Genomic DNA, 57,671 nt, shown 5'->3' with positions numbered 1-57,671 from the left:
TCGTGCTGGCGGTGCTTGGTGTTGCGGGTCGGGCTGCCCGGGCCCCGGCGCAGCAGCGCGTCGACGCCGGTGCGCAGCGCGTGCGGGTTCTGCCAGGCCACCGCCTCGCGGAAGCGGGGGTGGGCCGCCACCGTGTGCAGCGCGACCGCGAGCCGGCGAACCGCCTCCGGGTACGCCGCCGCGTAAGCCGCCTCGGTGGCGGCGATGCCGGCCGGGTCCCCGTCGGCCCGGGCCGCCACCACCCGGTCGGCGGCGGCGGCGAGTTCCGCGTCGCCGAGCGGGGCCAGCAGGTCGACCGGGAGGCCCGCGCCCCGCAGGCAGACGGTGCGCCACAGGGCCCATCCGTCGGTCAGCCGGGCCAGGTGCGCCGGCAGGTCCCGACCGCTGCGGTGCGGCACCCGGTCCCGGCGGCGCAGCGTCGGCCCCGCCTGTCCCCGGTGGCCGGGCGCCGATCCGGTCGCCGCGTCGATCGCCGCCGCCGTCGCGGCCAGGGTCGGCGCCCGGTAGAACGGGCCCACGCCCAGTTCCACGCCGAACGCCTCGCGGATGCGGAACATCAGCCGGGTGGCGGTCAGCGAGTTGCCGCCGAGGGCGAAGAAGCTGCTCTCCCGCCCGATGCGCGCGGGCGGACGTTCGCCGGGCAGCAGCCGGGACCAGAGTTCGGCGAGCCGGTGCTCGGTCGGCGAGGCGGGTCCGGCGACGTCGGGATCCTCCTGGGCGGGCCCGGGTGCCGGCAGCGCCGCCCGGTCGACCTTCCCGTACGCGGTCAGCGGCAGCCGGTCGAGGACGGCGAACCCGGCCGGCACCAGGTGGGCCGGCAGCCGGGCGGCGACGTGCTCGCGCAGGCTCGCCGGGGTCGGCGCCGCCGGGCCGGCCGGCGTGACGTAGCCGACCAGGTGCCGTTCCGGCCCGTCGCCCCGTACGCCCACCGCCGCCGAGGCGACCTGCGGGTGCGCCCGGAGCGCCGCCTCCACCTCGCCCGGCTCGACCCGGAACCCCCGGATCTTCACCTGGTCGTCGCGGCGGCCGAGGAACTCCAGCACCCCGTCCGCGCGCCAGCGCACGACGTCACCGGTGCGGTAGAGGCGCTCGCCGGGCGCCTGCGGGTCCGGCACGAACGCCCGGGCGGTGGCCGCGGGATCGCCGAGGTAGCCGCGGGCCAGCCCGTCGCCGCCGGTGTACAGCTCGCCCGCGACCCCGACCGGCACCGGCCGCCCGCTGCCGTCGAGCACGTGGACGGTGGTCTGCGGCACGGGACGGCCGACCGGCACCGGGTCGCCCACCGGCCCGGCGCCGCTCATCAGGTGGCAACTGGTCAGCGTCGTGTTCTCCGTCGGCCCGTACGCGTTGACCAGCGGAAGCCCGCCGCGCGCGGCGAGCACGGCGCGGACCGCGCCCGGGTCGGCCACGTCGCCGCCGGTGAGCAGTTGCCGGACCCCCGCGAGGGACGTGACGTCCTCCTCGGCGAGATGCCGGAACAGCCCGGCGGTGAGGAAGGCGACGGTGACCCCACCGTCGCGGATCAGCGCGGTCAGCCGGGTGAGGTCCACCGGGTCCGGGGGCGCGACCACCGCCGTGGCGCCGGTGAGCAGCGCGCCCCAGATCTCCCAGGTGGACGCGTCGAACGCGGTCGGGGCGAACTGGAGCACCCGCTCGCCGGGCCCGAGGGTGGCGAAGTCGGGGCCGGTCACCAGCCGCACCACGCCCCGGTGGGTGATCCCGACCCGCTTGGGCGCGCCGGTCGAGCCGGAGGTGTGCAGGACGGCGGCGAGCTGCGACGGGTGGATCCGCCCCGGCGGCGGGCCGGCCGGCGCCGGCTCCCCGGCGGGCGCGTCGACGTCCAGCACCCGGACCGGGCCCAGGTCCGGCAGGTCGGCGGCGGCCGCGGCGGTGGTCAGCAGCAGGCGGGTGCCGCTGGCCGCGAGCAGGCCCGCGATCCGGGCGGGTGGGGCGGAGGCGTCCACGGGAAGGTAGGACCCGCCGGCCTTGAGCACGCCCAGCAGGGCCCGGATCAGCGGTTCGCCCCGGGGGAGCAGCACGGCGACGGGGGTCTCCCCGGCGACCCCGTGCCGGCGCAGCGTCCAGGCCAGCCGGTCCGCAGCCCGGTCCAGTTCGGCGTAGGAGACGGTGCGGTCGCCGACCACCAGCGCGGTGGCGGCCGGGTCGTCGGCCACGCGGGCCGCGAAGACCTCGGGAACGGAGGCGTCGCGGGGGTAGGGCCGCCGGGTGGCGTTCCAGGCGGCGCGCAACGGCGCCTCCCCGGCGGCGCCGAGATCCAGGTCGGCCAGGCGGGCGTCCGGCCGCTCCGCCAACTCGAGCACGGTGCGGTGCAACTGCGCGAGAATCCGCCGCGCCGAGGCGTCCAGCAGCCTGGTGCCGTCCCACGTCAGGCCCAGGCGCAGCTCCGGCTCGTCGAAGGCGTGCACCGTCAGCGGATAGCCGGGCATCCGGTGTACGCGGGCCGAGCGCCGGGCCCCCTCCGGCCCGCCCTCGGTCAGGGCGGTGGACAGGCGCTGCCGCTCGAACACCACCAGGCTGTCCAGCAGCGGCGTGTCGGGCGCCAGGCCCGCCTGGTCGAGGATGCTGTGCAGGGGCGTGAGCTGGTGCTCGCGGATCCGCCGGATCCGGCCCGCCACGTCGGCGAGGAACCGGCGCACCGTCCACTCGGGATCGAGCCGGATCCGCAGCGGCACCGTGTTGAGCAGCAGTCCGAGGATCCGGTCGGCGTCCGGGACGCTGTCGTACCGGCAGGATCTCGTGACCGCGAAGGTGACGTCGTCGACCCCGCCGTAGCCGCCGCGCAGCAGCGCCCAGGCCGCGTGGACCACGGCGCTGACGCCGACGCCCGCTCCGGCGGCGGCAGCACGGAGCCGGTTGGAGTCCGGCCGGGTGACGACGACCTCGTGCGAGGCGGGCACGCCCCGCGCGCCGGGATCCGCGTCGAGGCGGCCCGGGAGCGCCCGCGGCATCGGGGCGCCCGCGAGGTACCCCTTCCAGAACGCGTCGCCGGTGCTCGGGTCGCGCGTGCCCCACCAGTGCACGAAGTCCGCGAACGGCGGCCGGCGCGGCGGGTCCGGCACCCGGCCGGCCCGGCGCGCGGCGTAGTCGGCGAGGACCTCGTCGAGCAGCATCCGGGTGGAGCGGCCGTCGAGGATCGCGTGGTGGAACGTGACGACGACGTGCTGGTCGCTCAGCGCGGTGACCCGGAGCAGCGGCGCCCGGCCGACGTCGAAGGGCTCGCACCGGTCGGTGGGGAGGAAGTCGTCGAGCGTCGTCTCCCGCCACCGCAGGTCCGGTGCCACGGTGGACCGGACGACCTGCGCCACGCCGTGGTCACCGTCGACCTCGAAGGCCGTACGCAGCACCGCGTGCCGCCGGGTCGCGGCCTGCCAGGCGGCGCTGAACGCGTCCCGGTCCGGCGGGCCGTCCCACCTGATCGTGACCTGCTGGACGTCCACCCCGCCGGCGGGCTGCCGGAGCGTCTGCAGCACCATCCCGCGTTGCACGGCGAGGGCCGGATACCGCTGGCAACTGTCGCTCATGCGCCCTCGTCCGGTGCGGCGTCAGCCGGTCGCGGCGTGCTCGTCCATCCACCGCCGCAACGATGCGGGCCGCATGTCCGTCCACACCTCGTCGATGTGGGCGAGGCACTCGGCGCGTGTCCCGGTGGTGCCCTCGCGCCGCCAGCCGGCGGGCACCTCCCGGTCGTCCCACCAGATCGAGAACTGTTCCTCGTCGTTCACGACCACGGCGTACGTCCGGGTGTCGTCGTCCTCAGCGCTCATCGGACCCCCTTCGCCGGGAAGGATTTCAGCCGCGTCGATTCCGTGTCAAGGATCGGTCGATCTTCCGACGTCACGCGGAGGTGGGCCGTACGGCCGGCTCGGAATCCTCTGTGGACGCTGGCGGCGGCGCGTCGGCGTCGGCGCCGGTCCGCGGCGTCCGGGCGACCCAGCCGACGGCCGGGCCGGCGGCCAGCGCGCAGACCACGAAGATCGCCGCGACGACCCACCAGCCCCAGCCGCCGGTCTGGATCGCGAGGAGGGTCAGGCCGACCGGCGCGAAGATGTCCGCCGCCGAGCTGATCGTCTGCGCCGTGCCGAGATACACCCCGCGCGACGCGGCCGGCGGCACGTTGGTCTGGAAGAACCAGAGCGCCGCCGAGAACCACAACTCGGTGGTGGTCACCAGCACCACGACGCCGAGGAGCGCGACGACGGTCCACCCGCCGCCGGTCCGACCCGCGAACGCGGCCAGCGGGCAGGCGAGCGCGGTGACCAGGGCGCCCCGGCGGATCAGGCGGGCCGCGCCGGGAAGCGAGTCGGCGCCGCGCGCCGCCGGCACCTGCAACGTGATCACCAGCACCGTGTTGAGGGCCAGCATCGCGCCGAGCAGCGGCTTGGGGGCGTCGGTGTGGGTGATCGCCCAGAGCGGCAGGATCTCCACGAGGATCACCGAGTGGAACATCATGACGGCGAGGAGCACGGCGCTCGTCGCGTAGGGCAGGTCCTTCAGCACCGCCCACCGCGAGGCGGTGGCCGTCCGCTCGTGCCGCACGATCGGCGCGGCCGGGAGCCGGGTCACGAGGCCGGCGTTGAGCAGTGACAACGCGGAGTTGAGCAGCACCATGGCGACGAGCGCGGCGGCGGAGTCGAACGCCAGCGCCACCGCGCCGAGACCGGTGCCGACGGTGAACCCGGCGTTGAGGTACGAGCGGGCGTACGCCATCGTCCGCACCCGGTCCCCGGCCGGCATGGCGGCGGCGGTGTAGATGGTGCGCCCGGCGTTGGCGAACGAGTCGGTGACGGCGGCCACCACCATCAGCACCACGAAGCCCGCGAAGGACGTCACGAGCGGGTAGGCGGCGAACGTCAGCGCCGAGCCGAGCGCGCCGAGGGCCCAGGACCGCTGCCCGCCGATCCGGTCGGCGAGCGCGCCCAGCGGCAGCGAGGTGGCCACCCCGGCGAGGCCCGCGATCGAGAAGCCGATCCCGATCTGCACCGGGCTGAGCCCGAGGACCTCGGTGAAGAACACGATGCTGCCGGTGAGGAACGTGCCGCTGCCCACGGCGACCATGGCGGACTGGTACGCGATCGCCCGGGGCAGCCCGGGCGGCGGCAGGAGCCGGGACACGGCGAATCGGTGACCGTCCATGGTGCCGGTCAGGCTACCCGGGCGGTCGCCGCCGGAGCACCCATCGGACCGCGGCCCCGGTCCGGTGCCGCAGGGGAAGGCTCGCTGCCCTGCATCTGCCCACCGGCGGCGGGCAACCGGCGGCGGTCGACCGCCCGGCGCACGCGCCCATAGCCGCCTGCCCCGTAGCTGACCGAGATGACAGTGTCACCTATGGTGGATGCTCATCGACACGGGGAGATCAATGATGTCTGTAAAGATGGCCGCCGCCGTGGCGGCCGGCCTCGGCTCGGTCGTGTTCTCGGTGGTCCCGGCGGTCGCCGCACCCAAGGTGCCGGACGTGACCGTGGACGTGACCAGCGAGCGCTTCATCCTGCCCAGCGACGGCTGGACCTCGGTGGATGCGGTGGCGCGCAACGCCGGCACCAAGGCCGCGGCGGGGGTCCGGCTGGTCTTCACCCTGCCCGAGCCCTTCCAGGTCGGGCAGATTGCCACGACCAGCGCATGGACCTGCGGCTTCACCACACCCACCGTCACTTGTGACCTGGTGGATGACTTGGCCCCCGGGGCGTCGGCGCCCGCCGTCAACCTCACCGGATACCTCTACGGTGCGCCGACCGGCGTGCCGGTCGAGGCCGTCGCCACGGTGTCCACCACGACGTCCGAGCAGGCCCTCGGCAACAACACGGACACCAAGCAGTTCCAGATTGTCGGCAAGGGCACGCTCCGCGGCGTGATCTGGAACGATCTGGACGCCGACGGCATCCGGGAGGCGGGCGAGCCACTGATCACCAACGTGGGGCTGAGCTTCTGGAGCGTCGACGACGACGACCAGTACGGCTTCTCCAACTCCTACAATGGCACCTACCGCTTCGACGTCCCGGCGAAGCACTACGTCGGCCGAGTCCAGCTGTACAAGAGCAGTTGGCGGTTCACCACGCCGAACGTCGGCGTCGACGACACCGTCGACTCGGACGTGGTGCAGGTCTCCGAAACCACCTACACCAGCAACGGTGAGACGGCGGTCCTGTCCGTGGTGGCGGGAGAGACCACCACGGTCGACATCGGAGTCGTGGCCAACAGCCCCACCTCGTGACCTGACTGGTGGGACGTCGTCCGCAGGACACCGGCAGCCGTACGCGTCCCGCGAGCCGGACCGGCGACGACGGTGATCCGTCACGGGACGGCGTCCCACCATCTCGGCACGGTCGGTCAGCTCACCGGCCGGTGGTGCACTACCGGGAGCACCTTGCGGGCCCGACCCGCCGGTGACGCTGGCCGTCGCCATGGCCGTCCACCGGGGGCCGGGTACCGAGCGCGCTGCCGTCGACCGGTCAGCCGCGACGGACCCGTCACGCCGCGCCGTCCGCGCGCAGCACGAGCCGGTCGGTGGTCCTCTCCCCGATGTACGTCAGGTCGGCGTCCCACCCGAGGCCGGGCGCGGCGGGCACCTCGACGAGTCCGTCGGCGCTCACGATCGGGCGGGTGGTGACGTCACGGGCGTAGTACTTGTCGGAGCCGGAGACGTCCGAGGGGAGCGTGAAGCCGGCGAGCGCGCTCAGCGCGACGTTGGCGGCCCGGCCGATCCCGAACTCGTGCATGCCGCCGCACCACACCGGGACGCCGTGCTCGCGCGCGAGGTCGTGCGCCCGTACCGCGTGGGTCAGGCCACCCATCCGCGAGACCTTGACGTTGAGCACGCGTACGGCGCCCAGGCGCAGCGCGGTGACGAGGTCGTCCAGCTCCTCGACGGACTCGTCGAGACAGACGGGCGTGTCGATGCGTTCCTGCAGGGCGGCGTGCGCGACGAGTGCGCGCGGCGCGAACGGCTGCTCGATCATCAGCAGGCCCAGGCCGTCGAGTTCGGCCAGGACGGCCCGGTGTTCCGGGGTGTCCTCGTAGGCGCCGTTGGCGTCGACGTGCAGCGGCACGCTCGGATGTGCCGCGCGTACGGCCCGCACCGGGTCGACGTCCCAGCCGGGCGCGATCTTGAGCTTGATCCTGCGGTAGCCCTCGTCGACGCGCAGCCGCACCTGCGCGAGGAGGTCGTCGACGGTGGGTTCGATCCCCAGCGACACCCCCGCCTCGACGCTGCCGCGCGTGCCGCCCAGCGCGTGCGCGAGGGAGCTGCCCTCGCCGGCCGACCACAGGGCCCAGGCGGCGATGTCGAAGCCGGCGCGGGCGAAGTGGTTGCCCCGGACCCGGCCGAGCGTCGCGGCTAGGTCCGCCGGGTGCTCCCAGTCGGTACGCAGGACCAGCGGCGCGAGGTGGTCGCGGGCGACCGCCCAGCAGCTCTCGACGGTCTCGGCGCAGTAGAACGGGCCGCTCGGCGACGCGATCTCGCCCCACCCGACGGCGCCGTCGGTGTCGGTGAGCGCGACCAGGATGTGCTCCAGCTCCCGTTTGGCGTGGGAGCTGGTCTGGAACCGGTGCACGAGCGGCAGCCGTACCCGGCGTAGCTCCACCGCCTCGATCCGCCTCACACCGTCACCTCGCCGTGCCGCCGGCCCCCGGCCGGCTCGTGGGCGGCCCCTCCGCCTCGCCTGCGGTCAGTCACGTTTCCTCCTGGTAGAGATCGAGTTCGGCGGCGAGGGCGTCGCGCTCGCGCAGGCGGCGGCCGGCCCCCTTCGAGCTGGCGATGGTCAGGGTGGCGAGCAGGTGCAGGGCGAGCACCACGGAGGTGGGGGAGTTCGCGTAGGAGGCGCTGTCGGTGCCGATGACGATGCGGACGGCGGCGGTCTCGGCCAGCGGCGCGTCCTCGGCGTCGGTGACGAGGACCAGTTGGCCGCCGTGGCGGACGTAGGCGGAGGCGACGTCGATGGTCTCGCGCCGGTAGCGCGCCATGCAGACGGCCACGAGCAGGTCGCCCTGGCGGATGTCGCTGAGCATGTCGAGGGGCCGCAGTGCCGCGCCGTCGACGAGGTGGACGCCGGAGAGCCCGGCGCTGAGGTCGGCGGCGAGCAGGGACGCGAAGCCGAGCGACTTGCCGTGGCCGAGCAGGTACCGCCGGCGGGCCGACACGATGAGCGCCGCGGCCCGCTCGATGGCGTCCTGCTCGGCGGCCCACGCCAGCGCCTTGGCGAACTCGGTGCGCTGCTGCTCCAGGACCCGCTGCTTGAGCACCTGCGCGGACCTGCGCTGCACGTTGCGGTCGAAGCGCTCCGAGGGGGTCGATCTCTTCGTGGTCATGCCTCAATCCTGTGCGAACAGGTAGCTGACGCGGCCGGGGGTGTCCGCCCGCCGCGCGACGCCGACGAGCCGCCCGCCCGCCGCGAACCGGCCGGCCAGCTCCAGGCGCAGCCGCGCCCGGTCGTCGGGCCCCCGTGCGGCGGTACGGTCGTCGGCGGGCGAGTCGACGGCCGCGTGCCCGTGCCCCGGCGCCCAGGTGCTGCCCCCGGGACGGTCGAGGTCCCACCGGACCAGGACCCGGTCGCTGTCGCCGTCGTCGTAGAAGTCGGGCAGGAAGCGGATCCCGACGGCGCCCAGCACGTTCAGGTTGAAGTGGACGTTGCGCAGCGCGTACGGGTCGAAGGTCCACCGCATCGTGTGCACGCCCGCGCGCCGTGCGGCCTCGGCCTGGGCGTGCTTGAGCAGGCGGCCGACGCCGCGCCCCTGCGCCCGCGCGTCGACGACGGCCGCCTGCGAGTAGTGGTAGAGCTCGCCGTGCTCGACGCCGGTGAAGCCGTAACAGAAACCGACGAGGGAGCCGTCCTCGTCGAACGCGCCGACCGCGGTCCCCGCGTTCTCGCCCAGCGCGGCCAGGAGGCGGGGGCTGACGGCGTGCTCGGGGCCCTCGTAACCGAAGACGCTCCGATAGAGCGCCGACGCCGCCGTCCACTCGGCGAGCCCGGCGAGGTCACGCGCCACGATCCCCTGCGTGTCAGCGGTCATCGGCCACTCCCTTGCAATGATAGCGATCGTATGTCGCCCATGCTGCCGTTGATCGCGCCCGTTGACAAGGCGTTCGAGTGAAACATATGGTCCGCATATGTCGTCCTCAGGATCCAGCGCCGCGCTCGACGCGCTGCACCGCTACACGCTGCACGAGTCGCCGACCGGTGACCGGCGGGCGCTGGCCGCGCTGGCCGACGTGCTCGACGCCGACGCCGCCCGCGCCGGCTTCGACACCGCCCGGGTGCCGCACCCGAGCGGCGACCATCTGGTCTGGACCCTCCCGGCGCGAGGAGTCCCGGGCGATCCGGTGCTGCTGCTGACCCACTACGACACCGTCTGGCCGGTCGGCACGCTGTCCGGCATGCCGTGGTCCGTCGAGGGGGACGTCGTCCGCGGCCCGGGCGTCTACGACACCAAGGCCGGGATCGTCGCACTGCTCGCGGCGGCGGCACGCGTCGAGCGGCAGGGCACCCCGCACCCCGAGATCCGGGTCCTCGTCGTCGCCGACGAGGAGATCGGCTCGCCCACCGCCACCGGGCTGGTCCGGGCCGAGGCGGCCCGGGCCCGCGCGGTGCTCGGCCTGGAACCGCCGCACCCCGGTGGCGACCTCAAGACCGGCCGGCGCGGCAGCACCCGGGTCCGCATCGAGGTCACCGGGATCGAGGCGCACGCCGCGCTCGACCCGGACGCCGGCGTCAACGCCATCGACGAACTCGTCGACCAACTCGTGCGGGTCCGCGCACTCGTGCAGGGCCGGCCGGTCCTGCTCAACACCGGCACCATCGCCGGCGGGGGGCGGACCAACGTGGTGGCCGGCGCGGCCCACGTCGAGCTGGGACTGCGCTTCACCGACCCGGACGACGAGGACGCCGTCCTCGCCGGCCTGCGGTCGCTGCGTCCGGTGCGCGACCGCGCCCGGCTCGACGCCCGACTGCTCTCGCACCGGCCCACCTGGCGGCCAAACGAGGCGGGGCAGCACCTACTCGACCGGATCGTGGGCGTCGCCGCCGGCCTCGGTCAACGCCTCGCCGGTCGACCGGCGGACGGTGCCGCCGACACCAACACGACGGGTGCGCTCGGCCGCCCCACCGTCGACGGGCTCGCCCCGCCCGGGGGCGGCGCACACGCCCGGCAGGAGTGGGTCTCGGCGGCCGGCATCGACGCGCGCAGCGACCTGCTGGCAGCGCTGTTCACCGGCCTCCACACCTCGGCCGCGTCCCGTGGAGACGGCGCCTGACCCGGGCGCGCGCCCCCGGCAGCCGTGACGGCTGGCCCGGCCCGTGCCCGCCGTGCGACGGTCAGTGCGGCCCGGCGTACCGCCGCGCAGGTCAGTGCGACCCGGCCCGCCGCGCGCGGACCAGCGCGACCAGGCCCACGGCGATCAGCGCCAGCCCGAGCGCTCCGGCCGCCAGGAGGTAGGTCCGCACGGCGCCGGCGCGGCCGGTCCCGTCGCCGGCGGCGCCGGCCGTCGGCCCGGGCGTGGTGGGCGGCGCGGGGGATCCGACGGCCGCCGGCAGCGGGTAGCGCCGGACCACGGGCATCGTCCCCGGCGGCTGGTCGGCGGTCTCGGACACGGTGAGCAGGGAGCGCCCGTCGCGGCTGTAGGTGACCGACTCGCCCTGCGGTTCGTCCGGCAGCGCGACGATCCGTGGCGTCCCGCCGGTCAATGCGGTGACCACGTCGCCGTCGGTCACGTCGAACTCGTACGCGTCCGCGTAGGTGCGCAGGACGATCCGACGCCCGTCCGGTGCGGTGGCGGCGCCGGTGACCGCCGTGCGACCGAGCGCCCCGAACGGGTTGCTCGTCGTGGAGGCCGGCAGCCGGACCTGTCCCACCTTCACCAGCGGTGTCGTCGCACCCGGACGCGGGGCGGCGCTCGGGACGTACAGGTTGGCCGAGTACTTGGAGACGACCACCGGCCGGTCGTCGCCGGTCACGAGCAGGGCCTCCGCGTCGTGCGGGCCGTCCGGATAGGCCATGCGGTACAGGACCGGCCGGTCGGCCCCCGGCGGCAGCTTCCACACCGCGATCGTCTGCCGGGACCGGTCGTTGTCCCCGATGTCGGCCACCCAGACCGTGCCGTCGGCACCGACGGCGAGGTCCTCGGTGTCGCGCGGCCGGGACGGATAGGACACGGTCCGCACGACGGCGCACCGGTCGTCCAGGAAGAAGATGCGGCGGCGGGCCTCGTCGTCCGCGCCGTCGTTGATCATGACGAAGCCGCCGTCCGTCGCGGCCATGCCGGAGATCTCGCTCAGCCGGCCGCCACGCACCTCGCACACCGGCGTCCCGGGGGCCGCAGCGGGTGTCGGGTCGGCCACGGCCACACCTGGAGCCGTCGCGACGGCGAGGACGACGACCGTCCCCGCCGCGCCCCGCAGCCTCCGGGGCCCGTTGCCTCGTCGCCTCACCCGCATTCCCTTCAGTGCCGGTCCGCCCCGTCCAGCGGCGGACCGGCGCGGTTCGCGAACGGCGGTCCACCCCTGCCGGCCCGGGCGCCCCGCCGGGCGCCGTGACCGGCTGTCGTCCGTCCGGCTCCGGTGCGTGGCCGGCTCCACGTGAGCGGCGTCCGGGCGCGTGACCAGGGGATGAGTGTATGACCCGGGGGCGCGGCCCCGGTCACGGCCCGCCGTGCCGGCGACCCGGCCCGCCGCCGCGACCGGAGCCGATGGCGCCGCCGTCCGCCCGCACCCGCCCGGATGGGGGCGGGATCCGCCCGGCACCGGCGGCGTACGCTGCCGCGATGACCGCACCGGCCCGCATCCTCGTCTACGGGGTGTACGGCGCCGGCAAGTCCACCCTGGCAGAGCGGCTGGCCGAGCGGCTCGGGTCACCGTGGCACCCGGTCGACGACCTGCTGTGGCAGCCGGGCTGGGTGGAGGTGCCGGTCGCGGAGCAGCGCAGCCGGATCGAGGCGGTCTGTCGCCGCGACCGCTGGATCCTCGACGGGGCGTACCACGGGTGGCGCGACGTGGTGCTGGCGCGCGCCGACCTGGTCGTCGGCCTGGACTATCCGCGCTGGCTCTCCTTCTGGCGGCTGCTGCGGCGTACCGCCCACCGGCTGGTCAGCGGCGAGGAGATCTGCAACGGCAACCGCGAGTCGCTGCGTAGCGTGCTGTCCCGGGAGTCGATCCTGGTGTGGCACGTCACCGCGTTCGGCCGGGCCCGGCGGCGGATGCGCGCCTGGCAGGCCGATCCGGCCGGGCCACCGGTGTTGCTGTTCCGCTCCCCGGCGGAGCTGGAGCGCTGGCTGTCCGAACTCACCTGACGATGAGGACCCGCTCCGGCAAGTCCGGCAAGCCCGGCACGACCGTCGGAACCGGGGGGACTCCGGCTGACCTGGCGTCGGCGCCGCTGGCCCGGTGCGGCGTACGGATGGACGGACGCCATTGCCTCGGTCACGGTGATCACCTAGGTTTCACACGATCGCACCCAGCCGCACCGAGCACTCCCCGGCTCTGGCCAGGCAGCGAGACAGCACCGATCGCGCCGCTCAGTGACTTAGGAGCTCACCCGTGGCACAGCATCCCTCCCGAAGAACGTTCCCCTCCCGTCGGCGAACACCGGCCCGTCTGGTCGCGGCGGTGGCGGCGAGCACCATGCTGCTCGCCGCGGCCCCCGTGTCCGCTGCCGCGGCGCCCTCCAGCGCGCCGCTGCCGGCCACCCGGCAGGCGCCCGAGGCGCCGTCCCACCCGGCGTCCGGCCTGCCGCAACCCAAGAGCGGGCTCTGGCTGGTGCAGTTGGACAAGCCGTCGTTGATGGCCGCCACCCGGGGCACCGGGGCGCGCGCCGGCAGGACCGACGCCCGGTCCGCGGCCAGCACCCCCTACGCCAGGGAACTGGCGCAGCGGCAGGACACCGTGGTGGACGAGATGGAGGCCGTCCTGGGGCGCTCCGTGCGGGTCGCCCACACCTACCGGAACGTGGTGAACGGACTGGCGGTGGCGCTCAGCGCGGACGAGGCGGCGCAGCTGTCCGGCCTGCCGGGGGTCAGGGCGGTCGTACCCGACGAGATCCTGGAACTGACGACCGACACCAGCAACGCGCTGATCCAGTCGCCCGCGGTGTGGGAGGGCCGGACGGCGGAGAACGTCGGGACCCGTGGCGAGGGCGCCATCGTCGGGATCCTGGACTCCGGCATCAACCCCGACCACCCGTCGTTCGCGGCCGTGGACGGTGACGGCTACCGGCACACCAACCCGTACGGCGCGGGCAGGTACGTCGGCGTCTGCGCCCCGAGCCACCCCCAGCACAAGGCGATCTGCAACGACAAGCTGATCGGCGCCTGGTCGATGGTCGGCACCGACGCCCGGGACGACAACGGCCACGGCAGCCACACCGCCTCGACCGCCGCCGGCAACCGGCACGAGGCGACCATGACCGTCGGCACCAGCACGCACAAGCTCACCGTCTCCGGGGTCGCGCCGCGGGCCAACGTCATCTCCTACAAGGTCTGCATGGCCATCGGCTGCCTCTCCTCGGCGACGATCGCGGCGGTGGACCAGGCGATCGCCGACGGCGTGGACGTCCTCAACTACTCGATCTCGGGTCGCGACGACCCCTGGAAGGACCTCGTCGACCAGGCGTTCCTGGAGGCGTACTCGGCCGGCATCTTCGTCGCCGCCTCCGCCGGCAACAGCGGCCCGGGCGCCAGCACCGTCGCGAAGACCGCGCCGTGGAACATGTCCGTCGCCGCGGTCAGCCACGAGCGGGTCATCGCCCACCGGCTCGACGTGACGGGCCCGACGCCCGTCCCGGCCGCGCTCACCGGCATCGCCGCCGTGATCGGGGAAGGCTCGCCGAACCCGCCCATCGAGGGTGCGATCCGGTACTCCGGCGCCGTCGACGCGGACAACGTGCAGGCCTGCCTTCCGTTCCCGGCAGCGGCGTTCAGCGGCAGGGTCGCCCTGCTGCCCCGGGGCGGCTGCGACTTCTCCGTGAAGGTCAAGAACGCCACCGCCGCCGGCGCGACCGGAGTGGTCGTGCACAACCAGTACAGCGGTCCGCCGATCACGATGGGCGCGCTCGCCGGGACCACCATCCCGGCCGTGATGGTCTCCCTCGCCGACGGGCAGCGGCTGCGCGACCACGCGGCGGCCACCGACGGCCCCGTCACCGTGCGCGTCGACCCCGGCAGCGAGGTGCTGCGCGACGGCGACTGGACCGACGTCGTGGCCGACTTCAGCTCGCGCGGACCCAGCAAGTTCGACATGCTCGCGCCCACCGTGGCCGCCCCGGGCCGCAACATCCTCGCCGCCACCATGGCGACGAAGGACAACCCGGCCCCGTACGCCTTCATGCAGGGCACGTCCATGTCGTCGCCGCACGTCGCCGGTGCCGGCGCGCTGCTGGCGGCGCTGCACCCCGACTGGTCGCCGACGCGGATCCGCTCCGCGCTGGCGGTCACCGCGGACCGCGACGGCGTCGTCAAGGAGGACGGCCGCACGTCGGCCGACGCGTTCGACATGGGCTCCGGCCGGATCAACCTGGCCCAGGCCGCCCGGACCGGCATCGTGCTCGACGAGACCGCCGCGAACTTCGTCGCGGCCAACCCCGACGCCGGTGGCGACCCGCAGACGCTGAACCTGCCGGCCGTGGTCGAGCACCACTGCCTCAAGGTCTGCACCTTCACCCGGACGGTGTCCAGCGTGGCCAAGGTGGCCGCGACCTACCAGGCGACGCCGCAGGCCCCGGCCGGCGCGCGGATCACGGTCGCGCCGACGCAGTTCACCCTGGCGCCCGGCGCCAGCCAGGAGCTGACCATCACCCTGGACGTCACCGGGACCCCCCGCAAGAACTGGCTCTTCGGTGCGATCGACCTGACCACCGACGCCCGGCACGCGCCGGACGGGCAGCCGATCGCCCAGGCGCACTTCCCGGTCGCCGTCCTTCCCGCGGCCCCGGACCTGACCGTGGACAAGACCGCGCTCAGCTCCAGCATGGACGTCGCGCAGAACGAGACCCACACGGTCAAGGTGGGCAACGCCGGCGGCGCCGAACTCACCTGGCGGGCGACCGGCGACGGCGACGACTGCGACTGGCCGACCTGGGTCAAGGTGACCCCGGCGCAGGGCACACTGGGTGCGTTCAAGAGCCAGGACATCCAGATCACCCTCGACTCGACCGGCCTGGACGACGGCGGCGTGTTCAAGGCGAACCTGTGCCTGGCCAGCAACGACCAGGACCAGCCGACGACGACGATCGCGCTGGAACTGACGGTGGTGCCGGTACCGAAGATCGAGGTGGCGCCCAAGTCGATCTCCGCGCGGCAGCCGGCCGGGCTGGTCACCAGCCAGAAGTTCGCGGTACGCAACGCCGGGCACGGCGTGCTGGACTGGCGGCTGGACGACCCGGACGCCGGGCCGGACGACGAGCGGATCCGGCTCCTGCGTAACGGTGTCCTGCTGATCCCGAACTCGGCAAGCGCCACCCGTGGGGTGATGGCGTTCGATCCGCAGACCGGAAAGCAGATCGACCCGCAGTTCATCCCGCACTTCAAGTTCGACCCGACCAGCAACCTCTACACACCGTTCCAGGTCATCGCCAAGCCGGACGGCAGCGGCTTCCTCATGTCCGACCAGCTGAACTCGGTGATCACCGAACACGCCCTGGACGGCAGCTTCCGGCGGATCTTCGCGCCCGCCGGCGGCGTGGACGATCCGAAGATCATGACCAACACCCGGGGTATCGCGCTCTCGCCGCGCGGCACCGTGCTGGTGACGGTCGCGTCCCAGAGCAACGCCAACTCGGTGGTCGAGTTCGACGCCGACGGCAAGTACCTGGGCACGTTCGTCGCGCCGGGGACCGATGGGCTGAAGGGACCGTGGGGCATCCTGTTCCGCGGCGACGACATGCTCGTCTCGGGCAGCGACAGCGACGCCATCCACAGTTTCAAGAAGGACGGCTCCGCCGCCAACGCCCGCTTCTTCGAGGGGCTGAGCTGGCCCGGCCAGCTCGCGGAGATGCCGAACGGCAACGTGCTCGCGGCGAGCTGGGGCAGCGGCTCCGCCCCCGGGGTCTGGGAGATGGACCGCGACGGCAAGCTGATCGGCGTCTACACGCCGCCCGGCGGCAGCGGTTACCAGGGTGTCCACCCGCTCGGTAACGGCAACATCCTGACCACCAGCTCCAAGGGGGTCCACGAGATCGACCGCTCCGGCCGCCTGGTCGAGGTCGAGAACGACAAGGGCGCGGCCCGGTTCATCACCCACGTCCGGCTGCCCGACCTGCAGCCGTGCGTGACGCCCGACGAGGTGCCGTGGCTGACGGCGTCGCGGACGTCGGCCGGCACCGGCGCCGGCAAGTCCACCGAGGTGACGCTCTCGATGGACAGCACCGGCCTGGCCGCCGGTACGTACCGGGCCCAGCTCTGCGTCACCAGCGACGATCCGTCGAACCGGCTCTCGACGCTGCCCGTGACGCTCGAGGTCACCGACCAGACCTGCGGCCAGGTCGTCAGCGGTGAGCGTCGGGGTCCGCTGCCGGTCAACGGCGGGGTGACCTGCCTCGCGCCGGGTGCCACGGTGTTCGGGCCGGTCAACGTCGCGAAGGGCGCGGGCCTGATCGCGCTCGGCGCCAGCGTCAGCGGCCCGGTGACCGCCACCGGGTCCACGGTGGTGGAGTTGACGGGCAGCACGGTCAACGGCCCGCTGTCGGTCACCGGCGTCACCGGTTCGGTGCTGATCAGCGGGACGCGGGTGACCGGTCCGGTCAGCGTGGTCGACAGCCGCACCGGCGGCACGCCGGTCGTGGTGTCGGGCAACCGGATCGACGGGCCGCTGCGGTGCGTCGGCAACCAGCCGCCACCGGTGGACAACGGGGTGGCCAACACGGTCGGCGGCCCGACGTCCGGCCAGTGCCGCGGGTGGTGAGCGGACCGTCCCACCCGGCCCGTCGGTGACGTGGCCAGGCCCGCCGGTGCGGGCGCCGTCGCGACCGCACCGGCGGGCCGCCGTCCTTGCCGGCGGCGGCCCCTCCCGCCGGAAGCGCCGCGGCCTGACGCGCGGCCAGCGCCGACCCGGCCCCCGCGCGTACGCCCGGGTGCGGGAGATCCCGCGCGGTGAGTAGCCGGGCTCACGTCCCGCGGCCCCGGCTCCGCGACGCTGTACGGCATGACCTCGTCGACACCCGCCGCCCGGTCCCGGTACGCCCTCGTGCTCCTGACGGTGGTCTGGGTGGTGGCGTGCCTGGCGTTGCTGTGGTGGTTGTTCACGATCGGCATGGAGGGCTGGGCCGACCACCACTCGAACGGTGGCGGGCGCTCGGCGGAATTCGGGCGCCGCTCGGCCCGGGCGCTGCTGTTGCTGGCGGCGACGGCAGCGGGCGGGCCGGCCGTCATCGCGCTGGTGGCGTTCGGCTGCCGGTACCGCCGCACCGGGCTGGTCTACCTGCTCCTCGCCGTCGTGGCCGCGGCGGCGCTGGCGCCGGCGGTCGCGGATGCCGCGCGCACCCTCCGGCCGCCGGCCGCGCCGCTCCCGGCGCCGACGACCTGCCAGGAGCACAGCGGCGGTGACAGCCGCTGCCCGGGCGGCTGAGCGACCCGGTGGTGCGATTGCGGACCGTCGTCCGTGGCCCGGCGCCGTGGCGGAGCGGACGGTCGACAGATTTATTCGTGGCTATGTATTGTCACTGGCCCGACCGGCGTACCGATCCAGCAGGGAGCACGCGATGGACCATCTCGACCAACCCGGATGCTGCGGCGACGGCCCGGCGGTCGCCGGTATCGACCGCCGCGCGGTGCTGCTCGGCGCCGCCCTCGGCGCGGGCGCCCTGGCCGGGCTGGCCGTTCCCGGCCGCGCGTACGCCGCGCCCGCCATCTACAACCCCTTCTCCGGGTATCCCGTCACCGGCACCTGGCAGGAGCACCTGAACCGGGGTTCGCTCGGCGGCGTCGACTTCGGCATGCCGGTCGGCACCCGCCTGCCCGCCTGCGGCGCGGGCACCATCCAGAACATCCCGTACAACGGCACGGGTGGGCACACGGTCACCATCCAGCACGCGGACGGGTACCGCAGCCAGTACATGCACCTGTCGCAGTTCCTGCTCGGCAACGGCGCGGCCGTGTCCAGCGGCACCGTCGTCGGCCTCTCCGGCGGCGCGGCCGGCGCGCCGGGCTCGGGCTCGTCGACCGGGCCGCACGTCCACTGGCACATGATCAATCCGGCCGGCGTACGCATCAACCCGCTGGCCTACATCGGTCAGAACCCCGCACCCGGGCGACTGCCCAAGACCTCCACCGAGCAGGACGGCATCCCCGGCACCATCTTCTACCAGCGCATGCAGAACTGGCTGCGGCTCACCGCCGGATACACCGGCCCCATCGACGGCGCGCCCGGGCCGGGCACCTACGCCGCCCTCCAGCGGGCCATGCGGGCCTACGGCTACACCGGACCGATCGACGGACAGCCCGGCCCGAACACCTGGCGCGCCGTGCAGCGCCTCGCGTCCGGCCACGGCTACACCGGCCCGATCGACGGGGTGATGGGGCCCAACTCGTGGCGCGGCTTCGCCCGCTTCCTCAACCAGGACAGGTGGGACTGACCGCGACAGCCCCGCCGCACCCGCCGCACGGGCGGCGCGGCGCGGGCCGGACGCGACGAGGGCCGTCCCCCGGTGTTGCGGGGGGACGGCCCTCGTCGGCGGACGAGCGCGTCAGGCGACCGAGGCGGGGAACCTCTCCCACACCCGGTGGGCGGCCAGCAGCTGCTGCACGGCGGTGAGGACCTCGGCGCCGGAGCCGCCCGTGACGACGCCGGGCGTGCCGGCGACCCCCGCCTGCCGCAGCACGTCGACGCCGGCGCCCCACGCGCCGATCGCCTTGGCGTGCCGCCAGCACTCGTCGACCAGCAGCAGCACCCGCGGATCCACGGCGGCGGAGCCCGCCGCGCCGGCCTTGGCGTCGCGCGCCGGCGACGCGTCCGGCGCGGGCGCCGGCGCCCCGGCCAGCAGGAGCACGTCGAACTCGACCGAGCGGCCGGTGGCGAAGGTCCGCTGCACGGGCAGGCCGCCCACCAGGCCGCCGTGCGGGGCGACGAGGAGCGGCACCATGCCGGCCGCGAAGACCGCCCGGCGTACCTCGTCGACATCGTCGAGCCCGGCGGTGGGGTCGACGACGATGCCCATCGTGCGGCCGTCGGCCGGCCACTGCCTGCCCACCTGCGACAGCGCGGGGCTGGGCGCGGGGTCGACGAGCGGCACGGTCGGCTCCGGCGCGGGCAGACCCAGCCCGGTGGCGACCTCCGCGCACAGCACCGGGTCGATGTTGGCGAGGCACTGGAGCTGGCGTTCCCGGATCGCCTGGTGGTAGCACTTGCCCAGCTCGAAGGTGTAGGCGCGGACGATGTGCTCCTTCTCGACCGGCGACATGCTCAGCCAGAACAGGCGGACCTGGCTGTAGTGGTCGTCGAACGAGGCCGGGTTGGCGCGTACCTTGGGCGCCTCCGTCACCGTCACCGGCACGTCGACGAACGCGCCGTCGGTGTCCCCGGCCGGGAAGGGGTTGCCGCCGTCGAGCGAGTTCGGCCGGTACGGTGCGACCCCGGCGTGGACGGCCTGCTGGTGGAAGCCGTCGCGCAGCATGTCGTTGACCGGGGCGTGCGGGCGGTTGATCGGGACCTGCGAGAAGTTCGGCCCGCCCAGCCGGGTGAGCTGCGTGTCGACGTACGAGAACAGCCGGCCCTGCAACAGCGGGTCGTTCGTGACGTCGATGCCCGGCGGCAGGTGGCCGACATGGAAGGCGACCTGTTCGGTCTCGGCGAAGAAGTTCGTCGGCGTCCGGTTGAGCGTCAGCTTCCCGACCGGCTGCACCGGTGCCAGCTCCTCCGGCACGATCTTCGTCGGGTCGAGCAGGTCGATCCCGGCGAAGGTCTCCTCGGGGGTGTCGGGGAACACCTGGAGGCCCAGCTCCCACTCGGGGAAGGCGCCGGCCTCGATGGCGTCGTAGAGGTCCCGGCGGTGGAAGTCCGGGTCCACGCCGCCGAGCAACTGCGCCTCCTCCCAGGTCAGGGAGTGCACGCCCAGCTTGGGCTTCCAGTGGAACTTCGCCAGCGCCGTCTCGCCGGCGGCGTTGACGAGCCGGAACGTGTGGACGCCGAAGCCCTCCATCATCCGGTACGAGCGCGGGATGCCCCGGTCGGACATGTTCCACATGGTGTGGTGCTGCGCCTCGGTGTGCAGGGAGACGAAGTCCCAGAAGGTGTCGTGCGCGCTCTGCGCCTGCGGGATCTCCCGTTCGGGGTGCGGCTTGCCGGCGTGAATGATGTCGGGGAACTTGATGGCGTCCTGGATGAAGAAGACCGGCATGTTGTTGGCGACCAGGTCGAAGGTGCCCTCGTCGGTGTAGAACTTCGTCGCGAAGCCGCGGGTGTCGCGGACCGTGTCGGCCGAGCCGCGCGAACCGAGGACGGTGGAGAACCGCACGAAGACGTTGGTCGTCCTGCCCTTCGCCAGGAAGCCGGCCTTCGTCACGCCCTCGGCCTTGCCGTAGGCCTCGAAGACGCCGTGCGCGCCGGCCCCACGCGCGTGCACGACGCGCTCGGGAATGCGCTCGTGGTCGAAGTGGGTGATCTTCTCGCGCAGGTGGTGGTCCTGCAGCAGGACCGGACCGCGCGGCCCGGCCTTCAGCGAGTGGTCCGTGTCGCGCAGCCGCGCCCCCTGCGACGTCGTGAGGAAGGCGCCCTGCTGACCGTTCGCCGTCGTCGGCGCGCCGGTCGCCGCGCCGGTCGGCGTACGGGTCTCCGGGGCGCCCTGTTCCTTCTTGGGCGGCAGCGGATCGTGTGGCGTCGTCGGCTCCTCGACGGTTGGCGGGGCGCTGCCCGGCGCGCCGGGCACGTCCGAGGTCAGCGCGTCGGCCACCTTCCCGGCTGCGGCCTCCACCACGTCCTTGACCGCCTTGGCGGGCTTGCTGGCATCCATCTGGCGAGTTCCTCCACGAAAACGGTGTTGAGCAGGCGTCCTGGCCCGTACCCCGAGGCGGGCGGCGGAAACGGGGACGCGCCGGCGGCCCGCCGGCTCGCGTATCGTCCGCCCGTGAGCGCCGAACTTCTCGACGACTTCGTGCGGGCGGACCGCGACCGTGCCCTGGGCACGTACGGCATCCACGTCCACCGCGAGGGCCACCCGCCCGTGGAGCACCGCTTCCGGCCCGACGACCGGGTGAACCTGTACTCCGTCGCCAAGACGTTCACGTCCGTGGCCGTGGGGCTGGCCGAGGCGGAGGGGCGGCTGAGCCTCGACGACCGCCTCCTGGACCACCTGCCCGAGCTGCGGCCGATCGCCGCCGACGGGCTGGGTGCCGTCACGCTGCGGCAGTTGCTGATGATGACCAGCGGTACCAGCCACCGCTGGTTCGCCGACGAGCGGATCACCGCCGCCGACCTGCTCCACGAGATCGTCGCCGCGCCGCTCGCCGCCGCGCCGGGGACCCGCTTCGCGTACACGGGTTCGGTCCGTACGCCCTCGGCCGGGTGATCGCCCGGGTCGGATGACGGGGGAGCGGGTCGACACGAACGCCGTCACGTACGGCGAGCCGTACACCCACGGATACGGGTTGGGCGTGTGGCTCGACCGGGCCGACACGTACCGGTTGGACGGCCGCTACGGCCAGTACGTGGTGGTCAGCCCCGCGCGCCGGGCCGCAGTCACGGTGACCGCGCACGCGGAGCGCGACGAGGAACTGCTCACCGCGATCCACGAGCTCGTCGTCGCGCGGTGCTGACGCGTCGGTGCCGTCCACCCGGCGGGCGGACGGCACCGGCCGTGGTGGTCAGCAGCGTGGCACGCCGGGAATGAAGCCGTCGTGGCCGGTCAGGACGTACGCGTCGGAGACGTACCGGTTGGTGCCGATCCGGTCCCAGACGTTGCTCGTGCCGTAGGGGCCGGTCACCGTGGTGCCGACGGCCTGGCAGTAGATGCTGACGTTCGCGCCGTCGGCGACGGAACCCACGACGGCGTAGCCGGTGCCGGGCCCGGAGCGCACGTTGAGGCTCACCCCCTCGGTGTTCACCGTGCCGGAGCCGACGCCGGTCTGCTGGTTCACCAGCTGCATGTAGTACGACCAGTTCCAGTTCGGGCCCGGGTCGGTGTGGGTGGCCCCGGGGACCTCGTGGTGGCCGATGATGTGCGCCCGGGTCTTGGGGATGCCGTACTTGTTGGCGAGGCTGCGGGTGAGCGTCGCGGAAGCCCGGTACATCGCGTCGGTGAACCAGGCCGCGTTGTCGACGTACCCCTCGTGCTCGATGCCGATGGACTGGGTGTTGTAGGTCCAGTTGCCGGCGTGCCAGGCGATGTCCTTCTCCCGCACCGACTGGGTGACCGCCCCGTCTGAGGAGCGGAACGTGTAGTGCGCGCTGGCCTGGGCGGCCGGGTTCTGGAACCAGCTGATCGAGCCGGCGTAGCTGCCCTGCGTCACGTGGATGACGATGTACCTGACGGAGTGGCTGGTGGGTCGGCTGGCCACCGTGTAGTTGCTGGTGCTCGCCGGCGCCCACGCGGCCGGCCCGTAGTCGGTGCTGAGGATCCCGACCCCGTCCGACGCGTCACCGGGCAGGTCACGCTCCGGGGCCACCTGGCGGCCGGGGACCTTCGCCACCCCGGCGTGGCCGGTGTCGAAGCCGGCGCCGAGCAGGTCGTAGACGGCGTCCGCGTAGAGGCGGGCGAGCGCCGGGCTGGCCGCGCCGCCGTAGCGGGCGACCGCGGCGTACCACTCGTCGACGTCGTCGCGCTCGGCCGCGGTCAGGCCGGCCTGGTCCGCGTAGGAGCGCAGAACGGCGGCCGCGCCGGCGATGTTCGCGGCGGCGTCGGCGCGCAGCGCGGCACGGCTGAGCCCGGTCAGCGTGGCCGCCTCGTCCAGGGTGCGCAGCTTGGGGTTGCTGGCCAGGTGCATCATGCCGTAGCCGCCCGCCGCGCTGGGTGCGCCGCCGTGCCCGTCCAGGCGGGTCTCGGCGTAGCCGAGGGCGACGAGCAGGTCGCGGGGGACGTCGTACCGGCCGGCGGCGGTGTCGAAGGCGGTGGCCAGCCGGGCAGCCGCCGGTGGGGCCCCCTCCGGGGCGGCCGACACCGGCGCGGCGGCCAGGGCTGATTCGGCAGTCAGGATCAGGGTCGCGGCCAGCATGGCGCTGAGCAGCCCACGCCTGCGTCGCGCGGCGAGTCGAGCAGTCATCTGCACCCCTCACAATATTCGCCAATGTCGATGAGGATCGGCGGGTGGCGGTAACGTACACCGCGACGGACGGCGATGTAAATGCCTTCCGTGGCGGTGCGGCGGGGTGGCGGAAACCTTCAATCCGGGTAGGCCGGGCGCCTCCGGTGGAACTGCGGCGCCGGGTGGACGGGCGGGAAGCAGTCGGCCCCGACCGGGGCGGGGTAGGGCCTGGCGGGTCCGGTGCCCGCACCGGTATGCTCCCCGCCGATGACGACTTCCTCTCTCACCAGATCGGAGGCCCGGTTCTCGCAAGGTGAGTGCTGATGCACTCCCGAGCCGCGAGTCCGGACCTTCGTCCGTCCTTCTGGCCGCACGTGCGCGAGTTCGCCGTGCCGCCGTCCATGATCGAGGTTGCCACCGCCCGTCGGGCCGTCGGGGACTGGGCCGGGGCGTGCGCCGCCGCCCGCGTCGACGCCGACGTCGACCTGCGCTTCGTGGCCCGTACCCACGGTCGGGAACTCGCCGACCGGCTCCGCGCCGACCTTCGCCACCTGGCTCCCGACCTGCTGCGCTGGCATCTACCGAGGATCGCGCCCGACGGGCTGCTGCGCCCCGGCCTGACCATTGCGCTGGCCCGCTACGACCGGGGCGGACGCCCCGCCGACGCGGTGCACCTCGTCATCCGGACGCCACCGGCCTGGGCCGACGCCGGTCAGCGGTTCAGCCTGGCGCTGTGGGACGGGTCCCGTTCCGGCTCCGGGCCGTGTCGCCATCCGCACCCGCACCCCGACCGCCGGTTCCGCCTCGACCTGCACCGCCACCTGTGGGACGCGCGGCGGGCCGGTGAGCTGCGCGTCCGGTCGGGGGCGGACCGGCCGCCCGAGGACGGCCCCTGCGCCGTCCTACCGGAACCGCTGGCGACGGCCGGGCGACGGCGGGGCTGGGCGGTGCAGCGGTGGTCCGCCGAGGCAGCCATCCTGCTGCGCGCCGAGGGGCGGGCCGCTGGCCCGGTCGTCGTACGGGTCGGGGCGCGACGCCACCTGCTGCTGGAGGTGGCGGCGGCCGGAGACGGTCCCGGCCCGCCCGAGGTGCGGACCGCGTCGTCGCCCTCGCGAAGCCGCGTCGGGACGCACGGGTCCACGCCGGTGTTGCCCGACGCCGCGACCTGGGTGTCGCCGGACCTGGAACTGCTCCGCACCGGGTCGATCGACGCCGGCCGGCTGCATCCGCTGGTCGCGTCGGCCCTGGCACCCGGCCGCCCGGCGGGGACCGCGCCCCGGACGACGGACCGGGCGGGACAGCCGGGCCGGGTGCGGTGCCGGGGAGCCTGGCACCGGATCGGCCTGGCCGGCGGGACGCTCGTCGCGCTGGACCACGACCCGGCCGAGGTGCGCCGGGAGGAACTCCTGGCCGCGTTGACCGGCACCCCGCTGCCCTGCCTCCAGGCGATCGACGAGGCGCACCGCCACCCGGAGTGCCTCCCCGAGGTCCGGGCCCGCCTGGACCACGGCGACACCGCCGGCGCGCTCGCCGTCGTCGAGGCCCTGCTCGGACCCGACGCGCGGGTGCGCGACGGGGCGCTGCGCAACGAACTCGAGACGGCCGCACTGCGGCGGGTCACGTACGGGCTGTTCCGGGCGGGACTGGCCGGGACCGGCCCCGGCCCCGCCGCCGCCGAGCGTCGCCGTACCCGCGACCGCCGCTCGCGTCCGCGCCACGGAATCGCCCGCTGACCGAGGGCCTTGGCCCCGCACCACCTCGCTCTTCCACCCGCCACGAGAAACCACAGGTGATCACCATGCCCCTTGCCGTCGACCGGACCCCCGACCCGCAGCTCGCCGTCGCCGCCGAGCTGCTCTCCCTGTTGCGCGACACCACCACCGAACCCCGATCCGACACGCAGCTGGAGGCACTGACCCTGGCCGTGGCCGCCGACCTACCCGTGCTGTTGTGGGGTGAACCGGGGATCGGCAAGACCGCTGCCCTGACACAGCTCGCCGAGGCGCTGGACCTGCCGCTGACGACCGTCGTCGCCAGCGTCCACGAGCCGTCCGACTTCTCGGGGTTGCCGATCGTCGGCGACGACCCGGCGACGCAGGGCGTCCCGATGGCGCCGCCGGACTGGGCCGTACGCCTCGTCCGCGCCGGCCGCGGGCTGCTGTTCCTGGACGAGCTGTCCACCGCCCCGCCGGCCGTCCAGGCCGCCCTGCTCCGCCTCGTGCTCGAGCGACGGGTGGGCGCGCTGCGGCTGCCGCCCGGGATCCGGATCGTGGCCGCCGCGAACCCCCGATCCTCGGCGGCCGACGGCTGGGAGCTGAGCCCACCCCTGGCCAACCGCTTCGTCCATCTCCAGTGGGTCCACGACCACGAGGTCGTGGTGCGCGGCCTGGGCGGGACGTGGCCCCGGACCGCGCTGCCCCGGCTGTGCCCCGACAGGTTGCCGGAGGCCGTCACCTTCGCCCGGCGCGCGGTGTGCGGGCTGCTGTCGGCCCGCCCCGCGCTCGTGCACCGGCTGCCCGGCAACGAGACCCGCCGGGGCGGCCCGTGGCCCTCGCCCCGTAGCTGGGAGATGACCCTGCGCCTGATCGCCTTCGCGACCGCGGCGGGCACCTCCCGGGAGGTGCTCTCGATGCTGGTGCGGGGCACGGTGGGCGACGGCCCGGGGCTGGAACTGCTCGCCAGCATGGACCGGATGGACCTCCCCGACCCCGAGACGTTGTTGGCCGACCCGGCGGCTGCGGTCCTGCCCGAGCGGGGCGACCTGCGGCAGACCGTGCTGGACGGCGTGGTGGAGGCCGTCCGCGGGCGCCCGGAGAGGGGGCGCTGGGACGCCGCGTGGGCGCTGCTGGTCCGGGCGCTGGAAACCGGCCCGCCGGACCTGGTGGTCGTTCCCGCGAGCACGCTCGCCGCCCTGCGCCGCGAGGACTGGGACGTGCCGGCGGCGATCGAACGGCTCGCCGGGGCGGTGTCGGTGTCCCGGCGAGCCGACCAGACCCGGCTCGCCGCCGCCGCGGGAAGCGGCCGGTGAGCCCGGGCCCGGGGACGCTGGACCGTGAGAAGCTCTTCGCCGCCCGGCTGCACGCCGTCCGGGTCCGGCCCTACCTGGCGTCGGCGCTGTTCGCCCTGCACCTGGTGGAGTCCCGCCGGGTGCCGACGATGGCGGTGGACCGGCACTGGCGGTGCTACGTCTCCCCGGTGTTCGTGGACCGGACCCCGGTCGAGGAGCTCGCCGGGGTGTGGGTGCACGAGGTCTCGCACCTGCTCCGCGACCACCACGGGCGCAGTGACCGGGTCGCGCGGGAACGGGGACTGACCGGGCCGGGGGAGCGGCTACGGATGAACATCGCCGCCGACTGCGAGATCAACGACGACGTGTTCGGCGACGGGCTGACCCGGCCCGACGGCGTCGTGGACCCGGCGACGCTGGGGCTGCCCGAGGGGGAGCTGATGGAGGACTACCTGCGACAGTTCCGGCTCGGGCCGCGTACGCAGGGGTTGGTCTGGCTGGACTGCGGCAGCGGCGCCGACGGGGCGGAGCGGGAGTGGGACCTGGGGCCGGACGGCGCGCAGGGCCTCAGCGCGCAGGAACGCGACGCGGTGCGGTTCCGGGTGGCGGAGGGCATCTCCGGGCGTCCCGGGGACGTCCCGCAGGGCTGGCGGAGGTGGGCGGAGGAGGCGTTCCACCCGCCCCAGCCGTGGCGGGACCTGCTGGGGGCGGCGATCCGCTCGGCGGCCTCCGGCGCGGGCGCGGGCGAGGACTACACGTACGGCCGGCCGGCGCGGCGGTCCGCCGGGGTTCCCGGCGTCGTCCTGCCCAGCCTGCGGCGCATGCCCCCTCGGGTCTGCGTGGTCGTCGACACCTCCGGGTCCGTCAGCGACGCCGAACTGGGCAGCGCGCTGCTCGAGGTCGCGGCGATCTCCCGCGCCGTGGGCGGCCGGCGTGACCTGGTCACCGTGCTGTCCTGCGACGCGGCGGCCCGGACCGTGCACCCGCTGTGCCGCGCCGAGGAGATCCCCTTGGTGGGCGGGGGCGGGACGGACCTGCGTACGGGCTTCGCCCGGGCGTTGCGGACCCGGCCCCGCCCGGACGTCGTCGTGGTCCTGACCGACGGGCAGACGCCCTGGCCGGCCGCGCAGCCGCCCTGCCGCACGGTGGTCGGGCTGTTTCCCCGCCGGCACACGTACTCCGGATCGTGGAACGAGGACGATCCCGACTACGTGCCGGACGCGCCACCCGAATGGGCGCGGGTGGTGGTCATCGGGTAGGCACGCACGCCGGGGCGGCGTCACGAACCGCCGAGGCGGGGCATGACCGGGCGGACCTCGACCGGGGCGCCCGGCCGCCCGCCCGCGCGCGAGCGGTACTCGGGGACGCCCACGCAGGTGAAGAGCAGCGCCGCGAGGTCGTCCGGCTCGCCCAGCAGCCCCGGGACGTCCGAGTCGAGGAAGGTCATGCCCGAGGCGCCCGCGCCCAGGGCGTACGCCGCGAGGTGCAGCCGGCCCTCGACGAGCCCGGCGGCGAGCTGGGCGTCGCGGTAGGCGCGGTCGTCGAGGGCCGACAGCGGCGCGGCGGCGACGACGACGTAGGCGGCGTCGCCGGCGAGCGCCTGGTCCAGGCAGACCCGGAGCAGCTCGTCGCGCAGGTCACCGGCGCGCAGCGGCGTCGAGAGGTCGGGCCACCGGTAGAGGCCGGGCGGCACCCCGTCGACCCCGTGCACGGCGACCCAGTGCGGCACCGGCACGCCGCGCAGGGCCGCGGCCAGGGGCCATTCCAGCAGGATGCGCGGCAGCGTCCGGGACCTGTCCATCCGCCGCTGCGAGCCGCGCCGGCGGACGACCTCGTCGAGCGGGTCGGACGGCGGGTACGCCGGCAGCGGCTCCGCCGACGGCCAGGGCGCGCCGAGCACGTCCCACTCGCCCGCGCGCTGGGCGGCGGTGCACAGCGGCAGCTCGACCGGGGGCAGCTCACCGGGGAGCGCCGGCCCGGTGGGCCCGATCGCCGGATCGCCGTCGCCGAACGACAGCAGGGCCAGCGGGTACTCGTGCACCCCGTCCGCGCCGACGAGCGTGCGCACGGTGGCGTCCGGGAAGAGCGACCGCAGCCGCGGCGACAGGCCGGCGCTGTCGGCGGCCGCCGACAGTTGGGCCAGCAGCGTGCCGGCGTCCCAGTAGAGGTGTCGCCAGCCGCGCTCGGCGTAGCGCCACCCCGTGCGCCACGGCACGCCCGTGACCACCAGCGTCGTGACCGCCCCGGTCGCGGCGGGAGCCACCTGGACGAGCGCGTGCCGCCGCGCGTCGTACCAGTGCACGCCGTCCGGCACCCCCGCGACGCCCCGGGTGCTCGCGTAGACCTCCAGCGGAAAGCGCGCCCCGGCCGAGCCGGCGGCGCGGTAGAGGAAGGGGCGGCCGTTGCGCTCGGCGGTGCGCACGACGCCGGCGCCCAGGAAGAGCACGCGGCCCAGCTGCGCCGCGTCGAGGGGCTGCGCGGGGGACGCGACGCCGGCCAGCACGGCGGTCGCGGGGACGCCGGGGTCGGGCAGGTCGCGCGGCAGGGCGAGGACGGCCAAGCCGTCCGGGTAGCCCTTCATGGGCGGCGGCAGGGTCTCGGGGTCGTTCGGGACGAGGTCGTGGCGGACGCGCGGATCGTCCACGGGCACGTCCCACTCGCGGCTCGGCTCGTAGGACGTCAGCCGGTGCAGCAGCCCGGCGCCGGTGTCGAGGTCCATCCGGCCATCCTGCCAGCGCGGAGCGCCGGGCGGTGGCCCCGCAAGCGGTCGCGGGTCGGTGCGGGGACCGCCGGGCGGCCGGGGTGGCCGGCGGAGCCGCCGCCGGCCACCCCGGACGGTCCGGCTCAGATGCGGGCGCCGACGTCCGCGCCGTTGGCCGGGCGCAGGAAGGAGGAGGTGGGGATGGCGCCGTCGGGCGTACGGGGACCGGTGATCGTGGCCGGGTCCGTGCTGGCGAGCGCCCACGTCCCGCCGAGGTTCCACGAGTTGCCGGAGCCGGTGGAGCCGCCGAGCGACACGTCGGTGGTGTTGCCGACCGCGAGGTTGCGGGTGAGCACCGAGGTGGAGCGCGAGACGTTGAAGCCGTCCCTGCCGTTGTCCCAGGCGGTGTTGCGTTCGAAGACCAGCGAGCCGGGGTTGCCGTTGTCGATGAAGCCGCCGGCCGAGTTGCCCCAGGCCATGCTGTTGCGGGTGACGTGGGCGACCGCCGGACGCGGATCCGTGCCGCCGCCGTTCTTGAAGCCGTTGCCGTCCCCGGTGTAGTCGGGCAGGCCCCAGTAGTTGTAGCCGTTGTCGTAGGCGACGCTGCCCTCGACGAGCACCGGCGACAGGAACAGCCAGGCGTCGAAGCCGTCGTCGGCGTTGCGCCACAGCCGGGCGCCCCGGACGACGTTGCCCGTCCCGGAGCCCTCCTTGATCGCCAGGCCGTCCGCGCTCTCGCCGTTCTTGCGCGGGTCGCGGTTGCCGTAGCTGTCCAGGTCGATGATGTGGTTGCCCGACGAGGCGCCCTGCAGGTGCAGGCCGGTCTCGTAGTTGTCCCGGGTGACCAGGCGCTCGTAGCGGCCGTTGTTGGTGTCCACCCCGAAGATGCCGTACGGGCCGTTGACGATCTCCAGGCCGACGAACCGCCACCAGTCGCCCTCGACGTGCAGGGCGCCCCGGTCGGCCCGGGGGATCGAGGATCCCACGGCCCCGGGCGTGTACGGCATGTTCTCGCCGTCGATGACCACGCGCTCGCCCTGGTGGGCGGTGAGGGTGATCGGCTGGGACTGGCTGCCGTCCTTGAGGATCTTGATGGTGCTGGTCGGGGCGTAGGTGCCTCCGCGCACGACGATGGTCCCGCCGGGCTGGACCAGGTCGTGGGCGCGCTGGATGCTCCGCAGGGGCTCGGCGAGGGTGCCCGGGGCGGCGTCGTCGCCGTTCGTGGCGACGACCAGGGTGCCGGCGGCCGGTGGCGGTGTCGTCGGTGGCGGTGTGGTCGGTGGCGGCGGTGTCGTCGGGGGAGCGGTGGTCGGGGCAGGGGTGGTCGGCGGGGTGGTCGGGCCGGTGCCGCCGGAGCTGACCACCACGTCGTCGAAGCTCGCGCCGGCGTGGGCGGTGACCAGCGCGATCCGCCCGGCGCCGGTCAGCGTGGCGTTCGCGTCGCCGACCCGTACGCCGTCGACGAATCCGCGCACGGTGCTGCCGGCGGCCTCGATCCGCAGCGTGTGCCACGCGCCGGTGGAGCCGACGCCGGCCGCCGAGCCGAGCACGGTGATCGCACTGCCGTTGACGGCCTGGAGTTCCGCGCGACCGTCGGCCAGCAGCGACAGCCGGTACATCTTCGTGGAGCTGCTGGCCCGGGCGGCGATGGCGACGAGACCGCCGCTGCCGTACGAGGCCGGCTTGACCCGGGCCCGTACCTCGTAGTCGGTCCAGCTCGTCTGCCCAGCGAACATCCGGGCCAGCTCGCTGCCGGTGTTCGACTGGCGGAGTACCGGCGAACCGTCGGTGGTCACCGACCAGGTTCCGCCCGACTTCGACCAGCCGCCGCTGTCGCCGTCGCCGAAGTCGTCGGAGAAGAGGGTGGCGGCGTGGGCCGTCGAGACCATGGTCGCGGCCAGGGCGAGCGCGGTCGCCGACACGCCGACCGCGGCGACCGCGCCGCGGGTACGTCTGATGCGCCTGTCACGCACGGGGGTCCTCCTGGTGCGGTACGGGAGCGGTCGCGGTCGGCCGGCGGCGGCGGTGCCGCCGACCGGCGGGGCGCCGGACCACGCGGGAAAGGGCTTTCCCTCCCGTGACGCTAGGGCCGCCCGGACATCGACGTCAACGTTCGTCGATTGCAGGAATGTTGCACCCGGGCGCCGCCCGGCGGCGCCTCTCAGCCGCTCTCCACCTCGGCGGCGTACTCGCTCAGCGCGATCCGGTTCGGCAGGCCCGTCTTGCCGAGCAGGCTGGACACGTGCCGTTCCACGGTGCGCGGGGACAGGTGCAGCCGGCCGGCGATCTCCCGGTTGCTCAGCCGCCCGACCAGCAGCCGCAGCACCTCGAACTCCCGCACCGTCACGCCCACCGACCGCAGGCCGGAGGGGATGTCGCCCGCACCGGAGCGGCGCTGCGTCATGCGTACGCCCGCCTGGCGCAGCAGGGCCCGGCAGGCGCTGGCCACGGCCGGCACGTCGCTGCGGTGGAAGTGCTCCTCGGCGGCGCGCAGCCACTGCACCGGCGTGCCCCACCCGTCGGCGAGGGCCGACTCGCACACCAGCCGCAACGCGAGGTGCCGGCCCATCGCGTACGGCGCCCCGGCCCGCATCGCCTCCGCCGCCGCCTCCGCCGCCTCCTCCGGCCGACCGGACCGGCCGAGCAGCACCGCCTTCGCGAAGAGGGCGAACTGCAGGTCCCAGCGCAGCCTGCTCGCCGAGTCGCCCTGCACCGCCTCGTACGCCGGCCAGCCGGCCTCGCCGGACGTGACCTGGAGCAGCAGGTGCAGGCCGTGCCGGCCGGAGAGGTGGAAGACCGTCGGGCTCTGCGCCTCGGCGTGGAACGCGCGGGCCAGTTCGTCGAGGGCGCGGGGCCGGTCCTCCTCCAGCAGCGCGCAGAAGGCCCTGGCCAGCCCGTGTACGCGGGAGGCGTGCAGGGCCTGGTCGCCGCTCCACCGGCGGAACTCGGCCAGCGCGTGTTCCATCTCCCGGCGCCGCCCCTGGTGTGCCGCGAGCACAGCGCTGACCAGCAGCACGTACTGGGTGGTCTCCAGCAGCTTCAGCCGGGTGGTCGCGGCCAGCACCTGCTGGACGAGGGCACCCGCGGTGTCGAAGTCGCCCCGCAGCACCGCGTGCAGGGCGAGGCTGGCCTCCGCCTGGTGGCGCGCGGTCACCGCGCCGGCCTGGGAGGCCCGCTCCCGGGCCTGTTCGAGCCGGTCCAGCCGCGCGTCGCGCAGCGCGTCGTCGTTGCCGAGCCGGATCAGTGCGTGGATCTCCCAGATCGGCAGCCGGTGCTCCGCGGCGATCGCCAGGGCCCGTTCCAGGCACCGGGTCGCCTCCGCCGGATCGCGGTGCCGGATCAACGCGCCGAGCAACTGCCAGGCCTGGCAGGCCACCACCGGCAGGGGGACGGTCTCGGCGACGGTGGCGGCCCGGCGGGCCAGCGCCTCGGCGGTGGCGAGCTGGTCCTGCCCGGCGGTGTCCAGCACCAGGTGGGCGGCGACCACGTCGACCGGCGCGGTGTCCTCCGCGGCGGCGTCCGGGCCGAGCAGGGCGCGCGCCTGCTCCACCTGTGCCAGCCCCTCGGCCGAGCGGCCGGCGACCGTCGCGGCCCAGGCCAGCCGGGTGTGCAGCTGCGCCCGCCGGCGCGGATCGACGCCACCGATCTGGTCGAGGGTGCTGACCGAGGCGAGCGCCCGCTCGACCAGTCCTGCCTCCGCCAGGGCGTGCAGCAGGGCTTCGAGGGCGGCCGCCCGGGCCACCGGGTTCTCGCCGAGCAGGCCGATCGCGCGGTCGAGCAGGGCGACCGCGGTGGTGGCGCCGCCCTGCGCGATCGCCCGCCGGCCCGCCTCGGTGAACAGCCGGCCGGCCGCCTCCGGGTTGTCGGCCTCCAGGTGCAGCGTGGCCGACACCTGGCACCATTCGCCCGGCAGGCCGGGGAAGACCGCCGCCACCGCGTCGGCCATCCGCTGGGCGAGCCGGGCGCGGTCGGCGGGGCCGAGGAGACTGAGCAGCGCCTCCCGGGTCAGCCGGTGCCGGAAGGCGTACCAGTCGGTGAGCTGGTCGTCCACCGTGACCAGCCGCCCGGCGACGTCGCCGCACAGGTGGTCGAGCACGTCGTGGTCGCTCAGCCCGGTGGCCGCCTGCACCACGGCCAGCGGGAACCGCTGGCCCAGCAGCGCGCCCATCGAGAGCAGCTCCCGGGCCTGGGGGCCGAGCTGCTCGACCCCCTGCGCCATGCCCCGCGCCAGGGTGCCCGGCAGGGCGGCGGGCAGTTCCTCGGACAGCCGCCAGCCCTCCGGGCCGCCGATCAGCAGCGCGCCGTCGACCATGCCGGCGACGAGTTCCTCGATCAGGAAGGGGTTGCCGGCACTGCCCGTCGAGACGAGGGCGTGCGCTGCCGCCGGCACCTGCTCCGGGTCGGCGTCGAGGCAGGCGCCGACCATCTGCCGCAGCGCGTCGTCGTCGAGCCGGCCCAGCTCGATGAGGGTGCACTGACCGCGTTGGGCGGCCGAGCGGGCGATCGTCGACGCCGCGCAGGGCTCCGCCCTGATCGCCCCCAGCAGCAGGGTCGGTTGCAGGGCGAGGTTGTCGATCAGGTACTCCAGCACGGTCAACGTCTCCGTGTCGGCGTCCTGGAGGTCGTCCAGCAGCATCAGGCAACCCCGCCCCGCGCCGGCCACGCCGGTCAGCCGGAGGACGGCCTCGGCGAGGATCACCAGGGACGCGTTCTCCTGGTCGGCGGGCGGCCGGCCCCAGTCGGGGACGAGCCGGCCGAGGATCGGGCCGTACGGCCCGAGCACGGTGGGGTCGACCGGCCCGGACCGCAGCAGTGACAGCAGCGCCTCGGTGAGGGGTCGCAGCGGCACCGCGGTGCCGATCGTGCTGCCCCGGCCCCGCATCACCCGCATGCCCGCCGCGGTGGCCAGCTCCGCGACCCTCGACGCGAGGCGGGACTTGCCGACGCCGCTCTCGCCCACCACGAAGACCGCGCCGCCCCGCCCCGCCCGCGCCGATTCGAGGCTGTTCAGCACCGCGCGCAGTTCGGCGTCCCTGCCGATGAACTTCGAGGAGCGGTACACACTGCGCACGCTATCCGAGGAGGCAGGCCTCGCCCAACGCGGTGCTGTCGACGCCGGTCCCCCGAACGGCTACTGCTCCGTCGTCACATCGGCTTCTCGGGGCAGCAGGTCGTCAGCGGCGCGGCGTCCGCCGCCGCGCCGGCGTCACCGACGAGACCGCCGATCACCATGCCCACGGGCACGACCAGGCTGGCGAGGGCCGCCGCGCGGATCCCGAAGGTCACGACGGGCTGCAGCCACATCGCCCCGGCCGGGTCGTCGACGGGCGCCGCTGAGTCGGTCTCGTCGACACGGCACGGGGGGAGCTGGTTCTCGGACAACTGTCATTCCTCCTGTTGGTGACTTCGTGGGTCGTTTCCGGAGCTGGCGGCTCCTCTGGAGATCGTCGTCGGTCGCCCGGCGGACCTCAACCCGAGGTGCGCGGTTCAGGGGTCGGTTCCAGCAGCAGCACCGACGGCACCGGCCCGGCCCCGGAGAGCCGGAGCAGCCCGTACCCGATGCCGGCGAGGCCGGTGAGCAGACCGGGGGTGGGCACGTTGCCCGGGGTCCCGCAGGACGCCCCGTACCGGTCGACGGCGTCCAGGATCCGGCCGGCACGTCGCCGGGCCGCGCCACCGTCGAGGACACCCGTCGCCTCGGCGACGCCCAGCTCGCCGTGGCAGAGGCTGAGGTCGTCGAGCAGCGGACGGTCGGTGAGCAGGCGTACCGCCTCGTCGGGGGCGAGGGCGTGGTGGGCGAGCGTCAGGCCGGCGGCGCCGCGACACCAGCCGTACCCCGTTGCCCCGTCGCCGCCCGGGGTGCCGGCCCGGCGCAGCGCGCGCCGGCCCGCCCGCGCGTACCGGGCGCCACCGGTGCGGGCGTGGCGGCCCAGCGCCCAGCCGATGCCGGCCACCCCGTCGGCGAAGCCCACCCCCGTCGGCAGTTCGTCCCGCTCGATCGCGTCCACGAGCCGGTCGGCCCAGCCCCGGGCGAGTGACGCCGCCGGCGCGTGGCCCAGCTCGGCGTGCACCGCGTCCATGGCGGCGAGGCAGCCCGCGCCCCCGTCGGCCCAGGCCACGGCCGCCGAGCCCGCGCTGGCGGCGGTGGCCAGGTCGACCGCCGCGCGGGCCTGCCCGGCGAGCTCGGGATCGGCGAGCAGGGTGGACAGCCGGGCGAGCCCGTACGCGATGCCGCCGAGGCCGTACAGCCCGCCGGGGCCGATCGCGGCGACCAGGTCCGGGCGCGCGTCGAGCAGCTGGAACAGCCCCGGCACCCCGGCGACGGCCCGGTGGGCCAGCTCGGCGTAGCGGGCGGTGCCGGTCACCGCGGCGAGCTGGCCGAGGAAGAGGGCGACCCCGAGGTGCCCGTTCGCCAGCCCGGCCCCCATCGGCAGGACGAGCCACTGCCGGTCGTCGACCAGCTCCAGGCCGAGCCAGTTCACCCGGTCCGCGCCGGTCACGCTCCGGGTCTGGATCTCGTCGGCGAGCGCGCACGCCGTGGCGAGCAGCCGCTCCGGCGACGCGGCGGCGTCCGCGACCGACCGGGACGTCGGTGCGGCGGCGTGCCGGCCGTCGACCGGGCGACGGGTCGCCAGCGTCGCCGCGACGATCCACTCCTGGTGCCGCCGGTCGGCCTCGCCCAGCGCGGCGATCTTGCCCAGCGCGGCGTCGAGCCCGCAGCGGGCCAGCGGCACGGGCAGCGGCCCGCCGTCCCCGGCGACCCGGACGGTCCGGCTGCCCGGAGTGCCCTCGAACAGCGGGACGTCGCCGGCCCACAGCGCGGCGACCTCGTGCCGCGGGAACTGGGCGAGGAAGGGGTGCCCGGCCACGCTGGACCAGAGGACGCCGAACGCGCGGTCCCGCTCCAGCGCGTCGCCGAGCACGTCCGGGTGGGTGGTCTCGGTGAGCAGGGTGTGGTACGCCGAGGTGGGCCGGGCGACCAGCCGTACCGGGACGTCGGCGCACGACGCGACGAGTTCGGTGAACTCCCGACGGTGCGCCCGGATCGTCTCGTACGCCTGCCGGAACCCCTCGCGCAGCGCCGGCTCGTGGGCACCGGGATCGACCAGGGCGTCGCCGACGCGGGGTCGGTTGCGGCCGCCGGCGAAGTCGACGGCCCGCCGGGTCAACCGCATCCGGTCGGTGCCCGGGTCGGCCCAGTCGAGCGCGCTGACGGGTGCGGTCCCGCCCCGGTCGCCGCCGACGCCGGACAGGTCCATCGCCCCCTGGTCGCCCACGACGATCACCGGTATCAGGCCGGTCCGGTGCACCGAGGCGGTCAGCAGGTCCGCGGCCGGGTCGCCGGTGCCCACCGGCTCGCCCAGCGCGGGGTGGAAGAGCGTCTCGGTGTCCACCACGACCGGCGTGTCGCCGGCGGCGATCAGGTTCTCGTAGTGCATGTCCGTGGCGTGCAGGGCGTGCAGCAGCGCGACCAGGGCGCCCTGCCGGCGGTAGAACCCGTCCGCCTGCCCCGGGTGGCGCAGCGCCGTCGCGTCGACGTACGCCGACCAGCCGTAGCCCGGTCGGGTCAGGGCGGCGACCCCGCGTAGCCCCAGCCCCGGCGCCCGCTGCTCCAGCCAGTCGACGAACCCGGTGAAGCTGACCTGGGAGGCCAGGTCGCGCGGCTTGTAGACGACGCGCCGGCCGTCCGCGAAGCGCAGCACGCTGGTCGTGCGGCCACCGGTGTGGGCGTCGCCCAGGTTGCTGTCGACCGCGACCAGCGGGCCGGGGTCGTCGCCGCCGAGCAGGGTGCCCACCAGGTCGTCGCGGTCGGCGACGAACCGGGTCAGGAGTTCGAGCCCGGACCGGGCGGCCGCCGTGGCGGCCTGCGCCAGCAGGCGGGCCAGCACGGGATAGCGGTCGACCAGCTCGGCCAGCCCGGCGGGGTCGCAGAGCTGGGCCACGAAGTCGGCGAAGCGGGCCCGGCCGTCGGCGCCGGCGAGCCGGCCGGCGGCCCGGCGTCGGTGCAGCTCCGAGACCAGCGTGCGGGCCGCGACGGCGAGCAGGCGGCGACCCAGTGCGGCGGCGAACCGGTCGGTGAGGGCGGCCAGGTCGACCGTCCTCTCCGTCGCGATCCGACGGGCCCCGACGAGAAACCGGTCGGCGGCGATTGCCACGAACGGTTGCAGGGGCGCGGTGAGGGCGGCCCGCCAGTCCGCCTCCTCGGCCGACCGCCAGTCCGCCTCCTCGGCCGACCGCCGCGACGCCGCCGCGGCGGCCAGGGCCGCCTCGACGGTCTCCGCCCACGCCGGGCGGGTCGTCCTGGCGGCGAGCGCGGCCCGGTCCTCGGCCAGCAGGTCGCGCAGCCCCGCCTCGTCCAGGCCGACCTCGGCGAGCCGCGCCCCGAGGCCCGGCCCGTGCCCGTCCCGCCACCGGTCCAGCCGCCGGCCGGCGTCGTCCGCGTCGTGCGGTGCGTCGGCGGAGCGTCGGCCGGGTGCGCCCGGCGCGCGTTCGTGCAGCGCGAGCCCCGAGGCCCACCAGTGCGGGGCCAGCCGTACGCCGGAGCAGGCGTGATCGGTGGCGCCGGCCAGGGGAGTCGAGGTCACCGTTGCACGGTGCCAGAGCGGGGCGCGGAGTTCATGAGTGGAAACTACTCACATTCATGCCCCATTGCTGGCCACGCCGGTGCGCGCGGACCCGCCCAGGTCCGCGGGCGGCGGGACCGGCCGGGCCAGCGGCGGCTCCTCGCCCCACGTGCGACCCGCCCCATCCTAGTCACGATCGGTGATCAATTGAACGGCCAGCGTGACGTCGCCGGGAAATTGAGTGCCGCCCACGCATGTGGACGCTGCCGGCGCCGATGAGTCTTCGGGCGACTGTTCTACCCGGGGCGGCGTGATGAACGGAGCCAGGATGGAGTTTCGGGTACTCGGGCCGGTGGGGGCCTGGAAGGGTGAATCGGAGGTGGCGCTGGACGGTGCGAAGCAGCGCACCGTGCTCGCGGCGTTGCTGCTCGCCGCGGGGCGTACCGTGCCGGACACCCGGCTGTGCGAGCTGCTCTGGGGGGAGCGCCCGCCGGCCACCTTCGCCGCCCAGCTCTACAACTACGTCTCGCGGCTGCGCAAGTACCTCGGCGCCGAGGTGGACATCGTCCGGCAGTGGTCGGGGTACCAGATCCGCACCGGTGCCGCCCGGCTCGACCTCGACGAGTTCGAGCGCCTGGCCGAGGCCGGTCGGGAGGCACTGCGCGACGGGCGGTACGCCGAGGCCGCCGAGCGGCTGCACGCCGCCATGTCGCTGTGGCGCGGCCCCGCGCTGTCCAACGTGACCGAGCACCTCGTGACGGCCGAGTCGCACCGGATGGCGGAGCTGCGGATGGCGGTCCTGGAGAGCCGGATCGAAGCCGACCTGCGGCTGGGACGCCACGTCCGGCTGGTCTCCGAGATCACCCAGCTCGTCGCCGAGCACCCGCTGCACGAGGGGCTGCGTGGCCACCTGATGACCGCCCTGCTGCACTGCGACCGGCAGGCCGACGCGCTGGCCGCCTACCACGAGGGCCGCCGGGTGCTCGCCGACGAACTGGGCGTCGACCCGGGGCCGCTGCTCACCGAGGCGTACCGGTCGATCCTCGCCGGGCCGCCGGCCCCGGCGGTCGTCGCGGAGCCGAGCTGGCACGGCGTGCGGCCCGCGATGCTCCCGCCCGGCGTCGGTGACTTCGCCGGCCGGGAGGAGGAGCTCAACGGGCTGCTCCGGGTGCTGACCGCCGAGCCGAGGGCCTGCCCGCCGGTCGCCGTGGTCACCGGGATGGCCGGCGTCGGCAAGAGCACGCTCGCCCTGCACGCGGCCCACCTCACCCGGACCGCCTTCCCCGACGGCCAGCTCTACGCCGACCTCGGCCGCGCGCGGGGCAACGCCGTCGAGCCGTACGACGTGCTCGGCTGGTTCCTGCGCAGCCTCGGCCACGCCGAGTCGGCGATCCCGAAGGGGCTCGACGAGCGGGTCCGGCTCTACCGCAGCCAGCTCGCCGGCCGGCGGCTGCTGGTCATGCTCGACGGCACCGCGGGCTACGAGCAGGTGAGCCCGCTGCTGCCCGGCGACCCCGGCTGTCAGGTCATCGTCACCAGCCGGCTCCGCATGCCCGAGCTGGCCGGCGCCACGTCGATCGAGGTCGGCACCCTCGACCGGGGGCAGGCGCTCGCGCTGCTCGGCCGGATCATCGGGGCGCAGCGGGTCGCCGAGGAGGCCGACGCCGCCGGCCGGATCGTCGAGCTGTGCGGTCGGCTCTCGCTCGGCGTCCGGGTCGCCGGATCCCGGCTGCTGGCGCGCCCGCACTGGTCGCTCGGGTACCTGGCGGACCGGCTCGCCGACGAGCGGTACCGGCTGGACGAGCTCCGGCTGGGCTCGATGGACGTCCGGGAACGGCTGGACAGCAGCTACCACCAGCTGGCCGACCTGGGCCAGCTCGCCCTGCGCCGGCTGGCGTTGCTGCGTACGCCGGCCTTCCCCAGCTGGTGCACCGCCGAGGTGCTGGGCGTGTCCCGGCACGCCGGCGAGGAGGTGGGGGAGAACCTGGTCGACGCCCGGCTGCTGGAGATCGTCGAGTCCGACGGCGGCCGGCGGCAGCGGTTCCGCTTCCACGACCTCGTGCGCGTCTTCGCCCGGGAGAAGGCCGACCAGGCCGACCGGGTGCTGGTGGCGGGCGCCGGGGCGCTGAGCGCGGTGGGGAACTGACCCGGCGACCGGCGGCACCCGGGGCTCCGGTATAGATGGTGCATGACCGTCGTCTGGGGCATCACTGTCGACTGCGCCGATCCGGCGCGCCTGGCCGCGTTCTGGCGCGAGGCCCTCGGCTACGTGGAAGCCCCCGTGCCGGAGGGCTTCGCGAGCTGGCAGGAGTGGCTGATCCGCTGGGAGGTGCCGCCGGAGGAGTGGAACGACGGCGCCTACCTGGTCGACCCGCGGGGGGTGGGGCCGAGTGTCTCGTTCCTCAAGGTGCCCGAGCCGAAGGTGGCCAAGAACCGGTTGCACATCGACATCAAGGCGGGCGGTCGGGACAATCCGCAGGAGGTTCGGTGGCCCCGCGTCACCGAGACCGTGCGGCGGCTGAGCGGGGCAGGCGCCACGGTGGTCAGTCAGGACGTGGTGGGCGGCGTCCCCAGCCACGTCGTGATGGCCGATCCCGAGGGCAACGAGTTCTGCGTCGTGTGACCCGCGGTTCAGCGGTGCCTGCGCCCACTCGTCCACACGGGTGCCCGGCCTGAGGCGACCCGCCGCGTTGTAGAGAAGATATAGCAGGTCGTCGCATGGTGGCCGGGTGAACGCCCTGACTACGGCCGACTGCGCGACGGCCGTCCCCGTCGACGTGGAGCACGTCGCCCCCGACACGATCGTGGCCCGAATCCGCCCCGACCTCAACGATCCGGTCTTCGCCGGCCACTACCCCGGATTTCCGCTGCTGCCCGGGGTCCACATCTTCGAGTTCGTGCACCGGGCGGTCCGCGCCGCGGCCCCCGAGCTGACGCTGGCCGAGATCGTCAGCTGCCGGTTCCTGCTGCCCTTCCGGGGCGACGACGAACTCGCCGTGACCATCCGCCGCAGCGGCGACCTGTGGCGGGGCGAGGTCGCCGCCGCCGCAGTGCCGGTCGCCGAGGTGCTGCTGCGCTACGCGAGCGAGGAGTGCGCACCATGATGGGGATCGAGGAGATCAGGCGGATCATTCCGCACCGGCCGCCGATGCTGCTGGTCGACCGGGTCACCGAGCTGGTGCCCCGCCGGCGGCTGGTGGGCTCGCTGACCGTCACCGGTGACCGGCCGCTGCCGATGTCGCTGCTGCTGGAGTCCTGGGGGCAGGCGGCGCTCGTGCTCATCCGGCACGACCGGCCGATGCCGGACGTGCTGACCGACGGCGTGCCGGTGGCCGGGGTCTTCGAGCGCATCCGGTTCGGCCGGCCGGTGCTGCCGGGGGAGACGGTGGAGCACCACGTCACCATGACCCGGCTGGTCGCCGACACCGCCTTCGTCACCGGCGAGAGCGTCGTCGGGTCCACCGTGGTGCTGCGGGTGGGCCGCCTGGTCGGTGCGATGCGGTCGGTGGAGTCCCTGCGCGCGTCCCTCGACGCGGCGACCCGGGAGTCCCACCCGGCGGTCCCCGCGCAGCCGGCCGAGCCGGCCCCGGTGGCGTCCGGGGCGGCGCGGTGAGCGCCGGTGGGCGGCCCGTCGCCCTGGTCACCGGCGGCTCTCGGGGGATCGGCCGGGCGGTGGTGCTGCGGCTGGTCCGGGACGGCTACGACGTGGCCATGTGCTACCAGTCCAGCAAGGACGCCGCCGACGAGGTCGTCGCGGAGGCGGCCGGAGACGGCGGGCGCGTGCTGGCGCTGGCGGTCGACGTCGCCGACCCCGCCGCGGTGCGGAACTTCGTGTCGACCACCGAGCGGGAGCTGGGCGACCCCGAGGCGGTGGTCACCGTCGCGGGGATCATCCGGGACCGGCCGCTGGCCCTGATGGCCGACGCCGACTGGCGCTCCGTGATGGAGGTGAACCTCGACGGCACCTACCACGTCTGCCGCGCGGTGGTCCGCCGGATGATGCGCCGGCGCAGGGGGTCGATCGTCACGGTCTCCTCGGTGTCCGGGGTGGCCGGCAACGCGATGCAGACGAACTACTCCGCCTCCAAGGCCGGGATCATCGGCTTCACCAAGGCGCTCGCCAAGGAGGTCGGCCGGTACGACATCCGGGCGAACGTGGTGGCGCCCGGCTACGTCGACACGGACATGATCGCCGCCCTCTCCGACGAGCTGGGCGCGATCGCCCGGGACCGGGTGGCCCTGGGCCGGCTCGGGCGTAGCGAGGAGATCGCCGACGTGGTGGCGTTCCTGCTCTCCTCCCGGGCGTCGTACCTGACCGGTCAGGTGGTCACCGTGGACGGCGGCCTGTCGATGTGACCGGCCGCCGGCCACGGCCGGCGGCCGGCCTCGGGTACCACGGTCCGAGCAGCCGGGTCAGGATCTCGGTGCGGTAGGCGTCCGCCCCGACCAGGATCCGGGCCCGGTTGCGGGCCACCCCGCGCAGGATGACGCGGGCGGCGTGCTCCGCCGTGACGTCCACCGAACGCTCGAAGTGCTCCCGGACCGCCTGGTAGTCGCGCAACCCGTCGTTGCGGGCGTTGCGCATGATGTTCGTCCTGATCCGGCCGGGATGTACGCAGCTCACCCCGACCGGCACCCCGTCGGCCCGCAGTTCCTGCGCCACCGCCTCCGTGAAGCCCCGGACGGCGAACTTGGCGGCGTTGTACCCGCTCTGCATCGGCGCACCGGCCAGCCCCAGCACGCTGGAGACGTTGACCAGGTGACCCCGCGACGCCGTCAACAGCGGCAGGAACGCCCGGGTGCCGTGCACGACTCCCCAGAAGTCGACGTTCATGACCCATTCGAGGTCTTCCCAGGCCCCGTCGGAGACCGAGGCGAGCAGGGTCACCCCGGCGTTGTTGACGACCAGGTCGGCGCGGCCGAAGTCGCCCTCGACCCGCTCGGCGTGTGCCAGCACCGCGGCCCGGTCCGACACGTCCAGCCGGTATCCGCGCACCTGGCCGTCGCGGCCCGCGCAGCGCCGTACGGTCTCCCGCAGCCCCTCGTCGTCCACGTCGGAGACGGCGAGCAGGGCGCCCCGGGCGGCCAGCTCGACGGCGAGCGCGCGGCCGATGCCCGAGCCGGCGCCGGTGACCACCGCCACCCTGTCAGTGAAGTCTCTCATCCTGGACCTTCTCGATCGGCCTTCGGGCCTCGGCGGTCCGTGCCCGGCGCAGACTTCCGCCGCCGGCTATGGCATTCCTATGCCGCGTCGATATGTAGAGAAGCTATGAGGCGGCTGCCCGAGCCTTTCTCCCGGCAGTCCTCGACACGGCTGCCGGCCGGGTTGACGAAGGGAGAACGATGTCGAGCATCTTCGGTTCGGCGATCACCGGGCTCGGCGCCTATCGGCCCACCCGCGTGGTCACCAACCCGGACATCGCACTGCGTACGGACGTGACCACGGAGTGGATCGAGGAGCGCACGGGCATCAAGACCCGGCACGCCGCCGGTCCCGGGGAGACCGTGCCGGTGATGTCGGCCGAGGCCGGCGCGAAGGCGCTGGCGATGGCGAACGTCGACCCCTCCGAGGTCGACCTGCTCATCCTGGCCACCGCCACCAAGCGGGATCGGATCCCGGGCGGCGCGCCGGAGGTCGCACACCGGATCGGCATCCCCGCCACCGGCGCGTTCGACCTGAACGCCGCCTGCGCGGGCTTCGCCTACTCGGTGTCGGTCGCGTCGAACGCGGTCCGGCTCGGCGAGGCGCGCAACGTGCTGGTCGTCGGCGCCGAGCACCTCACCGAGTTCATCGACCCCGAGGACCCGGCGACGTACGTCATCTTCGGCGACGGCGCGGGCGCCGCGGTGATCTCCCGCTCCGGGACCGAGGGCATCGGCCCGGTGGTGTGGGGCAGCGACGGCCGGCGGGCCCCGATCCTCGGCACCAAGTGGGCCAAGGACGGCAAGGAGTACGCCTCGATGAACGGGCCGCTGGTCTACCGGTGGTCCACCAAGAACATCCCCCCGGTCGCCCGGGAGGCCTGCGCCCGCGCCGGAATCGACCTGTCGGAGATCGACTGGTTCGTGCCGCACCAGGCGAACCTGCGGATCATCGAGCAGCTCGCCGAGATTCTGGAGATCCCCGAGGAGAAGGTCGCCCGGGACGTGATCGACACGGGGAACACCTCGGCGGCCTCGGTGCCGCTCGCGCTGAGCCGGCTGCACGAGAGCGGCCGTACCAAGCCCGGCGACAAGGCGCTGCTGCTCGGCTTCGGCGCCGGCCTCGCCTACGCCGGCCAGATCGTCCGGATGCCCTGAACACCCTCCCGAAAGGACACTGACATGACCGTTGACCAGGTGGCCGCCGACGTCGAGCAGCTGACCCGCAAGCTGATGACCGAGGAGCAGGACCGGCCGATCTCCGCCGACGACACCTTCGTGGACCTCGGCCTCGACTCGCTCAAGCTGGTCGACCTGCTCGGCGCCGCCGAGATGCACTTCGACATCGAGGTGCCGGACGAGGAGGTCGGCAACTTCGTCCGCGTCCGGGACCTCACCGACTTCGTGCTCGGCGCCAAGTGAACGCCGGCGACGGGGACACCCGGGAGCTGTCCGTCGGTCAGGCCGCGCAGTGGGCGCTGTACCGACTCGCGCCCGAGAGCTCGACCAGCAACGTGGTGACGGCCGTGCTCGCCGAGCCGGTCCTCGACACCGACGTGCTGCGGGCCGCCCTCGTCGCCGTGCAGGCTCGGCACGACCTGCTCCGGTCCCGGTTCGCCGAGACCGGAGCGGGGCCGGTGCGGCTCGTCGACCCCGCCGGCTCGGGCGCGATCGAGGTCCGCGACGTCGGCGACGTGGACGACGAGACCCTGCGTACGCTCATCCACGCCGTCGGCGAGCAGCCGCTCCGGCTCGAACAGGACGGCCCGCTGCGGGCGGTGCTGCTGCGCCGGCCCACGGACTGCGCGCTGGTGCTGGTCATCCACCACATCGCCACCGACGGGCTCTCCCAGTACCTGATCTGGCGGGACCTCGGCGACGCGTACCGGGCGGGTCGGGGCGGGGACACGGTGGACTGGCCGACGCGGCCCAGCTACGACGAGTTCGTCGCCCGCGAGCAGGCCATGCTGGCCGGGCCGCGGCGCGCCGAGCTGGCCGAGCACTGGGCCCGCACCTGCGCCGGCGCCACCGCCGCCACCCTGCCCACCGACCGGCCCCGCTCCGCCACCCGCTCGTACCGCGGCGCGTCCGTGGCCCGGATGCTGCCGGACGACGTCGCCCGGCAGGTACGCGCCACGGCCGCCACCCTGGCGGTGACCCCGTTCACGGTCCTGCTCGGCGTCTTCGAGGCGCTGCTGCACCGGTGCACGGGGCAGGGCGAGTTCACCATCGGCTGCCCGGTCTCGCTGCGGCGGGGGCGGGCGCTGCGGGAGGTCGTCGGGATGCTGGTGAACCCGGTCGTGCTGCGGTCGTCGTTCACCCCGGGCACCACCTTCGCGACGGCGATCGCCGCCGCGGGACGCCAGCTCTCGGAGGGCGTGGCACGCGCCGCCTACCCGTTCCCCCTGGTCCAGGCGGCCCGCCGGGACCGGGACCCGCTGGTGCGGGTCACCATCACGCTGCTCACCCGGCAGCACGGCGACACCCTGTCCGACACGAGCAACGGATTCGTCGGGCACCGGGTCCGCCAGCTGGTGGTGCCGTACGACGAGGGGCAGTTCGACCTCGCCGTGACGGTGCACCAGCTGCCCGACCTGGCCCTGCGTACCGAGTTCAACTACGACCGGGACCTGCTCGACCGCGCCACCGTCGAGCGGCTCTTCGACCAGTACCTGGCCCTGCTCGGCGCGGCCTGCGCCGACCCGGCCGCGACGGTGGCCGACGCCCGCCTGGCCGGCGACGTCGACGAGCGGATGCTGCTCGAACTCGGCATGAGCTGAGCACCCCGGTCATCCGGCGCCCGTCGTCGACGGGTGCCGCACAGCGCCCGCACGGCGGATGCGGGCGACCTTCCGTCAGCCCGGAGAGGGGGTTGAAATGGATCAGGGAATTCTCTCCACGGTCGGCAACACGCCCCTGGTGCGCCTGGACCGGTTGTTTCCCGAATTTCCCGCCCGGGCGTACGCGAAACTCGAACAGTTCAATCCGGGCGGGAGCATCAAGGACCGGGCCGCGCTGAACATGCTACGCGGAAAGATCGAATCCGGCGAACTGGTGCCGGGACGGTCCGTGGTGGTGGAGTCCAGCTCCGGCAACCTCGCCATCGGCCTGGCCCAGATCTGCGCGTACTTCGGGATCCGGTTCATCTGCGTGGTGGACCCGAAGACCACCCGGCAGAACCTGGCGGTGCTGGCCGCGTACCAGGCCGAGATCGACATGATCGAGCACCCCGACCCGGTGACCGGCGAGTATCTCGCGGTCCGGCGCCGCCGCGTGCGCGAGCTGGTGGAGACCGTGCCCGGCGCCTACCGCCCGGACCAGTACACCAACCCGCTCAACGCCCGGGCCCAGCGGCAGACCATGGCCGAGATCATGACCGAGCTGGACGGCCAGGTCGACTACCTGTTCTGCTCCACCGGCACCTGCGGCACCCTGGTCGGCTGCGCCGACTACCTGCGCGAGAACGGCCACCGCACCCGGATCGTCGCGGTCGACGCCGTCGGCAGCGCGATCTTCGGCCACCCGCCCGCGCCCCGGCTGATCCCCGGGCACGGCGCCTCGGTGGTGCCGCCGCTGGCCGCCAACGCCCGGCCGGACGAGGTGCTGCACGTCTCCGACCTCGACTGCGTGGTCGGCTGCCGGTTGCTGGCGGTCCGGGAGGCCATCCTCGCCGGCGGATCCTCCGGGGCGACGGTGGCCGCGCTGCGGCGCCGCATGGCCGACCTGCCCGCCGGGAGCACCAGCGTCCTGATCTTCCCGGACAACGGCGACCGCTACCTCGACACCATCTACTCCGATCGCTGGGTGACCGAACAGTTCGGCGAGGTCAGCCACCTGTGGAAGGGCGAAAAATGCTGATCATCGGCCATGCCGTGGTCCGGGACGTGCTCGACGGCGACGAGGCCCGGGTCATCGACCTCGTCCGGCAGGCGTACCTCCTGCACGAGCAGGGCCGCACCAGCGTGCCGCACTCGGTCTTCCTGCGCTTCCCCGACGCCGCCCGCAACCGCATCATCGGCCTGCCCGCGTACCTGGGCTCCGATCCGCCGGCCGCCGGCATGAAGTGGATCTCCTCGTTCCCGGCCAACATCGAGCGGGGCCTGGACCGCGCCAGCGCCGCCATCGTGCTGAACTCGCTGGAGACCGGCCAGCCCGAGGCGGTGATCGAGGGATCGGTCGTCTCCGCCCGGCGCACCGCGGCCGGCGCGGCCCTCGCCGCGCAGCTGCTGACCGCCGAGCGCCGCCCGGACGGCCTGGCGCTGATCGGCTGCGGGCTGATCAACGAGCAGGTGCTGCGCTTCCTGACGGTGGCCCTGACCCCGCCGGCCTCGCTGGTGCTGCACGACACCGACCCGCGCCGGGCCGAGGCGTTCGCCGCCCGCGCGGCGGCCCTGCTGCCGGCCACGACGATCAGCGTGGCGGCGAGCGCCGAGCAGGCCCTGGCCGCCCACCGGCTGGTCTCGATCGCCACCACCGCCAGCGAACCGCACCTGGAGCTGACCGCCTGCCAGCCGGGGAGCGTGGTCCTGCACCTGTCGCTGCGGGACCTGCACCCCGAGGCGATCCTGGCGGCCCGCAACGTCGTCGACGACCCCGACCACGTGTGCCGCGAGCGGACCTCGCTGCACCTGGCCGAGCAGCTCACCGGAGGCCGGGACTTCATCCACACCACCATCGGCCGGCTGGCCGGCGGTGCGGCGCTGCCCCCGGGCGACGGACCGGTGGTGGTCTCGCCGTTCGGGTTGGGCGTGCTGGACATCGCGCTGGCCGAACACGTCCGCCGCACGGCGGCCCAGCGGGGCCTCGGCGTGCGGATCGACGACTTCACACCCGTACCGGCCGCCGCCGTGGCGACCGCGCGACCCACGAGGGAGAGAACATGAGCGACGACGACCGCAGCTACCTGGTGGTGCTCAACGACGAGGAGCAGTACTCGATCTGGTGGAGCGACCGGGCGCTGCCGGCCGGCTGGCGGGCCGAGGGCACCGAGGGCACCCGGGACGAGTGCCTCAGCCGGATCAACGAGCTCTGGACCGACATGCGGCCGAAGAGCCTGCGCCTGCGCATGGACGGCGCGTCCGTCTGACAGGCCCACGGCAGGCGTGACCCCCGGCCGTCCGCGATCGACCCCCCACCCCGGAGGAGCACCCCGATGAGCACCCCTCTGTCCACCCTGCCGGCCGCCGGAGCGGGCACGGTCGATCCCGTCGTCCTGCCGGACCTGATCGCCCGCCAGGCCGCGGCGACGCCCGACGCGACCGCGGTGCTCGCCGGCGACGTACGGGTCGGCTACGCCGAACTCGACCGGCGCGCCAACCAGCTCGCCCAGCACCTGGTCGGGCTGGGCGTCGGTCCGGAGTCGACGGTCGGCGTGTACCTGCGCCGGGGGGTCGACCTCGTGGTCGCCCTGCTCGGGGTGTGGCGGGCCGGCGGCGCGTACCTGCCGCTGGACCCGGCGCACCCGGTGGACCGGCGACGGTGGATCGTCGCCGACACCGGGGTGGACGTCGTGCTCACCCAGACCGACCTGCGCGACGACGCCCTGGCCGGGCCGTCCCACGTGGTCTGCCTGGACGCCGACCGGGCGCGGATCGCGGCCGGACCGGACACCGCGCCGGCAATCCGCATCGACCCCGACAACGCGGCGTACGTCATCTACACCTCCGGGTCGACCGGCCGTCCCAAGGGCGTGGTCGTCACCCACGGGGCCATCGGCAACCGGGTGGCCTGGACGGTCCGGCAGCACGGCCTGTCGCCGGCGGACCGGGTGTTGCAGAAGACCGCGGTGAGCTTCGACGCGGCCGGCTGGGAGTTCTTCGCCCCGCTGATCTGCGGGGCGACGGTGGCGCTCGCGCCGGACGGCGCCGAACGCGACCCGGCGGCGCTGGTGGCGGCGGTCGTCCGGTCCGGGGCGACCGTGCTCCAGGGCGTGCCCTCGGTGCTGCAACTGGTGACGGAGGAGCCGGACTGGCCGAGGTGCACCACGCTGCGGCTGGTCTTCTCCGCCGGCGAGCCGCTGCACGCCGAGCTGTGCCAGCGGCTGGCGGTGGCGCCCGGGACCCGGGTCTGGAACACCTACGGCCCGACCGAGTGCGCCATCGACGTGACCGCCCAGCAGGTCGACCTCGCCCAGCGCACCGGGCCGGTGCCGATCGGCCGGCCGCTGGACAACCTCCGCCTCCAGGTGCTGGACGCCAACCGGCGGCCGGTGCCGATCGGCGTGGTCGGCGACCTCTACGTGGGCGGGGCCGGGCTCGGCCGCGGGTACCTCAACCGGCCCGACCTGACCGCGGAGCGGTTCGTTCCGGACGAGTACGGGCCGCCCGGCGCGCGGCTCTACCGCACCGGCGACCAGGTCCGGTGGCGCTCGGACCGGAGCCTGGAGTTCGTCGGCCGCGCCGACGACCAGCTCAAGATCAATGGGGTACGCATCGAGCCGGGCGAGGTGGAGGCCGCGCTGGCTGCCCACCCCGACGTCCGGCGGGCGGTCGTCGTCGGCTTCGCCGAGCCCGGCGGCAGCCCCCGGCTGGCCGCGTACGTCGCCAGCCGGCGCCCCCTGAGCAGCCCGGAGCTGCGGGCCTTCCTGACCGACCGGCTGCCCGACGCCCTGGTGCCGGCCGTGTTCGTCCCGGTGGCGGAGTTCCCGCTGACCACCGGCGGGAAGGTCGACCGGGCCGCGCTGCCGCCCGTCGAGACCATCGACCGCACGGCCTACCTGGCCCCGCGCACCGACGCCGAGCGCCTGGTCGCCCGGCTCTGGCAGGAGCTGCTCGACGTCGACCGGGTGGGGGTGCACGACGACCTCTTCCAGCTCGGCGGGTCGTCGCTGGTGACCGTACGCCTCGCCAGCCGCCTCGCCGCCGAGTCCGGCGTGCGCATCGAGCTGCGGGAGCTGCTCGCCGCGAGCACCGTCGAGGCGCAGGCCGCCCTGCTGACCGACGGCGACCCCGCGACGCCGGCGGTGGTCCCGGTGCCCCGCACCGGCGCGCTGCCGCTCTCCCCGGCCCAGCGGCGGCTGTGGCTGCTGGACCAGCTGCACCCGGGCAGCCCCGAGTGGGTGGTGCCGCTCTACTTGCGCCTGCCCGGCTCGCTGACCCCCGACACCGTACGGGCGGCGCTGACCGCGCTCGAGGCCCGGCACGAGGCGCTGCGCACCCGCTACCTGACCCACGACGGCGAGCCGCACCAGCGGATCGACCCGCCCGGCCCCGTCGACCTCACGATCCGTGACGCCGCCGAGGTCCCGCTCGTCGACCTCGTCGACGCGCAGCTCGGCCGGGGCTTCGACCTGCGCACCGGGCCGCTGTGGCGGGCCACCCTGGTCACCTCGGCCGGGGCGGACCACCTGCTGCTGGTGGCGCTGCACCACATCGCCTCCGACGCGACCACCGCCGGGGTCCTGGAGCGGGACCTGCGGGAACTCTGCGCGGCCGGCGCCGCCGGCCGGGAGCCCGACCTGCCGGAGCTGACGGTGCACTACGCCGACTACGCGGCCTGGCAGCGCGGGTACCTCACCGACGACCGGGTCGAGCGGGAGCTCGGCTTCTGGCGCGAACACCTGGCGGGGGTGCCCGAGCTGACCCTCCCGCTGGACCGGCCCCGGCCGGCCGAGCGCGACCCGCGCGGGGCGCACGTCGAGTTCGAGGTGCCGGCGCAGCTCGCGGAGAAGCTGACCGCGCTGGGCCGGCGCTGCTCGGCGACCCCGTTCATGACCATGCTGGCGGGCTTCGCCACGCTGCTGGCCCGCTACAGCGGGCAGTGGGACGTCGCCGTCGGCGCGCCCACCTCCGGTCGACGCCCCGCCGAGGCGGAACAGATCGCCGGGGTCTTCCTCAACCCCGTGGTGGTGCGCTGCACCCTGGACCCGGCAGCCCCGTTCGAGGCGGCCCTGCGGGCCGTGCGGTCCCGGACCCTGGCCGCCCTCGCCCACCAGGACCTGCCCTTCGAGCGGGTGGTCGACGACCTCGTCGACGTCCGCGACCTCTCCCGCACCCCGCTCTACCAGGTGATGCTCAACGCCCAGGAGGGCGGCATCACCGGCCAGTCGACCGACGACGAGGCCCTGCTGGACGCCCTGCGCCGGGCGGCCCGGATCGCCAAGACCGACCTCACGATGCACGTCTGGCCCCGCCCCGACGGCACCCTGGCCGGCAGCCTGGAGTACGCCACCGCCCTGTTCGACGAGTCGACCGTGCGGCGGATGGCCGAGCACTTCGTCCGGCTGCTCGCCGCGGCGGTGGCCGAGCCGGGCACCCCGCTCGACGACCTCGACCTGCTCTCGCCGGGCGAGCGCCACCTGCTCCTGCACGAGGTGCACGGGCCCACCGTGCCCCGCTCCGCCGCGACCGTCTGCGACCTCTTCGAGGCCCAGCGACGCCGGACGCCGGACGCGGTGGCGCTGCGGCACGGCGACCTCACCACCACCTACGCGACGTTGGACGACCGGGCCAACCAGTTCGCCCACCACCTGCGGCGCTCGGGCGTCGCCCGGGGCGCGGTGGTGGCCGTGCTGCTGGACCGGGGCGTCGACCTGGTCGCGGCGATCCTCGGCGCCTGGAAGGCGGGCGCGGCCGTGCTCCCGCTCGACCCGTCGTACCCCGCCGAGCGGATCGGGCACATGCTCGCCACCGCCGGCGTGGAGCTGGGCGTCACCCAGGCGGCGTACGCGCCAAGGTTCACCGTGCCGACCCTGCACGTGGACACCCACCGGCTGATGGTCTGCGCCGGCCCCACCCACCGGCCGGACCGGGACACCGACCCGGAGGAGACGGCCTACGTGCTGTTCACCTCCGGGTCGACCGGCCGCCCCAAGGGCGTGGCGCTGCCGCACCGGGCGGTGTCCAACTTCCTCGCCTGCGCCGTCGAGACCGAGGCCCTGGGCGACCGGGGCGCGCGCGGGGGACGGGGCGACGGCGCGCCGCTGTTCACCACCATCGCCTTCGACCTGTCCATTCCCAACCTGTTCAGCCCGCTGGTCTCGGGTCAGGCGGTGACCCTGCTGCCCGCCGCCCTCGACATCGCCGAACTGGGCGCCCTGCTCGTCAAGGCCGGCCCGTTCGACCGGTTCATCATGACCCCGCCGCACCTGGAACTGCTCACCGAGCAGCTCGACGACGAGCAGGCGGGTCAGCTCTCCGGCCTGATCTGGACGGCCGGCGCGGCGCTGCGCAAGGAGACCGCCAACCGGTGGCTGGACCGGCTCGGGCCGGGTGGCCTCACCAACAGCTACGGGCCGACCGAGACCACCGTCATCATGACGGCCCACCCGGTCGAGACGCCGCAGACCACCGACATCGTGCCGATCGGCCGGGCGATGGCGAACACCACCGTCCGGGTGCTCGACGACGCGCTGCGGCTGCTCCCGGTCGGGGTCGTCGGCGAGCTGTACATCGGCGGGGAGTGCCTGGCCACCGGGTACGCCGGCCGGCCGGACCTCACCGCGGAGAGGTTCGTGCCCGACCCGTACGGGCCGCCGGGCAGCCGGCTGTACCGCAGCGGGGACCTGGTCCGGATGCGCCCCGACGGGGTGATGGACTTCGTCGGCCGGGCCGACGACCAGGTGAAGGTGCGCGGCTACCGCATCGAACTCGGCGAGATCCGCGCCGTCGTCGAGGAACACCCCGGGGTGACCCGGTGCGCGGTCGTCGTCCACGAGGAGCGGCTGGTCGCCTTCCACCGGGGCGAGGCGCCCGACCTGGCCGCGCACTGCGCCCGGCTGCTGCCCGACTACATGACGCCGAGCCTGCTCGTGCCGGTGGCCGAGATCCCGCTCAACGCCAACGGCAAGGTGGACCGCGCCGCCCTGCTCAACCTGCTTTCCGACGCCGTGTCGACCGGCGCCGCCGGCACCGAGGACGGCCTCGTCGCGCCCCGCACGGTCGTCGAGGAACGCCTCTGCGCGATCTGGAGCGACCTGCTGGGCGTGCCCGTCGGCGTACGGCACAACTTCTTCGCCATGGGCGGGCACTCCGTGCTGGCGGGCCGGCTGGTCGCCGGCCTCCAGGAGGAGTTCGACCTCGACGTGTCGCTCCGGCTCGTCTTCGAGCACCCGACCGTCGAGGCGATGGCGGGCGCGGTGGAGGACCTCATCCGGGCCGAGGTGGACGCGCTGTCCGACGCCGACCTGACCGAAGACCTGCGGCAGACCAAGGAGCACCAGGCATGACCTCGACCGCGAACCAGCCCAACCTGCGCGAGTCGCTCGTCCAACGCCGGCTGGCGGGCCGGGCCGCCGGTCGGCGCGCCGGGATCCCGACCGTCGACCGCTCGGGCGACCTGCCGCTCTCCTTCGGCCAGCAGCAGATGTGGTTCCTCAACCGGCTGGACCCCACCAGCCCGGAGTACCTGGTCTCCTCGGCGCTGCGGCTGCGCGGCCCGCTGGACCGGGCCGCGCTGGCCCGGGCGTGGGACGCCCTGATCGCCCGGCACGAGATCCTGCGCACCCGGTACGCGATGGCCGACCTGACGCCGGTGCAGGTCGTCGACGAGCCCCGCCCGCAGGAGCTGCCGCTGGTCGACCTCTCCGGGGTGGCCGGGGCCGAGCGCGACGACCGGGTCGCCGAGGCGACGGCCGAGCTGACCGCCACCGGCTTCGACCTGGCCACCGAGTGGCCGGTACGGGCGACGCTGCTGCGCCTGGACGAGGCCGAGCACCTGCTGGTGCTGGTGCTCCACCACATCGCCTGCGACGCGCCCTCCACGGCGGTGCTCCTCGGCGACCTGGCCGAGCTGTACGGCGCGTACGTCCGGGGCGAGTCCTCGCCGCTGACGCCGCCGGCCGTGCAGTTCGCCGACTTCGCCGCGTGGCAGCGCGACCGGCTGCGCGGCGAGCCGCTGGAGCGGCACCTGGAGCACTGGCGCGACCGCCTCGCCGGCATCGCCCCGCTGGAGCTGCCCGCCGACCGGCCCCGGCCCCGCGTGCGCGACTGGCGGGGCGCGTCGGTCCCGTTCGCGCTCTCCGCCGACCTCTCCGCCGCGCTGCGCGAGATCGCCCGCGGCGCGGAGACCACCCTCTTCGTCACCCTGCTCACCGCCTTCCAGGCGCTGCTGTCGCGCCACACCGGCCGGACCGACATCCCCGTGGGCAGCGTGACGTCCGTGCGCGACCGCGCCGAGCTGCGCAACCTGGTCGGGTACGGGATCGACAACCTCGTCCTGCGGGGCAGTTGGACGGGGGACCCCACCTTCGCCGACCTGCTGCGCGGCACCCGCGCCACGGTGCGCGACGCCTTCGCCCACGCCGACGTGCCGTTCGCGCTGCTGGTCGACGAGTTCGAACCGGAACGGGACCTGTCCCGCACCCCGCTCTACCAGGTCGCCTTCACCCTGGGCGACGACGCTCCCGGCGGCGCCTGGCCGGCGGGCCTCGCCGCCGAGACGCTCTGGCTGCCCACCCGGGTCGCCAAGGTCGACCTGCAACTGCACGTCGTCGAGGGCGCCGACGGCCGCCTGCGCGGGCACCTGGAGTACGCGACCGCGCTGTTCGACGGCGCCACCGTGCGGCGGATGGCCGACCACCTCGGCCGGCTGCTGGAGCACGTCGGGGCCGACCCGCACGCCCGGATCTCCGAGCTGCGCATCCTCGACGACGCCGAGCTCGCGGCGGCGACCCCCGCCCCGGCCCGCCCCGCCGCGCCGGTGACCGGCACGGTGCACGGCGTCTTCGCCGCCACCGCCGCCGCCCACGCCGACGCGACCGCCGTCGTGGACGGCGCGCGACGCTGGACGTACGCCGAACTGGACGCCACCGCGAACCGGCTGGCGCACCACCTGCGGGCCCTCGGCGCCGGCCCGGAGCGGCTGGTGGCGGTCTGCCTGGACCGCCGCGCGGAGCTGGTCTCCACCCTGCTGGGCGTGCTGAAGTCCGGGTCGGCGTACCTGCCGGTGGAGCCCGGCGTCCCCGCCGACCGGCTCGACTTCATGCTGACCGATGCCGCGGCGCGGATCGTGGTGACCACCGAGGCCCACCGGGCGCGGTTCGCCGACTTCGACGGCGTCGTGGTGGTGCTGGACGACCCCGGGCACGCCGGGGAGATCGCCGGGCGCCCCGGCACCGACCCGGGCGTCGCCGTCGACCCCGAAAACCTGATCTACGTCATCTACACCTCCGGGTCGACCGGCCGCCCCAAGGGCGTGTACCTGACCCACGCCAACGTGCTGCGCCTGACGACCGTGGCGCAGGACGACCTGAACTTCGGCCCCGCCGACGTGTGGCCGCTGTTCCACTCGTACGCCTTCGACGTGTCGGTGTGGGAGCTGTGGGGCGCGCTGCTGCACGGCGGCCGGCTGGTGGTCGTGCCCCGCGAGGTCACCCGTTCCCCCGGCGACCTGCTCGACCTGCTGGTCGAGGAGCAGGTCACCGTGCTCAACCAGACCCCGACGGCCTTCCGCGGCCTGGTGGGGCTGGCCCGCGACGGCGACCCCCGCGTCGACCGGCTCGCGCTGCGCGCGGTCATCTTCGCCGGGGAGAAGCTGGAGTACGGCGACCTCGGCCCCTGGGTGGCCCGGCGCGGGCTGGCCGCGCCCCGGCTGCTGAACCTCTACGGGATCACCGAGATCACCGTGCACGCCACCTACTACGAGGTGCGCCCCGACGACCTGACCGGCACCGCCAACCCGGTCGGCGTCCCGCTGGCCGACCTGAGCATCCACCTGCTCGATCCGTACGGCAACCCGGTCCCGGTCGGCGTCACCGCCGAGATCCACGTCGGCGGGCCCGGCGTGGCCCGGGGCTACCTGAACCGGCCCGAGCTGACCGCCCAGCGGTTCGTGCCCGACCCGTTCGGCCCGCCCGGCGCCCGCCTCTACCGCAGCGGCGACCTGGCCCGCCGGCGCGCCGACGGCAGCCTGGAGTTCGTCGGCCGCATCGACGACCAGGTGAAGATCCGGGGCTACCGGGTCGAGCTGGGCGAGATCGAGGCCGCCATCTCGGCCCTGCCCGGGGTGCGCGAGGCCGTGGTCGTCGTCCGCGAGGACACCCCCGGCGACCGGCGGCTGGTGGCGTACTCGGTCGTCGACGAGCAGGCGGAGCTGCCCCGGCCGGGGCAGGTGCGCGCGGCGCTGGCCCGCACCCTGCCCGAGTACATGATCCCGTCGGCGTTCGTCCCGCTGGCCCGGCTGCCGCTGACCGTCAACGGCAAGCTCGACAAGCGGGCGCTGCCCGCACCCGACCGGGCCGTCACCGCCACCGACCGGCCCTACCTGGCGCCGCGTACGGAGGTGGAGGCGCGGCTCGCCGCGATCTGGGCCGAACTGCTCGGCCTGGAGCGGGTCGGCGTCGAGGACGGCTTCTTCGACGTCGGCGGCGACTCGATCCGCGCCGTGGCGCTCGCCGCCGCCATCCGGGCCGCCGGCTTCGACGTGCAGGTGCGCGACCTCTTCGAGCGCCGCAGCATCGCCGAGCTGGCGGAGTTCCTCACCGGACGCCCCGCGCCGGCCGCGCCGGAGCCGGCCGCCGAGCCGTTCGCGCTGATCTCCGAGGCCGACCGGGCCGCGCTGCCCGACGGCGTCGTCGACGCGTACCCCTGCACGCAGGTGCAGCTCGGCATGCTCGCCGAGATGCTCGCCGACGAGCACAACCACTACCTCAACGCCACCACCTACCGCATCCCCGACGCCGGCGAGTTCTCGCTCGACGCGTTCCGGGAGGCCGCCGCGCTGCTGGTGCGGCGGCACGAGGTGCTGCGCACCTCGTTCGACCTGACCGGCTACTCGGTGCCGATGCAGCTCGTGCACGCCACCGCCGAGATGCGGGTCGGCATGGACCGGGCGCAGGCCGCCGACCGGGCCGGCCTGGAGCGTGAGCTGCGCGACTTCATCGCCGCCGAGCGGGCCGACATGTTCGACCTCGGCGAGCCGGCGCTGTTCCGGCTGCACGCGCGCGTCTGCGCCGACGGGAGCTGGTGGCTCACCCTCACCGAGTGCCACCCGATCATGGACGGCTGGAGCTACCACTCGCTGATGATGGAGCTGGTCGGCGCGTACCACCGGATCCGCGACGGGCTGCCGGTCGAACCGCGCCCGGCGCCGCCGGTGCGCTTCGCCGACGCCGTCGCCGCCGAGCTGCGCTCCACCGGCGAGGGGACGGACCGCGCCTTCTGGCACGACCGGGTCGCCGGCCGGGACCGGTTCGTGCTGCCCGAGGGCTGGGGCGACCCGACCGCCGCCGACGGCGCCCAGTACGACCATTGGGTGCCGCTGCACGACCTGGAGCCGGGCCTGCGGGCGCTGGCCCGCCAGACCGGCGTGCCGTTCAAGTCGGTGATGCTGGCCGCGCACCTGAAGGTGATGAGCCAGCTCACCGGGTCGGGGTCGTTCTTCACCGGGCTGGTGTCCAACATCCGCCCCGAGGTCGCCGGCGCCGACCGCGTCTACGGCATGCACCTGAACACGGTGCCGTTCGTGCACGACGCGGGCGCGCGGACCTGGCGGGAGCTGATCGGGCGGACGTTCGCCGGGGAGCTGGAGCTGTGGCCGCACCGCCGGTACCCGCTGCCGGTGCTCCAGCGGGAGGTCGGCGACGGCGGCCGGATGCTGGACGTCCGGTTCAGCTTCCACGACTTCCACCAGATCGACACCGACGAGATCGACTACGCCGACTCGATCGACGACAGCCCCAACGAGTTCCCGCTCGGCGTGATCAGCCGGCTCGGCTTCCTCACGCTGGAGGCCAACCTGCGCCACCTCGGCGTGCCGCAGGTCGCCCGCCTCGGTGGCATGTACCGGGCGGTGCTGGAGGCCATGGTGGCCGACGTGGACGGTGACGCGTCGGTGGTGTGCCTGCCTCCGGGTGAGGTGTCGGTGGTGCTGGCCGACGGGGCGTCGGCGGTGGCGCCGTTGTCGCGTTCGGTGCTGGCCGAGTTCGAGGCGCGGGCGGCGGAGACGCCGTCGGCGGAGGCGGTGTCGGTGCCGGGCGGCGCGGGGATCGACTTCGCGGGGCTGGACGCCCGGGCCGGGCAGGTCGCCCGCTGGTTGGCCGCCCGGGGTGTGGGTGCCGGTGCGGTGGTGGGTGTGTTGCTGGACCGGGGTGTGGAGTTGGTGGCGTCGATGCTGGGGGTGTGGAAGGCGGGTGCGGCGTTCGTGCCGGTGGAT

39 protein-coding genes (1 of these 39 running past the window's edge) are annotated in these 57,671 nt (G+C 74.8%); 24 read left to right on the top strand and 15 right to left on the bottom strand.

Annotated features, from left to right (window positions below):
- The 3 genes from ACLQ20_RS31205 to ACLQ20_RS31195 all read right to left on the bottom strand — a co-directional run.
- Positions 1 to 3,542 carry the 5' portion of a non-ribosomal peptide synthetase gene (locus ACLQ20_RS31205; RefSeq protein ID WP_425858354.1) on the bottom strand. It extends 1,936 nt beyond the left edge of the window, so 3,542 of the gene's 5,478 nt are visible here — the first part of the coding sequence; it begins with the start codon at positions 3,540 to 3,542; its stop codon lies beyond the left edge, outside the window.
- Positions 3,543 to 3,563: 21 nt separating this feature from the next.
- Complete coding sequence (locus tag ACLQ20_RS31200; RefSeq protein WP_132240715.1) at positions 3,564 to 3,785, bottom strand: MbtH family protein; 222 nt, start codon at positions 3,783 to 3,785, stop codon at positions 3,564 to 3,566.
- A gap of 70 nt (positions 3,786 to 3,855) precedes the next feature.
- On the bottom strand, positions 3,856 to 5,154 hold the full coding sequence (locus ACLQ20_RS31195) for an MFS transporter (protein ID WP_425858352.1): 1,299 nt from the start codon (positions 5,152 to 5,154) through the stop codon (positions 3,856 to 3,858).
- A 199-nt stretch (positions 5,155 to 5,353) separates the two neighbouring features.
- Here ACLQ20_RS31195 and ACLQ20_RS31190 point away from each other — a divergent pair, with 199 nt between their 5' ends.
- Positions 5,354 to 6,229 carry an SdrD B-like domain-containing protein gene (locus ACLQ20_RS31190; RefSeq protein ID WP_425858351.1) on the top strand — a complete coding sequence of 292 codons (876 nt, stop codon included), beginning with the start codon at positions 5,354 to 5,356 and terminating at the stop codon, positions 6,227 to 6,229.
- A gap of 256 nt (positions 6,230 to 6,485) precedes the next feature.
- Here ACLQ20_RS31190 and menC read toward each other — a convergent pair whose 3' ends face one another.
- From menC to ACLQ20_RS31175, 3 genes are all read right to left on the bottom strand, one after another.
- Complete coding sequence (menC, locus tag ACLQ20_RS31185) at positions 6,486 to 7,616, bottom strand: o-succinylbenzoate synthase (RefSeq protein ID WP_425858349.1); 1,131 nt, start codon at positions 7,614 to 7,616, stop codon at positions 6,486 to 6,488.
- Positions 7,617 to 7,686: 70 nt separating this feature from the next.
- Entirely contained in the window at positions 7,687 to 8,322 is a 636-nt protein-coding gene (locus ACLQ20_RS31180) for a MurR/RpiR family transcriptional regulator (protein WP_151453841.1), read from the bottom strand.
- 3 nt (positions 8,323 to 8,325) lie between these two features.
- Positions 8,326 to 9,024 carry a GNAT family N-acetyltransferase gene (locus tag ACLQ20_RS31175; RefSeq protein ID WP_425858347.1) on the bottom strand — a complete coding sequence of 233 codons (699 nt, stop codon included), beginning with the start codon at positions 9,022 to 9,024 and terminating at the stop codon, positions 8,326 to 8,328.
- Positions 9,025 to 9,121: 97 nt separating this feature from the next.
- On the opposite strand from ACLQ20_RS31175, the gene ACLQ20_RS31170 reads away from it, so the two are divergent.
- The gene (locus ACLQ20_RS31170) at positions 9,122 to 10,264 is read left to right on the top strand and encodes a M20/M25/M40 family metallo-hydrolase (protein ID WP_425858345.1); all 1,143 of its coding nucleotides are present in this window, start codon (positions 9,122 to 9,124) and stop codon (positions 10,262 to 10,264) included.
- 91 nt (positions 10,265 to 10,355) lie between these two features.
- Here ACLQ20_RS31170 and ACLQ20_RS31165 read toward each other — a convergent pair whose 3' ends face one another.
- Entirely contained in the window at positions 10,356 to 11,348 is a 993-nt protein-coding gene (locus ACLQ20_RS31165) for a hypothetical protein (RefSeq protein ID WP_425858343.1), read from the bottom strand.
- Between the two features lie 422 nt (positions 11,349 to 11,770).
- On the opposite strand from ACLQ20_RS31165, the gene ACLQ20_RS31160 reads away from it, so the two are divergent.
- The 4 genes from ACLQ20_RS31160 (at position 11,771) to ACLQ20_RS31145 (ending at position 18,567) form a co-directional block, all read left to right on the top strand.
- The gene (locus tag ACLQ20_RS31160; RefSeq protein ID WP_151453844.1) at positions 11,771 to 12,295 is read left to right on the top strand and encodes an adenylate kinase; all 525 of its coding nucleotides are present in this window, start codon (positions 11,771 to 11,773) and stop codon (positions 12,293 to 12,295) included.
- A gap of 316 nt (positions 12,296 to 12,611) precedes the next feature.
- Positions 12,612 to 16,898 carry a S8 family serine peptidase gene (locus ACLQ20_RS31155; protein ID WP_425858342.1) on the top strand — a complete coding sequence of 1,429 codons (4,287 nt, stop codon included), beginning with the start codon at positions 12,612 to 12,614 and terminating at the stop codon, positions 16,896 to 16,898.
- A 240-nt stretch (positions 16,899 to 17,138) separates the two neighbouring features.
- The gene (locus ACLQ20_RS31150) at positions 17,139 to 17,561 is read left to right on the top strand and encodes a DUF6234 family protein (protein WP_151453846.1); all 423 of its coding nucleotides are present in this window, start codon (positions 17,139 to 17,141) and stop codon (positions 17,559 to 17,561) included.
- A 133-nt stretch (positions 17,562 to 17,694) separates the two neighbouring features.
- Positions 17,695 to 18,567 (top strand): peptidoglycan DD-metalloendopeptidase family protein, encoded by an 873-nt coding sequence (locus tag ACLQ20_RS31145; protein ID WP_151453847.1) that lies wholly within the window; start codon positions 17,695 to 17,697, stop codon positions 18,565 to 18,567.
- A 111-nt stretch (positions 18,568 to 18,678) separates the two neighbouring features.
- Here the strand turns inward: ACLQ20_RS31145 and ACLQ20_RS31140 are convergent, their stop codons facing one another.
- On the bottom strand, positions 18,679 to 20,940 hold the full coding sequence (locus ACLQ20_RS31140) for a catalase (protein ID WP_425858340.1): 2,262 nt from the start codon (positions 20,938 to 20,940) through the stop codon (positions 18,679 to 18,681).
- Between the two features lie 114 nt (positions 20,941 to 21,054).
- Here ACLQ20_RS31140 and ACLQ20_RS31135 point away from each other — a divergent pair, with 114 nt between their 5' ends.
- Both ACLQ20_RS31135 and ACLQ20_RS31130 read left to right on the top strand, forming a co-directional pair.
- Positions 21,055 to 21,495, top strand: a complete 441-nt coding sequence (locus tag ACLQ20_RS31135) for a serine hydrolase domain-containing protein (protein ID WP_425858338.1) — start codon at positions 21,055 to 21,057, stop codon at positions 21,493 to 21,495.
- A gap of 13 nt (positions 21,496 to 21,508) precedes the next feature.
- Positions 21,509 to 21,742: a hypothetical protein gene (locus ACLQ20_RS31130; RefSeq protein WP_225852098.1), complete on the top strand. Its 234-nt coding sequence runs from the start codon at positions 21,509 to 21,511 to the stop codon at positions 21,740 to 21,742.
- Between the two features lie 48 nt (positions 21,743 to 21,790).
- Here ACLQ20_RS31130 and ACLQ20_RS31125 read toward each other — a convergent pair whose 3' ends face one another.
- Positions 21,791 to 23,185, bottom strand: coding sequence for an N-acetylmuramoyl-L-alanine amidase (locus tag ACLQ20_RS31125; RefSeq protein WP_225852099.1), 1,395 nt, complete (start codon positions 23,183 to 23,185; stop codon positions 21,791 to 21,793).
- A gap of 305 nt (positions 23,186 to 23,490) precedes the next feature.
- Between ACLQ20_RS31125 and ACLQ20_RS31120 the strand changes: the two genes are divergently transcribed.
- The 3 genes from ACLQ20_RS31120 to ACLQ20_RS31110 all read left to right on the top strand — a co-directional run bounded on the left by ACLQ20_RS31120 (position 23,491) and on the right by ACLQ20_RS31110 (position 27,433).
- Positions 23,491 to 24,900 carry a hypothetical protein gene (locus ACLQ20_RS31120; RefSeq protein WP_425858337.1) on the top strand — a complete coding sequence of 470 codons (1,410 nt, stop codon included), beginning with the start codon at positions 23,491 to 23,493 and terminating at the stop codon, positions 24,898 to 24,900.
- 65 nt (positions 24,901 to 24,965) lie between these two features.
- Positions 24,966 to 26,195 carry an AAA family ATPase gene (locus tag ACLQ20_RS31115; protein ID WP_370518923.1) on the top strand — a complete coding sequence of 410 codons (1,230 nt, stop codon included), beginning with the start codon at positions 24,966 to 24,968 and terminating at the stop codon, positions 26,193 to 26,195.
- Positions 26,192 to 27,433, top strand: a complete 1,242-nt coding sequence (locus ACLQ20_RS31110) for a DUF2201 family putative metallopeptidase (RefSeq protein ID WP_425858336.1) — start codon at positions 26,192 to 26,194, stop codon at positions 27,431 to 27,433. The genes ACLQ20_RS31115 and ACLQ20_RS31110 overlap by 4 nt, the downstream gene beginning before the upstream one ends.
- A gap of 20 nt (positions 27,434 to 27,453) precedes the next feature.
- Here the strand turns inward: ACLQ20_RS31110 and ACLQ20_RS31105 are convergent, their stop codons facing one another.
- The 5 genes from ACLQ20_RS31105 to ACLQ20_RS31085 form a co-directional block, all read right to left on the bottom strand.
- Complete coding sequence (locus ACLQ20_RS31105; RefSeq protein ID WP_425858335.1) at positions 27,454 to 28,893, bottom strand: hypothetical protein; 1,440 nt, start codon at positions 28,891 to 28,893, stop codon at positions 27,454 to 27,456.
- Between the two features lie 125 nt (positions 28,894 to 29,018).
- On the bottom strand, positions 29,019 to 30,848 hold the full coding sequence (locus ACLQ20_RS31100) for a right-handed parallel beta-helix repeat-containing protein (RefSeq protein ID WP_327028810.1): 1,830 nt from the start codon (positions 30,846 to 30,848) through the stop codon (positions 29,019 to 29,021).
- A 188-nt stretch (positions 30,849 to 31,036) separates the two neighbouring features.
- Positions 31,037 to 33,937 (bottom strand): ATP-binding protein, encoded by a 2,901-nt coding sequence (locus ACLQ20_RS31095; protein ID WP_425858334.1) that lies wholly within the window; start codon positions 33,935 to 33,937, stop codon positions 31,037 to 31,039.
- Positions 33,938 to 34,020: 83 nt separating this feature from the next.
- Complete coding sequence (locus ACLQ20_RS31090) at positions 34,021 to 34,257, bottom strand: hypothetical protein (protein ID WP_132240737.1); 237 nt, start codon at positions 34,255 to 34,257, stop codon at positions 34,021 to 34,023.
- A gap of 86 nt (positions 34,258 to 34,343) precedes the next feature.
- A complete protein-coding gene (locus ACLQ20_RS31085) occupies positions 34,344 to 37,460 on the bottom strand; it encodes a type 2 lanthipeptide synthetase LanM family protein (protein ID WP_425858333.1) in 3,117 nt (1,038 codons plus the stop codon).
- Between the two features lie 307 nt (positions 37,461 to 37,767).
- On the opposite strand from ACLQ20_RS31085, the gene ACLQ20_RS31080 reads away from it, so the two are divergent.
- The 5 genes from ACLQ20_RS31080 (at position 37,768) to ACLQ20_RS31060 (ending at position 41,795) form a co-directional block, all read left to right on the top strand.
- The gene (locus ACLQ20_RS31080) at positions 37,768 to 39,585 is read left to right on the top strand and encodes an AfsR/SARP family transcriptional regulator (RefSeq protein ID WP_327028808.1); all 1,818 of its coding nucleotides are present in this window, start codon (positions 37,768 to 37,770) and stop codon (positions 39,583 to 39,585) included.
- A 42-nt stretch (positions 39,586 to 39,627) separates the two neighbouring features.
- A complete protein-coding gene (locus ACLQ20_RS31075) occupies positions 39,628 to 40,062 on the top strand; it encodes a VOC family protein (protein ID WP_151456118.1) in 435 nt (144 codons plus the stop codon).
- A 106-nt stretch (positions 40,063 to 40,168) separates the two neighbouring features.
- On the top strand, positions 40,169 to 40,543 hold the full coding sequence (locus ACLQ20_RS31070) for a hypothetical protein (protein WP_425858331.1): 375 nt from the start codon (positions 40,169 to 40,171) through the stop codon (positions 40,541 to 40,543).
- Positions 40,540 to 41,052, top strand: coding sequence for a 3-hydroxyacyl-ACP dehydratase FabZ family protein (locus tag ACLQ20_RS31065; RefSeq protein ID WP_151456120.1), 513 nt, complete (start codon positions 40,540 to 40,542; stop codon positions 41,050 to 41,052). Before ACLQ20_RS31070 ends, ACLQ20_RS31065 begins: the two co-directional genes overlap by 4 nt.
- Complete coding sequence (locus ACLQ20_RS31060) at positions 41,049 to 41,795, top strand: SDR family oxidoreductase (protein WP_132240741.1); 747 nt, start codon at positions 41,049 to 41,051, stop codon at positions 41,793 to 41,795. Before ACLQ20_RS31065 ends, ACLQ20_RS31060 begins: the two co-directional genes overlap by 4 nt.
- Here the strand turns inward: ACLQ20_RS31060 and ACLQ20_RS31055 are convergent.
- Positions 41,767 to 42,603, bottom strand: a complete 837-nt coding sequence (locus ACLQ20_RS31055) for an SDR family NAD(P)-dependent oxidoreductase (RefSeq protein WP_151456121.1) — start codon at positions 42,601 to 42,603, stop codon at positions 41,767 to 41,769. The two genes, ACLQ20_RS31060 and ACLQ20_RS31055, sit on opposite strands and share 29 nt — an antisense overlap.
- Positions 42,604 to 42,782: 179 nt before the next feature.
- Between ACLQ20_RS31055 and ACLQ20_RS31050 the strand changes: the two genes are divergently transcribed.
- From ACLQ20_RS31050 to ACLQ20_RS31015, 8 genes are all read left to right on the top strand, one after another.
- The gene (locus ACLQ20_RS31050) at positions 42,783 to 43,739 is read left to right on the top strand and encodes a beta-ketoacyl-ACP synthase III (RefSeq protein WP_151456122.1); all 957 of its coding nucleotides are present in this window, start codon (positions 42,783 to 42,785) and stop codon (positions 43,737 to 43,739) included.
- A 24-nt stretch (positions 43,740 to 43,763) separates the two neighbouring features.
- A complete protein-coding gene (locus tag ACLQ20_RS31045; RefSeq protein ID WP_151456123.1) occupies positions 43,764 to 44,003 on the top strand; it encodes an acyl carrier protein in 240 nt (79 codons plus the stop codon).
- On the top strand, positions 44,000 to 45,361 hold the full coding sequence (locus ACLQ20_RS31040; protein ID WP_327028807.1) for a condensation domain-containing protein: 1,362 nt from the start codon (positions 44,000 to 44,002) through the stop codon (positions 45,359 to 45,361). Before ACLQ20_RS31045 ends, ACLQ20_RS31040 begins: the two co-directional genes overlap by 4 nt.
- Positions 45,362 to 45,458: 97 nt before the next feature.
- Positions 45,459 to 46,439, top strand: a complete 981-nt coding sequence (gene sbnA / locus ACLQ20_RS31035) for a 2,3-diaminopropionate biosynthesis protein SbnA (RefSeq protein ID WP_151455037.1) — start codon at positions 45,459 to 45,461, stop codon at positions 46,437 to 46,439.
- The gene (gene sbnB / locus ACLQ20_RS31030) at positions 46,433 to 47,464 is read left to right on the top strand and encodes a 2,3-diaminopropionate biosynthesis protein SbnB (RefSeq protein ID WP_358122500.1); all 1,032 of its coding nucleotides are present in this window, start codon (positions 46,433 to 46,435) and stop codon (positions 47,462 to 47,464) included. The genes sbnA and sbnB overlap by 7 nt, the downstream gene beginning before the upstream one ends.
- On the top strand, positions 47,461 to 47,667 hold the full coding sequence (locus ACLQ20_RS31025; RefSeq protein WP_121401347.1) for an MbtH family protein: 207 nt from the start codon (positions 47,461 to 47,463) through the stop codon (positions 47,665 to 47,667). The genes sbnB and ACLQ20_RS31025 overlap by 4 nt, the downstream gene beginning before the upstream one ends.
- Positions 47,668 to 47,733: 66 nt before the next feature.
- Positions 47,734 to 52,746 (top strand): amino acid adenylation domain-containing protein, encoded by a 5,013-nt coding sequence (locus tag ACLQ20_RS31020; protein ID WP_358122497.1) that lies wholly within the window; start codon positions 47,734 to 47,736, stop codon positions 52,744 to 52,746.
- Positions 52,743 to 57,671: amino acid adenylation domain-containing protein (locus ACLQ20_RS31015; RefSeq protein ID WP_425858329.1), on the top strand; the 4,929-nt coding region annotated here is incomplete at its 3' end. The genes ACLQ20_RS31020 and ACLQ20_RS31015, both read left to right, overlap by 4 nt.

It is taken from the genome of Micromonospora sp. DT46 (assembly GCF_049841735.1).
Taxonomy (GTDB): domain Bacteria; phylum Actinomycetota; class Actinomycetes; order Mycobacteriales; family Micromonosporaceae; genus Micromonospora; species Micromonospora reichwaldensis.
Note: the sequence above shows the minus strand (reverse complement) of the source record. Positions and strands in the feature narration are given on the sequence as shown.

Bases quoted from the DNA above. Each gene is read 5' to 3' on its own strand.
- ACLQ20_RS31200 (WP_132240715.1), bottom strand. From the start codon at position 3,785: ATGAGCGCTGAGGACGACGACACCCGGACGTACGCCGTGGTCGTGAAC.
- ACLQ20_RS31195 (WP_425858352.1), bottom strand. From the start codon at position 5,154: ATGGACGGTCACCGATTCGCCGTGTCCCGGCTCCTGCCGCCGCCCGGG.
- ACLQ20_RS31190 (WP_425858351.1), top strand. From the start codon at position 5,354: ATGCTCATCGACACGGGGAGATCAATGATGTCTGTAAAGATGGCCGCC.
- ACLQ20_RS31180 (WP_151453841.1), bottom strand. From the start codon at position 8,322: ATGACCACGAAGAGATCGACCCCCTCGGAGCGCTTCGACCGCAACGTG.
- ACLQ20_RS31175 (WP_425858347.1), bottom strand. From the start codon at position 9,024: ATGACCGCTGACACGCAGGGGATCGTGGCGCGTGACCTCGCCGGGCTC.
- ACLQ20_RS31170 (WP_425858345.1), top strand. From the start codon at position 9,122: ATGTCGTCCTCAGGATCCAGCGCCGCGCTCGACGCGCTGCACCGCTAC.
- ACLQ20_RS31160 (WP_151453844.1), top strand. From the start codon at position 11,771: ATGACCGCACCGGCCCGCATCCTCGTCTACGGGGTGTACGGCGCCGGC.
- ACLQ20_RS31150 (WP_151453846.1), top strand. From the start codon at position 17,139: ATGACCTCGTCGACACCCGCCGCCCGGTCCCGGTACGCCCTCGTGCTC.
- ACLQ20_RS31145 (WP_151453847.1), top strand. From the start codon at position 17,695: ATGGACCATCTCGACCAACCCGGATGCTGCGGCGACGGCCCGGCGGTC.
- ACLQ20_RS31140 (WP_425858340.1), bottom strand. From the start codon at position 20,940: ATGGATGCCAGCAAGCCCGCCAAGGCGGTCAAGGACGTGGTGGAGGCC.
- ACLQ20_RS31130 (WP_225852098.1), top strand. From the start codon at position 21,509: ATGACGGGGGAGCGGGTCGACACGAACGCCGTCACGTACGGCGAGCCG.
- ACLQ20_RS31125 (WP_225852099.1), bottom strand. From the start codon at position 23,185: ATGACTGCTCGACTCGCCGCGCGACGCAGGCGTGGGCTGCTCAGCGCC.
- ACLQ20_RS31120 (WP_425858337.1), top strand. From the start codon at position 23,491: ATGCACTCCCGAGCCGCGAGTCCGGACCTTCGTCCGTCCTTCTGGCCG.
- ACLQ20_RS31115 (WP_370518923.1), top strand. From the start codon at position 24,966: ATGCCCCTTGCCGTCGACCGGACCCCCGACCCGCAGCTCGCCGTCGCC.
- ACLQ20_RS31105 (WP_425858335.1), bottom strand. From the start codon at position 28,893: ATGGACCTCGACACCGGCGCCGGGCTGCTGCACCGGCTGACGTCCTAC.
- ACLQ20_RS31080 (WP_327028808.1), top strand. From the start codon at position 37,768: ATGGAGTTTCGGGTACTCGGGCCGGTGGGGGCCTGGAAGGGTGAATCG.
- ACLQ20_RS31075 (WP_151456118.1), top strand. From the start codon at position 39,628: ATGACCGTCGTCTGGGGCATCACTGTCGACTGCGCCGATCCGGCGCGC.
- ACLQ20_RS31065 (WP_151456120.1), top strand. From the start codon at position 40,540: ATGATGGGGATCGAGGAGATCAGGCGGATCATTCCGCACCGGCCGCCG.
- ACLQ20_RS31055 (WP_151456121.1), bottom strand. From the start codon at position 42,603: ATGAGAGACTTCACTGACAGGGTGGCGGTGGTCACCGGCGCCGGCTCG.
- ACLQ20_RS31050 (WP_151456122.1), top strand. From the start codon at position 42,783: ATGTCGAGCATCTTCGGTTCGGCGATCACCGGGCTCGGCGCCTATCGG.
- ACLQ20_RS31045 (WP_151456123.1), top strand. From the start codon at position 43,764: ATGACCGTTGACCAGGTGGCCGCCGACGTCGAGCAGCTGACCCGCAAG.
- sbnA (WP_151455037.1), top strand. From the start codon at position 45,459: ATGGATCAGGGAATTCTCTCCACGGTCGGCAACACGCCCCTGGTGCGC.
- sbnB (WP_358122500.1), top strand. From the start codon at position 46,433: ATGCTGATCATCGGCCATGCCGTGGTCCGGGACGTGCTCGACGGCGAC.
- ACLQ20_RS31025 (WP_121401347.1), top strand. From the start codon at position 47,461: ATGAGCGACGACGACCGCAGCTACCTGGTGGTGCTCAACGACGAGGAG.
- ACLQ20_RS31020 (WP_358122497.1), top strand. From the start codon at position 47,734: ATGAGCACCCCTCTGTCCACCCTGCCGGCCGCCGGAGCGGGCACGGTC.